Origin of the sequence: Streptomyces sp. NPDC046925, from assembly GCF_040644915.1 — a bacterium.
In the GTDB taxonomy this organism is placed as follows: Bacteria; Actinomycetota; Actinomycetes; order Streptomycetales; family Streptomycetaceae; genus Streptomyces.
In genome coordinates, this window is record NZ_JBEYWZ010000002.1 from 1,191,026 (window position 1) to 1,248,046 (window position 57,021).

Below are 57,021 nucleotides of genomic sequence, written 5' to 3' on the forward strand. Positions count from 1 at the left end.
TAGGCCTGCTTGAGGGTGAGCTTGACCGTGTAGGGCCCGGTCACCTCCGCCTTGGCCAGGGGGGCGAGTTCGGTGGCGCGCGCCGAGCCCGCGAGGTCGCGGTGGCGCAGCAGCGAGGTAACCGCGGCGGCCGCGTCCAGGGTGGTCCCGTCGCTGAACTGCAGGCCCTTGCGCAGCCGGAAGGTGACGGTGCGGCCGTCCTTCGACGTCTTGGGCAGGGCGGTGGCGAGCTGCGGGATCACCGTCCCGTGCTCGTCGATGTCGTAGAGCTTCTCGCACATCCCGGCGAAGACCGTGCGCCCCACGAGGGTCTGCGCCAGGGTCGGATCGAGCTTGTCCGGGTCGGAGAGGAGGGCGACGGTCAGGGTGCCGCCGTCGCGCACGGGACGGTCGTCGGTCAGGCGCTCACCGCCGACCTCGGTGGCCGAGGACTGCAAGGAGCCGCAGCCCGCCGTCAGGGACATCACCAGGGCAACTGCCGCCGGGGCAACCGCTTTTCGGCGCACGGGTAGGTACCTCCGCCAGGGTGGTTCCGGACTGATCGTGGACGATCAAGGAATACGGCAGAACGTATTTCGCATACAGTCCGCACACAAGAGGTCCGTCCGGATGCCGGACCGGATTTGATGAAGATTGAATAACCAGCCGCGACAAATAGGTGGCCGCACCACGCAGCGGACTTTCCGTCCACCACGGGACGACGTGCCGCATGCCGCACGCCCGCGCTCGCCGGGCCGTTGTCAGTGCGCCGCGCTACTGTCCGCGCAACTGACCGATTATCCCGTTCCGGGAGGTTTCCATGGTTTCGCGGCTCAACCCGTATCTCAGCTTCGGCGGCGACGCCCGGCAGGCGCTGGAGTTCTACAAGGAGGTCTTCGGCGGCGACCTCGCGCTCCACACCTTCGGCGAAGCCGGCCAGCAGGGCACGCCGATCGCCGACCACATCATGCACGGCCTGCTGGAGGCACCCCATGGCTTCACCCTGATGGGCGCCGACACCCCGCCGGGCATGAACCACACACCGGGCAACAACTTCTCGGTGAGCCTCAGCGGCGACGACGAAGCCGAGCTGCGCGGCTACTGGGACAAGCTGTCCGCCGGCGGCTCGGTGGCCGTACCGCTGGAGAAGCAGATGTGGGGCGACGTGTTCGGCATGTGCACGGACCGCTTCGGCATCCCCTGGATGGTCAATATCAGCCGGCCGCAGGGCTGACCGGCCGGGTCCCGGTCGCGGGCGCTGAGCAGCGCATCTACGGTGTTACGGGGATGTCCTGCGTGACAGGGGGGCTTCTGGAGGCACCGATGGACCGCTCGCCCGCGCCGGACCCCTTCGAAGCCGTGCACACCGACGGAGCCACGGCCTCCCCCGCCCCGCACGAGACCGGCGGGCGCCACGAGCACCGCTGGCTGATCCTCGGCGTCGTCGGCATCGCCCAGCTCATGGTGGTCCTCGACGCCACGATCGTGAACATCGCGCTGCCCTCGGCCCAGCGCGACCTCGGCTTCAGCGACGGCAACCGCCAGTGGATCGTCACCGCGTACGCCCTGGCCTTCGGCAGCCTGCTGCTCCTGGGCGGGCGGATCGCCGACCTGGTGGGCCGCAAGCTGGTCTTCCTCGCCGGTCTCGGCGGCTTCGCGCTCGCCTCCGCCCTCGGCGGCGCGGCCACCAGCTTCACCATGCTGGTGGTGGCCCGCGCGCTCCAGGGCCTCTTCGGCGCCCTCCTGGCACCCGCCGCGCTCTCCCTGCTCACCACGACGTTCACCGACCCCAAGGAGCGCGCCAAGGCGTTCGGCATCTACGGCGCCATCGCGGGCGCGGGCGGCGCGGTGGGCCTGCTCCTGGGCGGCGTCCTGACCGAGTACCTGGACTGGCGCTGGTGCCTGTACGTGAACCTGATCTTCGCGGTGTTCGCGATGCTCGGCGGCGCCCGGCTGCTGCACGGCGGCAGGCCCGCGGACCGGCCCAGGCTGGACGTGCCCGGCACGATCCTGGTCTCCGCGGGCCTGTTCTGCATCGTCTACGGCTTCTCCAACGCCGAGTCGCACGCCTGGGGCGACGTCCAGACCTGGGGCTTCCTGGTGGTCGGCGCCGTCCTGGTGGCCGCCTTCGCCTGGTGGCAGACGCGGGCCGCGCATCCGCTGCTTCCGCTGCGGGTGGTGCTCGACCGGGACCGCGCGGCCTCGTTCCTCGCGATGTTCATCTCCGGCGCCGGCATGTTCGGTGTCTTCCTGTTCCTGACGTACTACCTCCAGCAGATCCTCGGCTACACGCCCGTCAAGACGGGGCTCGCGTTCCTGCCGATGGTCGCCGTGATGGTGGTGATCTCGGTCCTCACGACCAACTCGCTGGTGCCGCGGTTCGGCGCGAAGCCCATCGTGCCGCTCGGCATGGGCCTGGCGGCGGCCGCGATGGCCTGGCTGACCGCCCTGGACGTGCACAGCGGCTACGCCGCGCACGTCCTGCCGCCGCTGCTCGTCGCGGGACTCGGCCTGGGTCTGGTCTTCGCCCCGGCGATGAGCATGGCCACCGCGGGCGTCGCCGCACACGACGCGGGCGTGGCGTCGGCGATGGTCAACACCAGCCAGCAGGTGGGCGGTTCAATCGGCACGGCCCTGCTCAACTCCCTGGCCACCAGCGCCGCGGCCAACTACCTCGTGGGCAGGCAGCCGACTCCGGAGGTGCAGGCCCAGTCGGCGATGGAGAGCTACTCGACGGCGTACTGGTGGTCGGCGGTCTTCTTCGCCGTCGGACTGCTCGTTACGGTCGTGCTGTACCGCCGGGGAGCTCCGGTCCACTCGGCCACGGGTGGCGGCCCGGTCCACATGTAGGGGTGGTGGGGCGATGGCATCCGCAGCGCAGGAGCCGGCGACGGAGGGCTCCGGGGGCGAGGGCTCCGGAAGCGAGAACCCCGACGGCGGTGTCGCGCTGGCCTCGGCGCGGGGCCGCTGGGTGCTGGCCTGTGCCGTGCTCGCCTCCGGCATGGCGATGCTGGACGGCACGGTGGTCAACGTCGCCCTGCCCACGCTGGGCCGCGAACTGGACGCCTCGATCGGCTCCCTGCAGTGGGTCGTCAACGCCTACATGCTCACGCTCTCGGCGCTGCTGCTGCTCGGCGGTGCGCTGGGCGACCGCATCGGGCGGCGCCGCACCCTGGTCATCGGCGTCGTGTGGTTCGCCGCCGCCTCCGCCCTGTGCGGGATCGCGCAGGACGCGGGGATGCTCATCGCGGCGCGGGCGTTGCAGGGCATCGGCGGTGCGCTGCTCACGCCGGGTTCGCTGGCCCTGGTGCGCACGTCGTTCCGCTCGCAGGACCAGGCGCGGGCGGTGGGAGCCTGGTCGGGCCTCGGCGGGGTCGCGGGCGCGGTCGGGCCGTTCCTGGGCGGCTGGCTGATCGACGGCCCCGGCTGGCGGTGGATCTTCCTGATCAATGTGCCGCTGGCCGCACTCGTGCTCTTCGCGGTGCGTCATGTGCCCGAGAGCCGCGCCGAGGGCGCCGCGGACAAGCCCTTCGACGTGACGGGGGCGTGCCTGGCCGCCCTGTTCCTGGCGGGCATCAGCTTCTCGCTGATCGGCGCGTCCGGCGACTCCTCGAAGACGGCGGCCCTGCTGCCGGGGCTCGGCGGACTCGCGGCGGGCGCCGCGTTCGTCGTGGTCGAGCACCGCCGCCGCAACCCGATGCTGCCGCTGTCGCTCTTCCGCTCCCGGCTGTTCAGCGCGGCCAACGTCATGACGCTGTGCCTGTACGCGGCCATCGGCGGGCTCCTGTTCATGCTGCCGGTGCAGTTGCAGACGACACTGGGCTACGACGCGCTGCAGGCGGGCACGGCGTCGCTGCCGATCACGGTGCTGATGCTGCTGCTCTCGGCCGCCGCGGGCGATCTGTCACGCCGGGTGGGCCCCACCCTGCCGCTGGTCGCGGGCCCGTTGATCGCGGGCGCCGGCGCGCTGTTGATGCTGCGGATCGAGCCCGGCGCCTCGTACGTCACCGAGGTCCTTCCTGCGGTGGTGGTCCTGGGCCTGGGGATGAGCCTGTTCGTGGCGCCGCTGACGGCCACGGTTCTCGCCTCGGTCGATGCGGGCCGCGCGGGCCTGGCCAGCGGCGTCAACAACACCGCGGCGCGGGTCGCCCAGATGCTCGTCGTGGCCGCGCTGCCGCTGGCCGTGGGCCTGTCCGGCACGGCGTACGCCGATCCGCACGCCCTGAACACGGCGTTCGGCAAGGCGGCTGCGGGCTGCGCGGGCCTGTTCGTCCTGGCGGCGGCCACCGCGGCGGTCTTCATCCGCCCGCGTCCGGCCGCCTGGCACGAGGACGCGGGGAACACCCCGCGCTGCCGCTCCCATCTGGGCGTCAGCGCACCGCCGTTGGAGCCGGGCAAGGCCTGCGCGGGGGACAAGGGCCGCGTCAGGCCGTCGTCTCGGGTGCGTCGCGCACGAAAAGAGTGACCGACACGCTCTCGGTGAAGCCGTTGCGCCGCATCAGCGCGGCCGACGCGGTGTTGCGCGACTCGACGTCGGTGACCACCGCGGCGGCACCGGCGGCGGTCAGGGTCGCGCAGCAGGCCTGCACCAGATGGCTGGCGACACCGCGCCCCTGGTAGGCGGGGGCGCTGGCGATCCATTCCAGGTTCCCCCAGTCCGCACGGTGATCGAAGCCCATGGAGCCGCAGACGAACCCGGCCAGCACACCACCGTCCAGCGCCACCCAGCAGGAAGAGCCTTCGGCGTCCATGTGCCCGGTGATCGCCGAGAGGGACCAGGACGTGTAGGGCTTGACCGAGGTGTCGTACAGCTCGCGGCCCAGGGCCAGAACGTCGGCCAGATGGGTGGGAGCCATCCGTTCGAGAACGATCGGGGGCTGTCGGCGGGCAGCGGGGGCGGACATGGGACCTCCCAGGGGACTGACGCCGGGACCTGCACGAAGGCGGGCACGGGGGCCGGCTGCTCCTCACGCTATGAGGGCCCGGTGCGCGGCGCACCCCGGAACCGGCCGCCCCGGGGGCCGCGGGCGAAGCGAGGACTCCTTTAACGGGACTCTGGTGCGAGCGCCTATCGTGGTGCGCATGTCCGCTCCTGAGCTGATCCGCATCGTCTCCCGTTCCTCCCCCATGGCGCTGGCCCAGGTGGAGCGCGTCCGCGCCGAACTCGCCGCGCTGCACCCCGGTATCCGTACCGAGGTCGTGCCGGTGACGACCTCCGGCGACCGCTGGATGGGGGACCTGGCGAAGCTGGGCGGCAAGGGGGCGTTCACCAAGGAGGTCGACGCGGCGCTGCTCGCCGGTGAGGCGGACCTCGCGGTGCACTGCGTCAAGGACGTACCGGCGGACCGGCCGCTGCCGGCGGGCACCACCTTCGCCGCGTTCCTCAAGCGGGACGACATCCGCGACGCGCTCATCCACCCGGGCGGCCTCACCCTGGACGAGCTGCCAGCGGGCACCCGCATCGGCACGTCATCGGTGCGCCGCATCGCCCAACTCGCCGCCTCGCACCCGGAGCTTGAGTGCGTGCCGATGCGCGGCAACGCCGGGCGCCGGATGGAGAAGCTGGCCGCGGGCGACGCGGACGCGCTGCTGCTCGCGGTGTCGGGCCTGGAGCGCATCGACCGGATGGACGTGGTCACCGAGATCCTCTCGGTGGAGGCGATGTGCCCGCCGATCGGCGCGGGGATCCTGGCGCTGCAGTGCCGCGAGGACGACACCCGCACCATCGACGCCGTCTCGGGCCTGGGCGACCCGCAGGCCTGGCGGGAGGCCACCGCCGAGCGCATGTTCCTGCACGTGCTCCAGGGGCACTGCAACTCCCCCATCGCCGGGTACGCGCGCTGCGAGCGGGGCGGCGATCTCTCCCTGCGCGCCCGGGTGTTCACCCCGGACGGCAAGACGGTCCTCAACGCCCACGAGTGGGCCGGGCCGCTGGACCCGGCGACGCTGGGCACGTCCGTGGCGGTGACGCTGCTGCGCCAGGGCGCCCGCGAGCTGATCGACTCCATCGCGCACTGACGGCGGCGCGCGGGCCTATACGACGGTGACCTGCACGCCGACGGCGGTGATGGCGTCGAGCTCGCCGCCGGGCGCACCGGCGTCGGTGACCAGGGTGTGCACACCGGCGGTCGGGCAGATCCGGGCGAACGTCGCCCTGCCGATCTTGGTGTGGTCGGCGACCACGACGGTGCGGCTGCTGTGCCCCGCGAAGGCGCGGTCGGTGGCCGCCTCCAACTGGTCGTGCGTGGTGCACCCGTGGACGGCGCTGATGCCGTCCACGCCGAGGAACGCGATGTCCGTGTGGTGGTCGGCGAGGGTCTTCTCGGCGATGGGGCCCACCAGTTCGTAGCTCTGACTGCGGGCGGTGCCGCCGACCACGATCAGGGTGACGGTCGGGCGCAGGACGAGGGCGGCCGCGATGTTCACGGCGTTGGTGACGATCGTGACGGGCCCGCGGTCGGCGAGCAGCCGGGCCACTTCCGTGGTGGTGCTGCCGCCGGTGAGCCCCACCACCGCGCCCTCGGGCACCAGATCGGCGGCGGCCTGCGCGATGGCCTGTTTCTGCGGGGAGCGCTGGTCGACGCGGTGCCGCAGCGGCACTTCGATGCTCAGCGCGCCGAGGACCGCCCCGCCGCGGGTGCGTGCGAGCAGCCGCTGCTCGCTCAGCTGCTGCAGGTCGCGGCGCACGGTGGCCTGCGAGACCCCGAGCAGCCCGGCCAACTGCGCGACGTCCGCGCTGCCCCGGGCGGCGACCTGCTCAAGTATCCGCGCCTGGCGGTCGCTTCTCAGCACGGAGCGAGCATAGACCGCGACGACCGTTGTGAGCAGAGTTTCGCAGAATAGCTGCGCGTTTCTGCGCGAATACGCCAAGTGCTCTTCAGTCCGGGTCCCTTGACATGACTGAAGCTGCTCGCTTAACTCCCTGGCACGCCGGTGCGGAGCACTCGGCGCAGAGGTACGCCCAGCCGGTAGTTGGCCTCGGCCATGAGCCCGGACTAAGTCGCCAGGACCCTTCGCGTGTCCGAGGCGGGGACGTGCCCTCAGACCACCGGAGCTCTGAGATGAGCCTCAATCGTGTTCTGCGCACGGGCATCGCCGCGTCCGCGGCCCTGACGGCCACCGCGGTCGCCTGCCTGCTCGCGCCCTCCACCGCCGCCGCCGACGCGAGCGCCGTCGAGCTGCCCCCGGCGCATGCCGGGTTCGACTACCAGATCGGCGGCGCGTACACCCCGCCCGCCGGAGTGAAGGTCGTCAGCCGCGACCGCACGGCCGCCCCCGCACCCGGCCTGTACAACATCTGCTACCTCAACGCCTTCCAGGCCCAGCCGGGAGCGGAGGGAGAGTGGGACGCGGACCTGCTGCTGCGGGACGAGAGCGGCGACGTCGTCTACGACGGCGACTGGGGCGAGGCCGTCCTGGACATCCGCACCGCCGACAAGCGAAAGCGCATCGCCGCCAAGGTCGGCGGCTGGATCGACGGCTGCGCCGACAAGGGCTACCAGGCCATCGAGCCGGACAACTACGACACCTTCACCCGCTTCCCCGACCTGCTGACGGCCTCGCAGGCCAAGTCCTTCGTCAAGCTGCTCTCCGCGCGCGCCCACCAGCAGGGCCTGGCCGCCGCGCAGAAGAACACCCCCCAGCTGGCCGGCGCGCGCGAGGAGACCGGCCTGGACTTCGCCGTCGCCGAGGAATGCGGCGTCTACGACGAGTGCGGCGACTACACCTCCGCGTTCGGCGACGACGTCGTGGTCATCGAGTACTCGGCCGACGGGCTGCGCAAGTCCTGCGCCGGCTGGGGCGACCATCTGAGCATCGTGCGCCGCGACCTCGACGTGTCGCCCGCGGGCAGCAGCGGATACCTCCGCCAGACCTGCTGACCCGGGGCCGTTCCGGGCGCCCGCGCGACTCCTTCCCGCGGGCGCCCGGACACCGCCCCCCCCGCTCCACCTCCCCCCACCCGCCGTGCGACGTCTCGTCCCATGGCCCTCCCGCGCCGCGGGCGCAACCCGATCCCCCTGGAGGTAGTGATGGCTGCAGGACCCCGAGCACCGGGCGGTCCCTCGCGGCGCAAGGTCCTGCGCGGCGCGGGCGGCGCCGCCGCGCTGGTGGCGGGCGGGGGCACGCTCGCGGGCTGCGGCACGGGGCCCGCCGACGGGGTCGGACCCGACGGACGGGTGACCATCCAGCTGTGGCACGGCCAGACGGACAACGCCGCCAAGGTCATCAAGGGCCTGGTCGCCCGCTTCCACCGGGCCCATCCGGACATCCGCGTCGACATGGGCGGCGGCGTGCTCGCCGACGCCATGCTCCAGAAGGTCACCGCCGCCCTCGCCGCGGGCTCCTACCCCGACATCGCGTACGTCTTCGGCTCCGACCTGGCCAGCGTCGCCCGCAGCCCCGAGGTCGTCGACCTGACCTCGCACGTACGCGGCGGGCCGACGCCGTGGCGCAACTTCTGGGCGCCCGCCAGGGAGGCCGTCACCATCAACGGCCAGATCCGGGCGGTGCCCGCGGTCCTGGACTGCCTGGCCGTGGTCTGCAACAAGAAGCTGTTCGCCGAGGCCGGGATCGAGCTGCCCGAACCGGGCTGGACCTGGGACGAGTTCACCGACACCGCGCGGCGCCTGACCGACGCCTCCAAGGGCCGCTTCGGCACCGGCTGGCCCGGCACCGGCGACGAGGACACCGTGTGGCGGATGTGGCCGCTGGTGTGGGACCTGGGCGGCGACGTCATCGCCGACGACGGGCACAGCATCGGCTTCGCCGAGGAAGGCGTACGCGCCCTGGAGGTCGTACGGGACCTGGCGCGCGACAAGAGCGTCTACATCGACCCCAAGCCCGGCAGCGAGCAGATGTACCAGGTCTTCCTCTCCGACCGGATGGGCATGGTGCCCACCGGACCCTGGCAGCTGCCCGACATCACCCAGGCGAAGATCGACTACCACGTGGTGCCCCTGCCCAGCTTCAGCCGCCGCCCCGTGACCATCTCGGGCCCCGACACCTGGACGGTCTTCGACAACGGCCCGGCCCGCGCCGAAGCCGCCCGCACCTTTGTGACCTGGCTGAACCAGCCCGCCCAGGACAGCCACTGGGCCGTCGAGGCGGGCAGCCTGCCGCTGAGCCGCCGCAGCCAGGACCGCCCGGCCTGGCGCGAGCACGCCGAGCAGATGCCCGGCCTTCCCGTGTTCACCAAGGCGCTCACCTCCGCGCGGGTACGGCCTGTGCACCCGGCCTACCCCCGTATCTCCCAGTCCCTCGGGCAGGCGGTCGTCGCCGTGCTCCTCGGCCGCAAGAGCCCCGCCGACGCGGTGCGCTCCTGCGCCGAAGAAGCCAACGCCGCCCTGCTGATACCGCGTTGAAGACACTGAGGACGCTGAGGACACCGCCATGCCATCTCTTCCCCGCCCCCTGACCCTGCCCCCGGACCCCTCGGGCCGACGCGCCCTGCGCCGCCGGCGCCGCAGCGAGTCCGCCACCGCCTGGGCGTTCGTCTCCCCCGCGGTCCTCGTCATCCTGGGCCTGAGCGTCCTGCCGGTCATCTGGTCGCTGCTGCTGTCCTTCCAGGCCAACGACCTGGTCACGCCGAGCCGCTGGGTGGGCATCGACAACTACCGGGCACTGTCCCGGGACCCCAACTTCAGCCAGGCCGTGCGCAACACCCTGCTCTACACCCTCATGTACGTGCCGCTGAGCATCGTCATCGGGCTCGCCCTCGCCCTGGCGCTCAACCGGCGCATCCGCTTCGTGGGCCTGTACCGCACCCTGTTCTTCGTGCCGTTCGTCATCTCGGCCACCGCCCAGGGCGTGCTGTTCTCCTTCATCCTGGACCCCGACTTCGGGGCGGCCAACTCCGTCCTGCACCATCTGGGGATCTCGCCGCAGGGCTTCCTCACCGACTCGTCGCAGGCCCTGTTCGTGCTGGTCGGCATCACCCTGTGGAGCGGCACCGGGCTGTGCACCGTCATCTACCTGGCCGCGCTCCAGGACGTCGAACAGTCCCTGATCGAGGCCGCCCGCCTGGACGGCGCGGGACGGTGGCACCTGCTGCGCCACGTCACGCTGCCCACCCTCACCCCGGTCAGCGTCTTTCTGCTCCTGTGGCAGACCATCCAGTCCCTCCAGGTCTTCGACCTCGTCTATGTGACCACCAAGGGCGGACCGCTCGGCTCCACCACCGTGATCGTCTACTTCATCTGGGAGCAGGCCTTCAAGAACTTCACCGCCGGGTACGGAGCCGCGGCCGCCTACGTCCTGGCGCTCGCCCTGTTCGTCGTCGGCGCCGTGGTGCGCGTGGCCCGCGGCCGCTCCCTTCGTACGAAAGCAGCCGCCTGATGTCGTACGAAAGCAGCCGCCTGATGACCGCCACCACCACCGCGCCCGAAGCCACCACACACCGGACCGCACAGCCCGCCGCACTGCCCCGCCGCCGCTCGCGCCTGCCCTTCAGCCCCTGGCACGCGCTGCTCGCCCCGCTGGCGCTGCTCTTCGCCGTACCGCTGATCTGGCTGCTGCTCAGCTCGGTGATGAGCAACGCGGAGATCAACCGCTTCCCCCCGGCACTGTGGCCCTCCGGCATCGACCTGGGCGGCTACCGCTATGTCCTGGGCAACGCCATGTTCCCGCGCTGGCTGCTGAACTCGGCGATCGTCTCCGCCGTCGCGGTCACCTCCAACCTCGTCTTCGGCGCCCTGGGCGGCTACGCGTTCGCACGGATGCGCTTTCGCGGCTCGCGCACGCTGCTCGTCCTGATGCTGGCGACGATGGCGGTGCCCTTCCAGCTGACGATGATCCCCACCTTCCTGGTGATGAAGAAGCTGGGCCTCATCGACACCCTCGGCGCACTGATCGTGCCCTCGCTGGTCACGCCGTTCGCGGTCTTCCTGCTGCGGCAGTTCTTCCTCTCCCTGCCCAGGGAGCTGGAGGAGGCCGCCTGGATCGACGGCTGCTCCAGGCTGCGGGTCCTGTGCTCGATCGTGTTGCCGCTGGCCCGGCCCGCCCTGGCCACGGTGGCCGTACTGACCTTCCTCACCACGTGGAACGACCTGACCTGGCCGCTGATCGCCATCAACCACGACACCCAGTACACGCTGCAACTGGGCCTGACCACCTTCCAGGGACAGCACCACACCCGCTGGTCCGCGGTGATGGCGGGCAACGTCCTGACCGTCCTTCCGGTCCTGCTCGCGTTCCTCTTCGCGCAGAAGGCCTTCATCCGCTCCGTCACCTCCAGCGGCCTCAAGGGCTGACCCGCCCCCGCACCACCAACCCGCACGCCACCAAGGAACGCGATGCCACCCACGTACGACCTGCTCGTCATCGGGGACGCCAACCCCGACGTGATCCTGGGCCCGCTCGACGGCCCGCTCGCCTTCGGGCAGCACGAACAACTCGTCGGCGCCGGATCCCTCACCCTCGGCGGCTCCGCCGCGATCATGGCGTGCGGAGCCGCGCGCCTGGGCCTGAAAGTGGCCTTCGCCGGCCGGGTCGGCGACGACGACGCCGGGCGCTACATGCGCGACACGCTCACCGAGCGCGGCGTCGACACCCGGGCCCTGCGCCTGGACCCCGACCGGCCGACCCCGCTCACCGTCGTCCTCACCCGCGACGACGACCGCGCCATCCTCACCTCGCCGGGCACCCTGACCGCCGTCAGCGGCGCCGACGTCCCCGAAGAGCTCCTGGCCGACACCCGGCACGTGCACGCCGCCTCCTACTTCCTGCAACCCCGTCTGGCCGCCGACCTGCCCCGGCTCCTGCGCACCGCACGCGACCACGGCGCGAGGACGTCCCTGGACACCCAGGACGATCCCTCGGGGCGCTGGGACCCGGCCGCGCTCGGCGCCGTCCTCGCCCACACCGACGTCCTGCTGCCCAACGCCCAAGAAGCCCTGCACCTGGCAGGACTGCCCTCCGGCAGCCCCGGGCAGGCAGCCGAACTCCTGGCCGCCCGCGTCCCGCTGGCCGTCGTCAAGAACGGCGCCGCCGGCGCCCTGTGCCACGACGGCCGCACGCTGCACACCGCACCGGGCCTGCCCCTGACCCCCATGGACACCGTCGGCGCCGGAGACAGCTTCGACGCCGGCTTCGTCGCCGCCCTCCTCGACGGCCAGGACCCGCAGCAGGCCCTGCGGTTCGCCGTCGCCTGCGGATCACTGTCGACCCGCGCCCACGGCGGCACCCCGGCCCAGCCCACGCGAGACGAAGCCCTCGCCCACACCACTCCGAGCGGAGCGCACGCCTCATGAACCACCCCAAGATCACCTTCATCGGCGCGGGCAGTGTCGTCTTCACCCAAGGCCTGCTCGCCGACCTCTTCGCTTTCCCCGAGCTCAAGGGCGCCCACATCGCCCTGCACGACATCGACTCCGAACGCCTGGCCACCGCGCAGTCCGCGGCCGAGTACATCGCCGACCACCTGGGCGCCCACGCCACCATCTCCAGCCACGCCGACCGCCGCGAGGCCCTGGCGTGCTCGGACTTCGTCATCAACATCGTGCAGGTCGGCATGGGCGAGGCCACCCGCACCGACTTCGACGTCCCCGCGGGCCACGGCCTGCGCCAGACCATCGGCGACACCCTGGGCATCGGCGGCATCTTCCGCGCCCTGCGCACCTTCCCGCTCCTCAAGGCCCTCGGCGAGGACATCGCCGAACTCTGCCCCGCCGCCTGGCTCCTGAACTACACCAACCCCATGGCCATGAACATCCAGTACCTCACCGAGGCCACCGGCCTGACCAAGGTGGTGGGCCTGTGCCACTCCGTGTACTGGACCATGCGCGACCTGGCCGAACTGGTCGGCGTCCCCTACGAGGAGATCACCTACCGGGCGGCGGGCGTCAACCACCAGGCGTGGGTCCTTCGCTTCGAGCACCAGGGCAAGGACCTCTACCCCCGCCTCGACGAACTGATCGCGAAGGACGAGCAGTTGAGGCGTCGGGTGCGCGTCGACATGTACCGGCGCCTCGGCTACTACCCCACCGAGACCAGCGAGCACTCCTCCGAGTACGTGCCCTGGTATCTGCACCACGACAGCGAGATCGAGCGGCTGCGGCTGCCGGTCGGCGCCTATCTCGGCATCGTCGAGGAGAACGTCGCCGCCTACCACCAGACCCGCGACGCCCTGGCCGCGGGCGAACCGCTCACCGTCGAGGGCACCATGGAGTACGCCCCGCAGATCATCCACAGCATCGTCACGGGCACCCCGCGCACCGTCTACGGCAACGTCCCCAACCACGGCCTGATCGACAACCTGCCCGGCCACGGGGTGGTCGAGGTCCCCTGCCTCGTCGACGCCTCCGGCATCCAGCCCACCCGCGCGGGCTCCCTGCCCCCGCAGCTGGCCGCGCTCAACCGCACCTACCTGAGCATGAACGACCTGGTCGTACGCGCCGCCGTCGAGGACGAGCCGCGCCACATCCGGCACGCGGCGATGACGGACCCGGCCACCGCCGCGACCCTCACCGTGGAGCAGATCTGGCGGCTGTGCGACGACATGGTCCGCGCCCACGCGGACCGCCTCCAGCCCTCCCTGCGCGCGGTGCTCGGCGACTGACCCGCCGACCGCACCCGCCCTCCCCTCGCTGCCTCCACGCCCGAACCAAGAAAGCACCCTCCATGTCGCTCACCCGTCAGGAAATCGACTCCCAGCCGCAGTGCTGGGAACACGCGCTGAAGCAACTGTCCGACCACACGCAGGTGTTGCCCGCCAAGGGCGAGCGGGTCGCCGTGATCGGCTGCGGCACCTCGCTGTTCATGGCCCAGGCCTACGCACACCTGCGCGAGGACCTCGGGCACGGCCCCACCGACGCCTTCCCCGCATCGGCGGCGCGGCTAGACCGCCCCTACGACCGCATCCTGGCCCTGACCCGCTCCGGCACCACCACCGAGGTTCTCTCCGCCCTCGGGACGGCCCCCTCCGCCACCCGGCTCACCACCATCACCGCGGTGCCCCGGTCGCCCGCCGCGCGCGCGGCCGACGACGTGATCATCCTCGACCACGCCGACGAGGGGTCCGTGGTGCAGACCCGTTATCCGACCACCCAACTGGTCCTGCTCCTGGCCCACTTGGGGCACGACGTCGAGCAGGCCCTGACCGACGTGCGCACCGCCCTGAGCACACCGCTGGATCAGCGGCTCCTCGCGGCGGAGCAGATCACCTTCCTCGGCGAGTGCTGGCACACCGGGCTCGCCCACGAGGCCGCGCTCAAGGTGCGGGAGGCCGCGGCCCACTGGACCGAGTCCTACTCGGTGATGGAGTACCGCCACGGCCCCATCGCGGTGGCCGGCCCCGGCCGAGCCGTGTGGAGCCTGTCCCCGCTGCCCGCGGAACTCGCCGCCCGCATCGAGGCCACCGGCGCCCACCTGCGCCGCCCGCAGCTGGACCCGCTGGCCGAACTGGTCCTCGCCCAGCGCCTGGCGGTACGGCGCGCCGAGGACGCCGGGCGCGACCCCGACCGCCCCGCGCACCTGACCCGCTCCGTGGTCCTGGCCTGATCTTCGGCCCGTGACTCCGTGAGCGGCCACCCGCGGCGGCCGGTCTCCCCCGGCCGGCCGTCGCGGGCCTGGCCCCGGGCCCGCCCGGCATACGACGTAAGATCGACATCGCCCCACATATCCGCACGGTCTTCCCGAAGGCCGCGCACACCGTGCTCAAGGGCGGCGGCCCTGCCGCGGCCGCCCCGGACGAAAGCTCTCCATGCACCGCCTGTACCGCTCGCGCCCCGGCCGCATCGCCGCCTGCGCCGCAGCCCTCCTCCTGGCCGCCGCCTGCTCCACCGACACCGGCAAGGACACCCCGGACACGCCCACGGACCGGGCGGACAGCGTGCGCGCACCCAAGGCGAACGCCGTCTTCGACTACCAACTCGGCGGCCCCTACACGCCCGACGACGCCGTGCGGGCCGTCTCGCGCGACCGCTCCGCCGAGCCGGCGAAGGGCCTGTACAACGTGTGCTACGTCAACGCCTTCCAGACCCAGCCGGGCGACGCCATCGCCTGGTGGAAGAAGACCCACCCCGACCTGCTCCTGAAGGACGACGACGGCTCCCTGGTGGTCGACGAGGACTGGGACGAACCGCTCCTGGACATCTCCACGTCCGCCAAGCGCACCGAGCTGATGAAGGTCGTCGGGCCGTGGATCGACGGCTGCGCCAAGGCGGGCTACGACGCCGTGGAGCCCGACAACCTGGACTCCTACGAACGTTCCGACGACCTCCTGAGCACCGAACACGCCGCCGCCTTCGCCCGGTTGCTCGCCGAACGCGCCCACGACAAGGGCCTGGCCATCGCGCAGAAGAACACCACCGACCTCCTGCCCGAGCGCGACCGCATCGGCTTCGACTTCGCCGTCGTCGAGGAGTGCGCGGCCTACAAGGAGTGCGGCGACTTCGCCGACGCCTACGACGACAAGGTCTTCGCCGTCGAGTACACGCGCAAGGACTACCGCACCGCCTGCGACAGCTACGGCCCCCGCCTCTCCATCACCCTGCGGGACCGCGACGTCACCCCCAAGGACACAAAGGGCTACGTCTTCGCGCAGTGCTGACGCCTCCGCATCTGCCCGTTTCCCCCTTCCCCGTGCCCGAAGGGGGCTCTCGCGGCGCCCGAGTTGCCCCAACCGCCGTCACAGGCAAAGGAATTCGGAATTCCACTCGCAGGTACGGACCCGGAGCCACTATCCAGGAGGTGAAGTGACCACGCCAGAAATGGAGGGATCCGTATGGCGATACGGACCACGCACCGCACCCGGTCGGCCGGGGCCGCGGTCGCCGTCACCACCGGACTGATCTGCACCCTGTCCGCGCAGCCTGCCGGAGCGGACGAACCGAGCGCCGAACCGGCCGCGCGCCACTGCGTCCTGGACGCGTCCAGCGGACAGCAGCGCTGCTTCGACACCTTCGAGGAAGCGATCGGCCGCGCCACCGACGGCCGCGTCACCGACGCACCGGCCACCCCACGGGCCGCCGTCACCTCGTCCGCGTTCCGCGCGGCCGTCAAGGAGGACTCCTCGGCCGCCGGGGACGTCGTGCAGGGAACGTTCTTCAGCGACCCCGGCTTCTCGGGCGACACGCTCACCATCAGCGGCCCCTCGCTCTGCGAGAAGGACGGCTGGGTCAACTGGCAGTACGACCTGGGCGACGACTGGAAGAACCGCATCTCCTCGGTCCAGCCCTGGGGCAACTGCGCGATCTGGCTCTACCCCGAACCTAACCTCGGCGGTGACCGCGACGGCCCCTTCGACGAGAACACCTCGGACGTCGGCCAGATGATGAACGACCGCACCCAGTCCATCGGCTTCAGCTAGCACGCCACCGCGCTCACGCGCACGCAGAACCCCCCACAGGCTCCACCTTCCCCCCACTGGAGATCACACATGATCACCCGTACTCGACTGACCGTCCTGATGGCGGCCATGGCCACCGCGGGCGGCCTGGCCCTCGCCCCGGCCGCGCAGGCCGACGAAGAGGCCCCCACCATCCGCGAGTTGCTCGACAAGTGCGACAACGGCACCGACTCGTGCGTCTTCCACCCCGACGGACCCGGCACCGACTCGATGGGCGAGGCCCACCAGGTGGGCGACAGCGCCTACAACTGCACGCAGGACCTCCAGCGTTCCAGCATCTCCTGGGCCGACACGACCGGCGAGTCCAACAGCGTCGGCGTCTCGCTCAGCGCGGAGTACGGCTTCGCCGAGGTCTTCAAGGTGAGCATCGAGACCTCCTACGGCCACACCTGGGAAAGCTCGCACACCGAGACCGACACCACCAACGTCGACGTCCGCCCCGGCGAGGTCGGCTGGGTCACCCGCGAATCCCAGATGCAGCGCGTCAAGGGCACCTACGAACTGCACTTCGAGGACAAGTTCCACGGCCACTACATCTGGTACGCCCCCTTCGACGCGACAGGCCCCAAGCCGGACGCACCCAGCACCAAGACACAGCACACCCGCCCGATGACCGAGCAGGAGAAGTCCGAGCACTGCGGCTGACGCACGCCGCCGCCCCGCTCTCTCCCCCCGGCCCCCGCTCTGCACGGGCGGCCGGGGGGTGCACCCGAATCGCCCACACCCGTACCCGTACCCGTATGGGAACGGACCCGCCGCGGTAGGCATGGTGCGTGCAGACCTTTCTCCCGTACCCCGACTTCACGCGGTCCGCCGCGGCCCTCGACCAGGCACGCCTGGGCAAACAGCGCGTCGAGGCCCTCCAGGTCCTGCGCGGCCTGACCGTCCCCGGCTACGGATGGCGCCACCACCCGGCGGTACGCATGTGGACCGGCTACGAGGAGGCCCTGGTCCGCTACGGCCTCGACATCTGCGCGATGTGGGTGGCCGAGGGCCGCGTCGACACTTGCGCCGCCACCCTCGTCACCGACTTCACCCGCCACCGCCCCGACACGGCCGTACGCACCCGCGAGCAACTCGCCGACGCCGGCGAACTGCCGCCCTGGCTCGGCGACCGCGACTTCCACCGCAGCCACCAGTCGGCACTGCTGCGCAAGGCACCGGAGTTCTACCGCCCCCTCTTCCCCGACGTACCCGACGACCTCCCCTACGTCTGGCCACCCTCCGACCGGTCCCCCGGCCCCGAGGCCCAGAAGTAGCGCGTGAACGGGGTCGCGTCGACGCGGAACAACCACGCGTACACGTCAGGCGGCTCACCCGATCAGTCGGCCGCGGCGAGCTCGGCGACGATGCGCGAGAAGGCGTGAATCTTGGCGTCGGCCTTCCGGGTGGGCCAGAGCAAGGCGTACCGGATTGGCGGGGCATCACGGAACGGGACGTAGGTCACGTCCGGGCGGGCATAGAAGGTGGCCGCCCGGACGGACGTGAGCGTGACGCCCCTGCCCGACCCCACGAGCGTGAGGAAGTCCTGCCAGCTGGCGGCGGCCGGACCCCGCGGAACCGGACGGCCGCTTGGCGTGTGCCGCAGGTAGTGGGCGTCGATGAACGCCTGCGGCATGTCGGCGGGCACGATCAGCGGCGCAACCGCGAGGTCCTCCAGGCACACCGTCTCGTGTGCGGCCAGGGGGTGATCCGCCGGAACCGCGAGGGCACGGGCGTCGCTGAAAACCGTGGGCCCCACAGTGATGTCGGGCTCATCGACGGGGAGTTCGGCCAGATGCAGGTCGGTCCTGCCCGCACGGAGCGACGGGAGGGTGGCGCCGTAGGAATCCTCGTGGATCTCGACGAGGCAGTCGGGATGACGGGCACGCAGCCGGTCGACGGCCCTGAGAAGGAGGCTGCCGCTCCAGGCCGCGGTGTAGCCGACGGCCAGCCGGCCCGTCAGGCTGCGGGCGGTCTCGGTGGCGCGGCTGATCGCCTGCTGGATCCCCCGATGGTGCGGCTCGAGGTCCGCACGCAGCTGCCGGCCGAGCGGGGTCAGGGCGACGTGACGGCTCGACCGGTCGAACAGCGGCGCACCGATACGGCGTTCGATGGCCTTGACGGTCTGACTCACCCTGCCCTGCGAGACACCGAGCCGTTCGGCCGTACGCCCGAAGTGCAGTTCCCCGGCCAGCGTCAGGAATGCCTCGATCTCATGCCGCTCCATCATCGCCTCCGTCATTAGCCCGGCTAATGCATCCTTCCGCATTCCGATCTTGTTCCGGCTCCCGGGTCCTGAAATCGTGAATCGGCCGTTCCCCGCCCCGCCTCCGGCCACCTCACAAAGGACTCCCCGCGCCATGCCGCTGATACCCGCCGATCCGACCACCGTGCATCCCATGCCCGAGCAGCCACGGGTCGTACTCCTCAAGCCCCTCGTCACCTCCCCTCTCATCGAGGTCGGCGACTTCTCGTACTACGACGACCCCGACGACCCGACCGCGTTCGAGACCCGCAACGTCCTCTACCACTACGGGCCGGAGAAGCTGGTCATCGGGAAGTACTGCGCATTGGGCGAAGGCGTGCGGTTCATCATGAACGGCGCCAACCACCGCATGGACGGGGCCTCCACCTTCCCCTTCCCGATCATGGGCGGCTCGTGGGCCGAGCACTTCGACCTCATCTCCGGGCTGCCCGGCCGCGGCGACACCGTCGTCGGCAACGACGTGTGGTTCGGCTACCGGTCGACGGTGATGCCGGGCGTCCGCATCGGGCACGGCGCGATCATCGCCTCCGGAGCCGTGGTCGTGGACGACGTGCCCGACTACGGAATCGTCGGCGGCAATCCCGCCCGCCTCATACGCCGCCGCCACAGCGACGAGGATGTCGCACGGTTCCTCGAACTGGCCTGGTGGGACTGGCCCTTGGAACACATCACCCTGAACCTGCGGACGATCATGTCGGGCAGCGTCACCGAACTGGAGGCCGCGGCACCGGTCACTCCGCACGCCTGACACACGGTCCGCTCCGGTGCGGTCATGGCGGCGCTTCAGTGTTGCCCCGACGCCCGCTCCAGTACCGCCCGGGCTTCCGCTCGCTGCCGACCTGAACCACTGCGGACAGCACTCCGCACCCCCATCCACCACCGACCCGAATCGAGCGACCACCCATGCCTCCCCGCCGTGCCCACATCGCCATGGTCGGCATTCCGGCCGTCAGCCACGTCCTGCCGAGCCTCGCGGTCATCCGCGAACTGGTGGCCCGCGGCCATCGCGTCACCTACGCCAACGACCCGACGACGGCAGATCTGATCACGACCACTGGCGCCGAACTCGTGCCCTGTACCTCCCGGTTGCCGGTCGCCGACAACGACTGGCCCGACGCCCCCGTCGCGGCGATGGAACTCTTCCTCGACGACGCCGTCCAGGCACTGCCCCAACTGCGCGCGGCCTACGACAAGGACCCGGCCGACCTGTACCTGTACGACATCGGCGCCTACGCCGCCAGGGCCCTCGCCGAGTCACAGAACCGGCCCCTCATGCAGCTCTCCCCCACCTTCGTCGCCTGGGACGGATACGACCAGGACGTCGCCGTGCACCTGCGGGCACTGCCCGGCGCCGACGCCTACCGGGAGAGGTTCGCGCGGTGGCTCGCCGGATGCGGGGCCTCCACCACCGACGTCGACGCCTTCTCGGGCCCTCCCGCACGAACCCTGGCGCTGATCCCACAGGCCATGCAGCCGCACGCCGAGCAGGTGGACGCCGGGAAGGTGGCCTTCGTCGGCCCCTGCTTCGACACCGCGACAGACCCGGCCTCCGCGACGGACCCGGCCTCCGGGACGGACCCGGCCTCCTGGACCCGCCCGGCGGACGCGAAGAACGTGCTGCTGATCTCCCTCGGCTCGGCATACACCCGTCAACCGGATTTCTACCGCCAGTGTCTGGCGGCCTTCGGCAACCTGCCCGGCTGGCACGTCGTCCTCCAGATCGGCAAGTACACCGACCCGCTGGAACTCGGCGACATCCCGCCCAATGTCGAGGTGCACTCCTGGGTCCCGCAGCGGACGATCCTGGCCCGGGCCGACGCCTTCGTCACCCACGCCGGCATGGGCGGCTGCGGCGAAGGGCTCCTTGCCGGCGTCCCGATGATCGCCGTACCGCAGGCCGCCGAACAGTTCATGAACGCCGACCGGCTCGTCGAACTGGGCGTGGCCCGCCGCATCGACACCGCCGCAGCCACCGCCGAGACCCTGCGGGCGGCGCTGACCGACCTGACCACCGATCCGGAAGTCACCCGCCGTACGGCACAACTGCGCGACGACGCCCACAAGGAGGGCGGCACCCTGCGAGCCGCCGACCTCATCGAGGACATGCTGCCCTGAGCCCTTCCCTACGCGGGCACGAGGCCGAGATCGCCTTCGATGGCGGTCCGGATGATCCGGGGCCGGTCCCACAGGGCCAGGAGTTCGTTGGCAATCAGCACGGTGGACAGCGGGTCCTGGTCGCCCTGCTCTTTGACGGTCGCGGCGAGCAGGCTGCGCGGAACCGCCCCTGCGTCAAGGAGGATGCGCCAGTCCTGCGGTCCGAGTTCCAGGAACTCCAGCGTGGTCAACTCGCCGATCTCCGACGGATCGGCGAGCGTGCCGGGGTAGGCGGCCAGAGTCCGCAGGCGGGGCAGGCCGAAGACGGGGACGAGGCTCAGCGGCTCCGCCTCCCATACGCCGATGGACAGGACCTCCAACTCGGGGTGCGCGGCCGCCTCGACGCTCGGCACGCCGCGGATGTTGACGTGGGCCACGACCGGCGGCCGGTCACCGCCCGAGCTGCCATCCCGCTCGCTGGGCCGGTCAAGCACCAAGTCGGTGAGCGAGTCGGCGACCAGGTCGGCCCCGATGTCCACCTCGTGACTGAGGATGATGATCTGCCCCGCGTGTCCGCACGGGCCGGGAGTCAGATCGACCGCGAGGCGGTCACCGCCGCCGTTGTCCCCGAAGGCGATCCAGCCGGGCGAGCCGACCAGGCCCTGCACCGCGGCGCCGGGCTGGGTGACCACTGCTTCCTTCGCCGCGAACTCCCAGGTACACGTGCGGGACGCCGCGTCGGCCACGTACACCTCGTCCAACGCGAAGAGCTCGCAGCCGACCGCCGCGTAGGCGCGTTCCGCGGCCTCGTGGCAACCGTCGTAGCCGTCGTAGCCTTCGTCCGGGTCCTCCCGCCGCGCCCCCGCCACCCGGTAGAGCACCTTGAGCTCCTCCGGCAGGGGGACACCGAGGCGCGCTTCCGCAGCGGCGATCTCCGCGTCCGTGGCGCCGACGGCGCCGGGCAACCGCTCCCGCAGCGTCCGCTCCAACAGCACCGGATCCGCCGAGGGTGCCACGACCGCCCCGGGCACGGGATCGGGAAGACGGCGCCAGGGTTCCGGAACGGCGCCCTCGACGAGGAGGAGCGTCCCCGGCCCCGGCGAACCGCCGCCGGATTGCACGGCAGGGCTGGCCCCGAGCAGGCGGAGCGTGCTTTTCCCGTCCGGCGCGATCTTCACGTTGAACGAGACGCCGTCGACACCGGCCTCCACGAGCGCCCGCCGCACTCGCTCCACCGCCTCCGCCTCGCCCCGCCCTTCCCCCGACTGCCGTCGCCGCAGCGGCAGACTCCAACTCTGCCGACCGATCCGCCCCGCGACACGAATGGGCCCGTTCTTCAGCTCCTCCGTCCGCCCTTCCCGCAGCAACCGCAACACGCCCTCCCACGTCGCAAAGTCGCATACGTCGCTCGGCGAAGAACTCTGATCAACCATGCGGAGACCGTACGCGGGCTCGATGCGGGGCCACTGACACGGGCCGAAGGGCTTGTTATTGGAAACGGAAGCCTCTGGGGGAAAACCCCCAGGCCAGACGGAGGAAATCCGCGTTCCGACGGGCCTTTGCCGAGATCTAACGTGAGGTGTCCGGTCCCACCAGGTCTGCGGCAGGAGTCGTGATGATCGAGGCCCGAGGTCTCACCAGCCAAGCGGTATGGGTCCGAACGCCGACCGCCCGGCGCGGGGCGCGCGTCTTCGCACGCGCCGTGGGGCGAGCCCCGTTCACCCGGCAGGCATGGGCCGAGGCCGCGTACTGCCTGATCGGGTTCCCGCTGGGGCTCGCAGGTGGTGTGATCCTGACAGTGGCTCTCGCTCTGGGCGCGGGCTTCACCGTGTCGGTGGTGTTCGCCGTGCTCGGCGCGCTCCTGTTCATCTCGGGGCTCCAGCTGGCCCGCGCGCTGGGGGCCGTCCACCGTCTCCTCGCGGCCCGGCTCCTGGGGGACGAGACGCCCGCGCCGCCGCCGCTGCGTCCGGACGGCCGGTTCGTCAGCCGCGTCGACGCCCGGCTGCGGGACGGGACCGGCTGGCGCTCGGCGGTCTACGTCCTGGCGAAGCTGCCGGTCGGCTGCCTGGGGGCGTACGCCGTCCTCTGGTGGATCACGGGGCTGATCAATCTCACGGCGCCGCTGCGGTGGGCGGTGTTCGGGCAGCAACCGGAGCCGGGTTCCGGCGAGGGCATGCCGGTGCTCACGCCGCTGCCCTTCGGCGGGCTGGACGCGGACACGTTCGCCGGTACGTTCCTCGCGGTCGCCATCGGGGTCTGCACCCTGCTGTGCGCGCCCTGGGTCACCCGCCTGGTGACGCGGACCGACCTCTGGCTGATCGGCAGTCTGCTCGGGCCGGGCCACATGGCCGACCGCGTCCGCGACTTGGAGGAGACGCGCGCGCTCGCGGTGGACGACTCGGTGGCGCTGCTCCGGCGCGTCGAGCGTGATCTGCACGACGGGGCCCAGGTGCGACTCGTCGCGGTGGCGATGAGCCTCGACATGATCAGGCAGCGGCTCAACGACAGCGAGAGCACCGACGGCGGCCGGCAACCCGAGCCCCTGGATGTCGCCCGGCTCCGTCAACTCGTCGACGGGGCGCATCACAACGCCACTCTGGCCCTGAGCGAACTGCGCGATCTGGCCCGCGGCATCCATCCCCCGGTCCTGGACGACGGCCTGCCGGACGCCCTCGCCACGCTCACCGCGCGCAGCAGCATCCCGGTCGACTTGGTGACGGACATAGTGGAGCGTCCGACTCCGGCGATCGAGACCATCGCGTACTTCTGCGCGGCGGAACTGCTCGCGAACGTCATCAAGCACAGCGGAGCCGAGCGGGCGGCGATGACGGTGGCGCAGCTGGACGGCCGGCTCCTCCTCCAGGTCGGCGACGACGGGCGCGGCGGCGCGGACCCCGGTGCGGGAAGCGGGCTGACCGGACTCGTGCAACGCGTACGTACGGTGGACGGGAGGATGCATGTCGAGAGTCCCGAGGGCGGGCCGACGGCGATCACCGTCGAGCTGCCGCTGCACGCGTGAGAGCATGCCGCCATGCGCGTCGTGATCGCTGAGGATGCCGCGGTACTGCGGGAGTTGCTGGGACAGATGCTCGTGGAGCGCGGGCATGAGGTCTGTGCGTCCGTGAGCGACGCGGACACCCTGCGCGCCGCGGTCGCCGAGCATCGCCCGGACGTGACGGTGACCGACATCCGGATGCCGCCGACACACACGGACGAGGGGCTGCGCGCGGCCATCGACATCCGCCGCGATCACCCGGGCACGGGCGTGCTGCTCTTCTCCCAGTACGTGGAGACGAAGTACGCCACGCGACTGCTCGCCGCGGGTTCGGCGGGCGTGGGGTATCTCCTCAAGGACCGGGTCGCGAACATCGCGGAGTTCACCGATGCCCTGGAGCGGGTGGCCGCGGGCGGTACGGCGCTCGACCCCGAGGTCGTCACGCAGCTGGCCGGGGCCGGTCGCCGTGCGGAGGAGCTCGCGCCCCTCACCGACCGCGAGCGGGAGGTCCTTTCGCTGATGGCCGAGGGCCGGTCCAACGCGGCGATCGCGCAGAGCCTCGTCGTCTCCGCGGGCACCGTCGAGAAGCATGTCGCCGCCGTCTTCGACAAGCTCGGGCTGCCCGCGTCACATGACCACAACCGACGCGTTCTGGCGGTCATCCGCTACTTGAGGGGATAATGGGGCCATCCTTCCGGAACGTACTGCTCCGGAGGACATAGGCATATGCCAGAAGCAAGACCGGGTCGTGTGTTGCCAAATCCCTTACGAGCCACCCCGCGCTGTGCGAAAGTCATTAGCGGTCCATCCCGCCCGTTTGGTCGCACCGCATCCTCAACGGAGCACCTCATGCCGTCCCATGTCTTCGCGGACCGCCCTTCCGCCCAGCCGCCCGAGCGCGGCTCGGTCGAAGCGCTGATCACGCAGACGCGCCGGCTCCGCGGCCAGGTCGACGCCGTGCGCCGGGACGCCGGGACCGACCGCGGCGACCCGCAGGGACGCTGGCAGCGCGCGCTCTGCGACCTGGCGGTCCACCAGCTCAACGACCTGGACGACCATCTCGCGCAGTTACGGGACGGACCCGTGCAACCGGCCGTGGAGCCCGCCGCTCCGGCCGTGCCCGCACCGCTCGACCCGCAGCACGGCTCACTGCTCAGCCGGGTCGGCAGCGCCGAGTGGAACCTCCTGACCGACGAGGCGAGTTGGTCGGGCGAGCTGTACCAGATCCTCGGGCGGGATACGGCGGCTCCCCCGCTCTCCCTCGACGAACTGCCCTCCCTGGTACACGTCGACGACCAGCCGATGCTGACGGCCATGGTCACGGACTGCCTGATCGACGGTAAGCCGATCGACGGCGAATTCCGTATCGTGCGCCCCGACGGCGGCGAACGACAGGTGCACATGATGGGCGAGCCCGTGCTCGCCGCTGACGGCAGCACCGCCTCGATGTGGGCGGTCCTGCGGGACGTCAGCGAGCTGCGCCGCAGCCAGCGAGTGGTGCGCGAGACCCGTGACTCGCTGCAGCGCCAGCGGCACATCGCGCAGACGGAGCACCGGCTGGCGGTCGAGCTGCAGGAGGCCGTGCTGCCGCCGTGGCGCGGCTCCCTGCGGTTCCCGCACGGCGGACCCACGGCCCTCGATCTCGCCGCGCATTACCTCCCTTCGTCGACGAGCGCACTGATCGGCGGCGACTGGTACGACGCCATGGAGCTGCCCGACGGCCGGTTCCTCCTCAGCGTCGGCGACCTCACGGGACATGGCGTCACCGTCACGTCGGGCATGGCGATGCTCCTCGGCGCGGTGCGCGGCATGGCGGTCGCCGGAGTGCAGCCGGGCCAACTGATGGGCTGGCTCAACCAATTGCTGGACACCACCACACAACCCGCCCTCGGCAGCGCCGTCTGCTGCCAGTACACCCCCGCCACCCGCACCCTCGCCTGGGCGCAGGCGGGACACCCCGCCCCGCTGCTGTTCCGCGACGGGACGGGGCGCGCGCTGACGCCGCCGGGCGGAGTGATCCTCGGGGCCACCTCCGGAGCCACGTACGAGCAGGCCGAAGTGCACCTCGAACCGGGCGACCTGTTGCTGCTGCACACCGACGGCCTTGTCCCCCGGCGTGCCAGGGACGCGGCCACGAGCCGGCTGCTCGCGCTCGCGCCACGCTTCACGGACACGCGGGGTGCGCAGGACTGTGTGCGTACGGTCGTCGAAGAGTTCGGCGTGGCCCCGCGCGAGGACGACGCCTGCCTGTTGATAGCGCGGATCAACTTCTGATCCGCGCCCGGGACGTGCCGGGCCCCGGCTCTATGCCTGGACGGCTCTAGGCCTTGACCCGGCTGCCACCTCCGGACTTGGCCCCTGCCTTGGGCAGGGCCAGCTTGATCTCCTCACGCAGGTCCTGGATCTTCGGATAGCCCGAGTACTGCGCCGTCAGGCGGTACATCTCGCGCAGCCGGTCCCAGGTGCGGTGCGAGGAGTTCGCCCCCATCGAGACCAGCGCCAACCGTGCGTACCGATCGGCCTGTTCCGGGTCGTCGCCGATGAAGCAGGCCGAGGCCAGCGAGATGTAGTCGAAGATCTGCGAACGGTCGCGGCCCTTGGACCGCAGGTCGATCGCCTCCCGCGCATGGCGCTGGGCGGTGTTGGCCGCGGACGCGTCATGATCGGCGAGGGTGCGGTAGGCCAGGGCCTGCATGCCGTGCATGTCCGCCTCGTCGAACATCTGCATCCAGCTGGGCGGCGGCACATCGCCGTTGTCGGAGACGAACAGGTCCTCCGCGATGCCGAGCGTACGGCGCATCGCCTGGCCCTTGCCCATCGACGCCTGCGCCCAGGCCTCGATGGTGTAGAGCATGGCCTGCGTGCGCGGCAGGACCTCCTCGCCCGAGCCCGATTTGGCGAGCTTCATCAGGTCGAGGGCGTCGTCGGGCCGCCCCAGATGCACCATCTGGCGGGCCGCCCGCGACAGGGCCTCACCGGCGCGCGGCCGGTCGCCGCCCTCGCGGGCCGCGTGTGCGGCGATCACGAAGTACTTCTGTGCCGTGGGCTCCAGGCCGACGTCGTGCGACATCCAGCCCGCGAGGACGGCGAGATTGGCAGCGACGCCCCACAGGCGGCGCTGGAGATGGTCGGGGTGTCGGTAGGCGAGCATGCCGCCCACTTCGTTGAGCTGCCCCACCACAGCCTTGCGCTGCAGCCCGCCGCCGCGGGACGCGTCCCAGGCCCGGAAGACCTCGACGGAGGTCTCCAGTTCCTCGATCTCCTGCGACCCGATGGGGGCGGCCTCATAGCGGTCGAACCCAGCGGGGTCGGCGTGCAGGGGATGGTCGGTACGGGGAGCGTCGGCAGCAAGGGCCGGGTCGGTGTGCAGCCAGTCGTGCATGGCGCCGGTCAGTGCGGAGCCGGCGGCGAGCGCGGCACCCGCGCCCACCAAGCCGCGTCGGTTGAGCATGAGGTCCATTCCCGTGAATTCGGTGAGGACCGCGGCTGTCCGTTCGGGCGCCCACGGCATACCGTCGGGGTGCTCCGCACTCCCGTCACCACGCCGTTTCCCCACGCGCCCGTGCCGGACCAGACCAAGATCCTCAATGGTCACGACACGGCCGAGACGCTCGGTGAACAGAGCCGCCAGAACCCTGGGCACGGGATCGCGGGGGATTTCTCCCATGTCGATCCAGCGCCGGACCCGCGACGTATCGGTGGCCAGCTGCGGATGGCCCATGGCCGCCGCCTGCCGGTTCACCAGTCTCGCGAGTTCCCCCTTGGACCAGCCCGCCAGGCCGAACAGGTCCGACAGTCGGGTGTTGGGTTGTCCGTTCACGTCAAGCCCCCAGGTTCTCGGCTGAGTTGACAGTAACCCTCTGTCAGTTGCTGGGCGACTATTCGCCAGGGTTCGCCAGGGTGCGCTACGTGGTGTGCCACGGGACGCCGGGTGTCAGGTAGGAATGCGCCACCCCGACCCGGCCCCACCGCGGGACATTCCCCAGGGTGCTCCCACAAGGGGGCCGGGGACGGGAGGCGCCGCAATTCGCTGGCACACGAAGGGATCTGTATCGCCCATGTACACAGCATCGTCCTCCGTGTCCGCCCCGCCCCGGCCGCTGCACAGCCGACAGCCGGGCAGCGGCCCGTATCTGGAGCCCGCGCGCCCCGCGGCCGGGTCGCTCGGCGCCGGCCGAACGCGACGCGTTCCGGGGGCCGGCACGCAACCGCTCAGCGGGAGACTCGACTTGTCAGGCCCCCAGGGGGCGCAACTGCGCACCGCGATCGCCTCGGTGCACCGCATCTGTCCTGAGTTCAATCCCGTACAGGTGCTCCGCCGCAGCGGACGCACCGTTCTCATCGTGGGAACGACAGGACGCAGCACCGCGATCGCCAAGTGTTTACTCGACCACTCGCCAGTCTGGACCGAGCGGATCCAGCACGAAATAGCGGCCTACCGCTCGTTTGTCCGGCACCGTCCCCCGGTCAGGGCCCCGCGGCTGATCGCCGCGGACCCCGAGGACTGCACGCTGGTGATCGAGCGCATGCAGGGACGGGTCGCCGCGCTCTCCCGCCATCCCGTCGAAGCGCCGCCGCGCGCGGACGTGCGCCTCGCGCTCAACGCGATCCGCCATCTCAACCGGTGGCGCCCGCCGCAGGAGCTGTTCGGCAGGCCCATGGACTACGGCAAGCGGATCTCCCGCTTCCATGAGCTGGGTCTGCTCACCGACCGGGACATGGGCGACCTGCAGAAGCTTCTGCACGGCATCGCGCACTCGGCGGGGCAGCACGCCACGTGGCAGTTCTGTCACGGCGACGCGCTCCTGTCGAACATCCTGCTCTCTCCTCCGGGCCCGGTGTTCGTGGACTGGGAGCACGCGGGCTGGTATCTGCCGGGCTATGACCTGGCGACGCTGTGGTCGGTGCTCGGTGATGCACCGGTGGCACGCCGCGAGATCAGCCAGCTCGCGCAGGAGCAGGGACCGGCGGCTCGTGACGCGTTCCTGGTGAACCTCATGCTGGTCCTCACCCGCGAGATCCGTACGTACGAAATGGCCGTGCAGCGTTCGATGCACGACGCGGCTCCGGCGTCATCGGGCCCGGCCCACCCCGGTGCCGCACACTCCGGCGAGGAACAGCGGCTGCTCCTGCGGCGGCTGCACGACGACTGCCAGCTGGCCCGCAGGGCCGTGCGCGCGGCGGTCGGTACTCGCTGACGGGGGGAAGGTCCGCAGTGCGCTCTGGACAGCGGCGCACTGCGGACCTTTGTATGCCCCCGGCGACTTCCGGGTGACTATGACGTGGTGAACTGCACCGCATCTACGTCAAAGGAATTGTCCTGCGGCGACTTGAAGACCACGTACAGCTTGTGCGTCCCGGCCAGGGCTTCGACCGGCACGTCGGGTGTGGCCTGATAGGTGTCCCAGCCCCCGGTGTTCGGGACGGGCGTGGTGGCGAGCAGCTTGCCGTCGGGCGCGTCGGCGCGCAGTTCGATCGAGCCGACGCCGTACGGCGAGGACAGCTTGTAGCTGACCTTGCTGACGCCTTCGACGCTCATCGGGCTGTACGCGATCCAGTCGCCGTTGCTGATGTCACCGATGCGTTTGCCGTTCTCGGCGCCCTCCTGGGAGACGATGCGGGTTCCTGACTGGTCGTCGTGGTACTCGGCCTGCTTGTGCTTGGGGTGCATGACGGAGCGGCCGTAGCCGGTGAGGGCGCTGACGCCGTCGCCGCCCTTGTCGGTGTACTTCGCGTTGAGGACGTACGTGAGGTCGGCGCCCTCGGGGTGGCCGCCCAGGTCACCGGTGTCGACGGTGCCTTCGCAGCCGGGGATGTCGGTGGTGGGGTGCTCGTGGTCGTCGTGGCCGAGGGCCGGGTTGACGGTGACCTTGGAGCAGTCGATCGTGCCGTCCTCCGGGTCGGTGACCGTCACCTTGTAGGGGATCTTGTCGCCGAACTCGATGAGCTTGCCGTCGACGGGGGTCTCGACCTTGACCTTGGGCGCCGTGTTGCCGGCCGTGACGGGCACGTTGGCGTAGCCGGACTTGCCGGTGGAGTCGGTGACCTTCAGCTGGGCGTTGAAGTCTCCCTTGGTGTCGTAGGTGTGGGAGGGGTTGGCCTCGGTGGAGTCGTAGGTGCCGTCTCCGTCGAAGTCCCAGGAGAAGGTGAGGGGGTCGCCGTCCGGGTCCTTGCTGCCCTCGCTGGAGAAGTCGACCTTCAGCGGGGTCGGGCCGTCGGTGGCGGACGCCTTGGCCTTGGCGAGCGGAGTGCGCTGGCCCTGGGCGTAGTCGATGCGGTAGAGCCCGGAGTCGTTGTTGCCGCCGCCGAACTCGCTGCCCCACTCCAGGACGTACAGCGAGCCGTCGGGTCCGAAGGTCATGTCCATCGGCTTGGCGAACTTCGCCGACTTCAGGAAGTCGTTGATCTTGAGGAGTTTCCCGCTCTTGTCGAAGCGGATCTCCTTGACCGAGTTGCGGGCCCACTCGTAGAAGAAGCTCGCGCCCTCGAAGTAGGCGGGGAACTTCGTCTTGGAGGGGTTCTTGGCGTCGTAGTGGTAGACGGGACCGCTCATCGGCGCCGAGCCGCCCGCGCCCATCTCCGGGAACTCCTTGGACTCGCCGTAGCCGTACCAGATCTCGGGCTGCGACAGGGTCGGCAGGTCCTTCAGGCCGGTGTTGTTCGGTGAAGGGTTGACGGGCTTGGCGCAGTCGAACTTGGCGCCGACCTCCTGGGTGTCGGGGTTGTAGGGGGCGTACGCCTGGTTGTTGCCGTGGCAGAAGGGCCAGCCGAAGTTGCCGGCCTTCTTGATCACGTTGTATTCGACGAGGCCTTCGGGGCCGCGGTTGGTCTCGGGGGCGCCGCGGTCGGGGCCGTAGTCGGAGGCGTGGACGTAGCCGGTCTTGGGGTCGACGGTGAAGCGGAAGGGGTTGCGGAAGCCCATCGCGTAGATCTCGGGGCGGGTCTTCGCGCTGCCCTGCTTGAAGAGGTTGCCCTTGGGGATGGTGTAGCCGCCCTTGTCGGTGGGCTTGATGCGCAGGATCTTTCCGCGCAGGTCGTTGGTGTTGCCGGCGGTGCGTGCGGCGTCCAGCATCTGCTTGCCGGGGCGCCAGTCGAGCGGGGCGTAGCCCTGCCAGTTCGGGTCGAGGTTGGGCGGGACGTCGTCGCCGACGCCGAGGTAGAGCGTGCGGTCGGGGCCGAACTCGACGGCGCCGCCGGTGTGGCCGGGCTCGGGGAAGGTGCGGTCGCGGTAGGCGGGGACGTCCAGGAGCTTCTTCTCGCTGGCGAGGTCGAGGGTGTTGTCCTTCTTGACCGTGAAGCGGGAGAGGCGGTTGACGTCGTCCTTCGCGGACGCGGGCGCGTAGTAGAGGTAGATCCAGCGGTTGGTGGCGAACTTCGGGTCGAGTTCCATGCCGACGAGGCCGTCCTCGCCGCCGGTGTAGACGTCGAGCTTGCCGGCTGTAGAGGTGGAGTGGCTCTTCGGGTCGAAGATCTTCACCTCGCCGCTGCGCTGGACGTAGAAGACCTTGCCGTCCTTGGCGACGTCCAGTTCCATCGGGTCGGCGGTGTTGTCGTCCAGGGCGGTCTTCTCGTAGCCGGACCAGACGGTGCCGCCGCAGTCGCCGGCCTGGTTGCCCGCGGCCCACTTGATGCCGCCGAGCACGTGCTCGCGGAAGGCGGGCTCGGTGTAGGACGCCTTGTCGTGGCCCATGGCGGTGGCCCAGACCTTGCCGCCCTCGGCGTTGCGGCACCAGGAGATGGGGTGGTCGGCGCCCATCTTGGAGCCGCCCGGGTCGTACGTGGTCTCGTCGGCGGTGACCAGGACGTGCACGTCACCGCGGGGGTTCTTGTCGAAGTTGTACCACTCCTCGGGGCGCTCCCAGCGCTCGGGAAGCCCCTTGGTGGAGGGGTGCGCGCGGTCGGCGACCTTGGCGGTGCCCTTCAGGACGCCCGGTGAGTGGGCGGGCATGTGGGCGCCGGCGTTGATGAGGTCGTCCCACCAGGGGAAGGAGTCCTCGACGCCCATGTCCAGGGTGTTGTGCAGGGCGACGACGCCCTTGCCGCTCTTCACGTACGCCTTCATGGCGTCGCGCTGGGCTTCGGTGTCCCAGACCATGCCGGAGTTCTGCAGCATGATGATGACGTCGAAGTCCTTGAGCTTCGCGTCGTCGAAGACCGTCGCGTCGGCGGTCTCGACGACCTCGAAGTTGTTCGCCGCGGCCTGTTCCTTGACCATCTGGACGCCGGCCGGGATGGAGTCGTGGACGTAGCCGACGGCCTTGGTGAACAGCAGGGCCCGGAAGGCGGGCGCCTTGTCGGCGGCGCTCGACGTGGCGGGCAGGAATCCGACCGCGAGCAGCAGCGCCGTCACCAGGGCGAGCAGCGCTCTTCGTACGCCTCTCGTGTCGTGCGGTCCTGTGTCGCGCACTCTGGTGTCACGTTCATGACAGCCCATGGGCTGGTCCTCTCTGGTGGGAAGGACGGACGGACGTGCGGGATCGCCGGATGTCAGGGGGTCGTGCGGGTGGTGCGGGTGGTGCGGGTCGGACGTCAGAGGGCGGCCACGGTCCGGCGCAGGAAGCCGAGCCCGTCGGTGGCAAGCGCGTCCTGGGTGGGCGCGAGGGACCGCCAGACGGAGGCGGCGACGGCGATGGCGTCGTTGTGGGCCGTGAACGACTCGATGCAGAGCGGCCCCCGGTAACCGGATTCGCCCAGGGCGCGCAGGAAGCCGGGCCAGTCGAGGTGGTCGGCGCCGGGGGCGCCTCGGTCGTTGGCGCACACCTGGACGTGGGCGATGCGGCCGGCCGCCGTGCGGACCGCCTCGGGCAGGGAGCGCTCCTCGATGTTCTGGTGGTAGGTGTCCAGGGCGATGCCGATCGACGCCTCGGGCAGGCCCGTGAGGCCTTCGAGGGTCTGGGCGACGGTGTTGAACAGGCTCGTCTCGTAGCGGTTGAGCGGTTCGACGGCGATACGGACGCCGGCGCGCGCGGCGTACTCGACGACGGGTGCGATGTGCTCGCGCCACTCCTCGTACGCCGCCACTCGCGCGGCCCAATCCATCCGCCAGGTGCGGCCGACTGCCGCGTACACCGGACCGGCGACCACCGGGGCGCCGATCGCGTGGGCCGCGTCGACGCAGCGGCGGAGGTAGTCCTGCGTGGCGCGCAGAGTGCCCTGGTCGGCGCGGACCAGGTCGCGCCCGTCGGCCATGACGGCGACGACGGCCGCGGGTGTCAGGCCCGTGGCGTCGAGGAGTTTGACCGCCGCCGCGGGCTCCCAGTCGTCGGGCTGCTCCAGGGGAAGCTCCACGCCGTCGAAGCCCCAGCCCGCCAGGCGCGGCAGCGTCTCGCCGAGCACCTCGGTGGTGACCGGGGAATGCCAGATCCAGGGGTTCGTACCCAACTGCCAGGCGGTGTAGGTCACTTCTTGCCTCCCCAGTCTCCGGGGAAGCCCGGCATCTTCTGGCAGCCGCACATCGCGTAGTGCAGCGGCGGCATGCCTTCCTGGAGGTACTCGTCGAGGTTGGCCTGCGTGACCGTGGGCTGCGGCAGCTTCCACTCCTTGGGGACTTCCTTGCCCTCCAGGATGCGCAGGGCGGCGATGACGGGCGTGCGCCACTGGAAGGTCGGGTAGGTCGGCGCGATCGCGGTGAGTTTCTTGTCCTTCCACGCCTGGAGGAAGTCCTGCTGGTCCTCGCCGGTGATCGGCGGGACGTTGACGCCCGCGTCCTCGAAGGCCTCGACGGCGGCGACGGCCGTGGCGCCGGAGTCCATCCAGACGCCGTCGATGGATCCGTGCCGGGAGATCGCGTCGGAGACGATCGACTTGGTCTTGGCCGGGTCGCCGTCGGTGAACTTGGCGTCGACGACGTCCAGTTCGCTCTTGTCGAAGGCCAGCTTCGCGGCGGACCAGCGGGTCTCCAGGACGTCCACGCCGGGCGAGATGCGCAGGGCGAGGATCTTGCCCTTGGGCTTGACCTTGTCGACGAGGAAGTCGGCGGCGACCGCGCCGTAGCCGTAGCCGCCGATGGGGTTGACGAAGGTGACCGCGCAGTCGCTCTCCACGCCCCGGTCGAAGACGATCACGGGGAGCTTGCCGCAGGCCTCCTTCACGGCGGGGGTGAGGGTGGCGGTGGTGTTCGGCGAGACGATCAGCGCGTCGCAGTCCTTGTTGCCCGCGAGTTCCTGGATGTCGGAGATCTGCTTGTCGTCCTTGCCCTGGGCGTCCAGGACGGTGAAGTCGCTGATCTCCTTGTGGAGTTTCACCTCGGCCTTCATGTTCTTCAGGCCGACCTGGCGCCAGGGGTTGAAGACACCGGCGTTGGAGAAGCAGAGGTGGGTGCCGCCCGAGCCCTTCTTCTTGTACTGGGCCGTGTCGGTCATCTCCGGCTCCAGCATCTGCTCCCAGGGCTTGGCCTCTGGGCCCTGCGGGGTCTCCTTGCCGAGCTTCAACTGGCGTTCGTACTCGGCCTGTTCGAAGAACTTGGAGGGCTTGTCGCCGCCCTCGTCGGAAGCGGCGGACTGCGAGGCTCCGGCGGGCGAGTCGGGCGGTGTGTCGCTGGAACAGGAGGCGAGAAGGGCGCCGGCGAGAAGAGCGGCGGCGGGTACAAGTGCGCGCCTGCGATTGAGGTGGTTCACGGGGCTGTGCATCACGAGGGTCTGCCTCCCGAGGAGTGGGTACGACGGCGGCGCAGCCGGGACCAGTCGGCGGCCCCGAGCCCGACCGCGGCGATGACGATGACGCCCTGGACGGTGGACTCCAGGGCGCCCGATACGCCCTGGAGGTTGAGCAGCGTGAACAGGGCCTGCAGCGAGAAGGCGCCCGCCATCGCGGCGACCACGCTGCCCCGGCCCCCGCCGAGCACGACTCCGCCGAGGACGACGGCGGTGATCGCCTCGAATTCGTAGCCGCGGCCGGCCTGCGCGGAGACTCCGGAGAAGCCGCCGACGAGGACCGCGGCGAGCGCAGCGGCGACGCCGGACAGGACGAAAGCGATGACGCGGGCGCGGTGTACGCGCACTCCCGCGAGGGCGGCGGCGCGTTCGCTGTCGCCGGTCGCGATCAGCGTACGGCCGAAGTCGGAGCGCATGAGCAGGACGGCGACGCAGCCCGCGACGAGGCAGGCGAGCACCGCCCAGGGCAGCCAGCCCATGGCCGTCCCGCGCCCCATCTGGCGGAAGCCTTCGGAGAGCTGTCCGTGCGGGGAGCCGCCCGTCCAGAAGAAGACGGCGCCTTCCAGGATCAGCATCATGCCGAGCGTGGTGATGAACGAGGGCACTCTCAGGCGTGTGGTGATCAGCCCGCTGACGAGGCCGGTGACCGCACCCGCGAGCAGCAGGCCCGCCGTGATGAGCGGCCAGGGAGCGTCCGGGAACGAGCCGTACACCTCGGCCGCCGCGACGACGCCCGCGGTGACGATCGCTCCCACCGAGAGGTCGAACTCGCCGCAGACGATGACCAGATACTGCCCGGCGGCCAGGATCACCAGGGGTGCGGCGCGTTTGACGAAGGCGAGGAAGCGGTCGGGTTCGTAGAAGCCGGGGTCGGTGGCGGCGAGGGCGACGAGCAGGACGACGAGGAGGGCGTAGACGGGAGCTCCGGTGCCGAGCGAGCGGGCAACTCGGCTGTACGGGGCGGCCGTTGGCGTCTTGGCCGTGGGGGCCGGCTGGCTGCTCATGCGGACCTCCTGCTGCCGCGCCGGGCGTAGAGGGCGACGGCGGCAATGATGACGACGCCGCGTACGACGTTCTTGAAGAACGGGTCGACGCCGAGCTGGTTGAAGACGGAGTCGAGCACGGCGAGCACGAGGACACCGCCGAGGGTGCCCGCCACTCCCCCGCGCCCGCCCGCGAGGACGGTGCCGCCCAGGACGACGGCGGCGATCGACTCCAGGTCGTAGCGGGCCTCGGTGCCCGCCCAGGGGGCGCCCGCGCCGAGCCGTGAGGCGAGGAAGAGGGCGGCGGCGCCCACGCACAGCGAGCACAGGACGTGGGCGGCGATGACCGTGCGGCGGGTGCGGACGCCGGAGAGCCGGGCGGCGTGTTCGTCGCCGCCGGTCGCGTACAGGTGGTGTCCGAAGCGGGTGCGGCGGGTGATCAGCCACATCGCGGCGGCGACGGCGGCGAGCAGGAAGAGCGAGACGGGGATCGGGCCGATGCGGTCGTAGCCCAGGTGCTGGAAGGAGGCGGGGACCTTGCCCGCGGGGCCCGTGTAGTTGTCCTCGATCCAGCCGCGCAGGATGAACGCGGTGCCGAGCGTCGCGATGAACGCGTTGACCTTGAGCCCGGTGACGATGAGCCCGTTGGCGAGTCCGACGGCCGCGGAGAGGGCGAGGACGGCGAGGACCGCGGTGAGGACGCTGCCGCCCTCCATGGTGGTGGCGGCGACGAGGGTGCCGAGGCTGATGAGGTAGGCCACCGACAGGTCGAGGGAGCCGGTGAGGATGACGGCGGTCTGGCCGACGGCGACCAGGCCCAGGGCGACGCAGTTCTGCAGGATGCCCACGACGTTCGAGAGCGTGAGGAAGTCGCCGCCGCGTGCGGCGACCACGATCCAGCCGAGCGCGGTGACGGCCGCTGCCGCGAGCCAGACGCCGACGGCGGGGTCGGTGAGCCTGCCGCGGTTGGGGGCGCGGGTCTTCGGGGAGGCGGGCGGTGGGACGACGGTGGTGCCGGTGGTTCCCGTAGTACCGCTCACGCGGCGGACTCCTCTCCGGACGGGGCGGTCGTGTCACCGGACGGGTCGGTCGTGGCGAGCCGCATCACGTCCTCCTCGGCCGCTCCCGCCGGCAGTTCCCCGGCGATGCGGCCTTCGGCCATGACGAGGACGCGGTCGCTCATGCCGATGAGTTCGGGCAGTTCGGAGGAGACGATCAGGACGGCGATGCCCTCGCGGGCCAGTTCGCGGACGAGAGTGTGGATGGCGGCCTTGGCGCCCACGTCGACGCCCCGGGTCGGTTCGTCGAAGAGCAGGACGCGGGGGCGGGCGGCGAGCCACTTGGCGATGACGACCTTCTGCTGGTTGCCGCCGGAGAGGTAGCGGGCCTCCTGGTCCTCGCCGCGCGCCTGGAGGCGTACCCGTTCCAGGAGGGCGGTGAGCTCGCGGGCGGCGGGCGGCTCGCCGCGGGCGGGGACGGCGCGCGTCACGAGCAGGGCGTTGTCGCGCACGGACTGGCGCAGGGCGAGCCCCTCGGCCTTGCGGTCCTCGGTCACCAGGGCGATCCCGGCGCGGATGGCCTGCCGGGGGCTGCCGGGCCGCAGGGCTTCGCCGCCGACCGTCATGATCCCGCTCGTGAAGGGCGCCGCTCCGAACAGGGCCCGCGCCAGGGACGTACGGCCGGAGCCTTCCAGGCCCGCGATGCCGGTGACCTCGCCCGCGCGCAGGGTCAGGTCGATGCCGCGGAGCCGGTCGTTGCCGCCGCCGGTGACCGTCAGGCGCACCTCGCCGATGTCGTCGGGGCGGGCGCGCGGCGGGTAGTAGGCGCTCAGCTCCCGGCCGACCATGGCGCGTACGACCTGGTCGGTGTCGGTGTCGGCGGTGCGCACCGTCGTGACGTGGCGGCCGTCCTTGAGGACCGTGATCCGCTGCGACAGGTCGAAGACCTCGCGCAGGCGGTGCGAGATGTACAGGATGCCGAGGCCGCGGGCCGCGAGGCGGCGCACGAGGTCGTGCAGGAGGCCCGCCTCGTGGTCGGCGAGCGGCGCGGTCGGCTCGTCCATGACCAGGACGCGGACGTCGGACGCGAGCGCCTTGACGATCTCGACGGTCTGCTGCCGGGCGACGGACAGGTCGCGGATGTACGTGCGGGGCGTGATGCCCGATACGCCGACCTCGGCGAGGAGTTCGGCCGTACGGGCCTCCATGGCGCGGCGGTCGACGAGGCCGTAGCGGGTCGGCTCGCGGCCGAGGAAGACGTTCTCGGCGACGGTGCGGTGCGCGAGCAGCGCGAACTCCTGGTGGATGATGCCGATCCCGGCGGCCTGGGCCTGTGCGGGATGGCTGAAGGCATGCTCCGTTCCGTCGAGCACGATGCTGCCCTCGTCCGGGACGTGTTCGCCCGCGAGGACCTTCATCAGCGTGGACTTGCCGGCGCCGTTCTCGCCGACGAGGGCGTGTACCTCGCCCGCGGCCAGGTCGAGCGATACGCCGTGCAGCACACGCACTCCGAGAAAGCTCTTGGACACCCCGCGCATCGCCAACATCATTTGCGTCGCCTGCATCGCCTGCACCCTCGGCTCCTTCGGCAGCGGTCTGCAGAGCAATGTGATGAGGGAGCTTTGACCTGTCAAGAGTCCAAGCAGGTTTCCGTACAAGCAAGTTGACGGTGACTTAGGTCGATCGTCGAACACCATCGGCCTTGTGAGCAGCGAAACTCGTCCCTAAGGTGACTGCCATGTCTGGAGCGCCGGATCACCCCGTTTCCCCGCCGTCGTCACCCGGCGAGGTCCTCGCCCTGCTCCGTACGGGAGCGGTGGAGACCCGCGCCGACATAGCCCGGATGACGGGGCTCGCGCGGTCGACGGTGTCGCAGCGGGTGGACGCGCTGATCGCGCACGGCTTCGTCACCGAGGAGGCGGACGGCGGGTCGACGGGCGGACGGCCGCCCCGGCGGCTGCGGCTGCGTACCCGTGAACACGCCGTCGTGGGCGTCGACTTGGGGGCCTCGCACTGCCGGGTCGCCCTGCTCGACATCGGCGGCGAGGTGCTTGCCCTGCGCGAGGATCCGATCTCCATCGCGGACGGCCCGCGGGAGGTGCTCGGCCACGTCGAGCGGACCCTGCACACACTCCTCGAGGAGGCCGGGCGCGATCCCGCGTCGCTGCAGTCCATCGGGGTCGGGGTGCCGGGGCCCGTGGAGTTCTCGACGGGCCGCCCGGTGGATCCGCCGATCATGCCGGGCTGGCATCAGTTCCCCATCCCGGAGTTCTTCGCCGAGCGGTTCGGACCGCGGGCCCTGGTCGACAACGACGTGAACGTGATGGCTCTGGCCGAGCAGCGCCGCGCCTTCCCCGACACGCGCTATCTGCTCTACATCAAGGTGGGCACGGGCATCGGCTGCGGCATCGTCGCGGACGGCAGGCTGCACCGGGGCGCGCAGGGCAGCGCGGGCGACATCGGGCACATCCGGGTCGGCGACACCGAGGACCCCTGCCGGTGCGGCAACTCCGGCTGCCTGGAGGCGGTGGCGGGCGGCGCGGCGATCGCCAGGAGGCTGTCCGAGCTGGGCCTGCAGGCGACCTCGGGCAGCGATGTCGTACGCCTGGTGAAGTCCGGCAACCGCGATGCCGTACGGATGGTGCGCGAGGCGGGGCGCGCGGTGGGCGAGGTGCTGGCGGGCCTGGTGAACTTCTTCAACCCGGACACGGTGGTGGTCGGCGGTGCGCTCGCCGCGGTCCACGACCAGCTCCTGGCGGGCGTACGGGAAGCGGTGTACCGCCGCTCGCACCCGCTGGCCACCCATGTACTCCGGATCGAACCGAGCCGCACCGGCGAGAACGCGGCGGCGATCGGCGCGGGCATCCTGGCGGTCGAGCACGCGCTGTCCCCGCGGCAGGTGGACCGGGCGCTGGCGGGCGCTGCACGCTGACCGCGCGTCGGCGGGCGCGGCACGCCGAGTGGCCGGAACGAAGCGTCGCGCCGAGCCGCACCGAGCACGGCGCACACCGCACCCGCACCCCCGGTCCGCGGAGACCGGACAAGCTCCATGCAACACCGGCCATACCGCCAAGTACCCGCTATCGCCAGGCCACTTGCGCCCATAACTTCTCGGTATGTCCCTCAATGACGCCCAGCAGATCGACCGCGCCAACGCCGCCACGGAGCGCGTTCCGGTCGTGTTCGTGCATGGTCTGTGGATGCTGCCCAGCAGCTGGGACCTGTGGTCGGCCCACTTCGAGGCCGCCGGATATGTGCCCGTTGCCCTGTCGTGGCCCGGCGACCCGTCGACGGTCACCGAGGCGAGGCAGCGCCCGGACGCGCTCGCGGGCAAGAGCGTGGGGCGGATCGCCGATCACCTGGCCGGCCGGATCGACGGCCTGGAGCGCAAACCGGCGATCATCGGGCACTCGGTCGGAGGGCTGCTCACGCAGATCCTCGCGGGGCGCGGCCTCTCCGCCGCGTCGGTGGCGATAGACCCCGTCCCCTTCCGCGGCGTCATGGCGCTCCCTCTGTCGACGCTGCGCTCCCTGCGCCCGATCATCGGCAACCCGGCCAACCGCAAGCGCGCCCTGCCCCTGACCTTCGACCAGTTCCGCTATGCGTACGCCAACGCGGTCAGCGAGCGCGAAGCCAGGGAGCTCTACGAGAAGTACGCGGTCCCGGCCCCCTGCGCACCGCCCTTCCAGGCGGCCATGGCCAACCTCAACCCCCGCACGGAGATGAAGGTCGACTGCCGCAACCCCCGCCGCGGCCCCCTCCTGATCATCTCCGGTGAGAAGGACCACGCGGTGCCCTGGGCCCTGGCCAGCGGCGCGTACAAGAAGCAGCGCGAGAACTCCGGCATCACGGAGATCACAGAGATGGCGGACCGCGACCACGCCCTGACGATAGACAGCCGCTGGCAGGAGGTGGCGGACACGGCCCTGACCTTCATCCGCCGCTTCGTCTGAGCACCGCCGGACGATCCCCCGAACAGGTGATCCACACCTCATTGGTCCAATCCACTGACGCACCGCAGGCCGTGCGGCCTCCCGGGGCGAAACCCGCCGGGGGTGGCGCTGACATGGGGAATTGGCTCTCCCGGGCATGATTGACGGATCGTCGGAGAGCCGGTACCACTGACGCACGCCCGGCCCCGCACGCCCCATCACGCTTCACCGTCCCAGGAGGCTGCATTGCGAGGATCCGTCACCGCCCGCACCCCTGCCGTGCGCAGACGCGCCGTCAGGACCGCGGGTGCTCTTGTCTGCGCCGGCCTGCTGCTGCCGTTGCTCGGTGCCGCGCCGTCCGTACCCGCCTCCCCGTCGGCAGACGGGTTGCAGGGCGCCTTCGCGGACGCCGCCGCCGAATATCGCGTACCGCAGAGCGTGCTGCTCGGTGTGTCCTATCTGCAGTCCCGCTGGGACGCGCACGGCGGCGCGCCGAGCGTGACCGGCGGTTACGGCCCGATGCACCTCACCGACGCGCGGACCGCGATCGCCGGCGCCCCGCACCACAGCGAGGGCGACGAGGATCCTCGCGGCGACTCCTCGCGGGGTGTCCTCAAGCCGGCGGAGTTCACGGCCGAGGTGCCGGAGGACAGGCAACTGCCCGCACGGCTCAAGACGTTGCCGCGTGCCGCCGAGCTCAGCGGGCTTTCCGCCGAGCGGCTGCGCACCGACCCGGCGGCCAACGTACGCGGCGGCGCCGCCCTGCTCGCCGCCGCGCAGAAGAAGCTCGGCAAGCCGCTGAGCGAGGACCCCGCCGACTGGTACGGCGCCGTCGCCCGCTTCTCGGGCGCCGACGACCAGGCCACCGCGGCGACGTACGCCAATGACGTCTTCGCCGTCATCCACGACGGCCAGGAGCGCACCACCGACGCCGGGCAGCACGTGACGCTGGCGGCGGTCGGCGGGCTGAAGCCGGATGCCGCGCAGGTACGGAGCATGGGGCTGCGGAAGGCGCCCGAGGGCGAGACCGAGTGTCCGAAGACCGTGTCGTGCGAGTGGGTCCCGGCGCCGTACGAGGAGTTCAAGGACCCGAACGGCAACGACGACTACGGCAACCACGACCTGGCGGACCGGCCCAAGAGCAGCAGCATCGACACCATCGTCATCCATGACACCGAGGGACGCTGGGAAGGCGTCCTGAACCTGGTGCAGGACCCGACGTACGTCTCCTGGCAGTACACCCTGCGCTCCACCGACGGCCACATCGCCCAGCACGTGAAGGCCAAGGACGTCGCCTGGCACGCGGGCAACTGGTACGTGAACTCCAAGTCGATCGGCCTGGAGCACGAGGGTTTCCTGACGGCGCCCGACACCTGGTACACGGAGGCCATGTACCGCTCGTCGGCGCGTCTGGTGAAGTACCTGTCGAAGAAGTACGACATCCCGCTGGACCGTCAGCACATCATCGGCCACGACAACGTCCCCGGCACGCTGCCCTCCACGATCGCGGGCATGCACACCGACCCCGGCCCGTACTGGGACTGGCAGCACTACTTCACGCTGATGGGCAAGCCCTTCAAGCGGACCGCGGGCCCGAACGGCGGCCTGGTGACGGTGGCACCGGAGTACTCCGAGAACCGGCCGGAGTACACGGGCTGCGTCAAGCCCGGCGAGAAGTGCGTGCCGCACGGTTCGGCCGCGGTGCGCGTCCACACCGAGCCGCGTGACGACGCCCCGCTCATCAAGGACATCGGTCTGCGCCCCGGCGGCGGCGACTCCACGATCGACGTGAACGACACCGGAGCGCGCCTGTCCACCGGCCAGCAGTACGCGGTCGCCGACCGCAAGGGCGACTGGACCGCCGTCTGGTACCTGGGCCAGAAGGCCTGGTTCAAGAACCCGAAGAAGCAGCCGACCGCCGTCGACGCCAAGGGGCTCGTGGTGACGCCGAAGGGCGACGCCACGGAGGTCCCGGTGTACGGGCGCGCCTACCCGGAGAAGGAGGCGTACCCGGCGGGCGTCCCCGTGCAGGCGGTCACGCCGCTGCCGTACAAGCTCCTCGCCGGACAGCAGTACGCGACCGGCGGCAAGGTGCCGGGCGAGTACTTCTACGCGCCGACGTTCGACACGGCGCCGCACAAGGTGGTGCGCGGCAAGGACATGTACTACGAGGTCCAGTTCGGGCACCGCGTGGCGTATGTCCGCGCGGCCGACGTGAAGGTGGTGCGCTCGGGCTCCTAGAGCCGCCGAGTACGGTCGGGGCCGGGTCCGCGTGGGGGCGGGCCCGGCCCCGGCATGCGGGTCTCAGTCGAAGACGTACCGCTGTCCGGCCCGCGCCTTGAACGTCTTCTCTCCGCCCTTTAACAGGCTGCTGCGCACGGTGAGTTGGCGGGTGCGCGACGCCGTGAGCACGACGCGCGTGGCGCGTCCGCCCGACCACGTGATGTCGAGCGTCGCCCCGCCGCGTGCCCGCAGGCCGCGCACCGATCCGCCGGGCCAGCTCGCGGGCAGCGCGGGCAGCACCTCGATGACATCGAACTGGCTCTGCAGGAGCATCTCCACGATCCCCGAGGTCGCCCCGAAGTTGCCGTCGATCTGGAACGGCGGATGGGTGTCCCAGAGATTGGGCAGCGTCGAGGACCTGAGCTGTTCGGCGAGCATCTTGTGCGCGTGGTCGCCGTCGCGCAGACGCGCCCAGAAGTTGACCTTCCACGCCTTGGACCAGCCGGTCCCGCCGTCGCCGCGCGCGGTGAGCGACACTTTCGCGGCATCGGCCCACTTGCTGCCGGGTTCGATCTGGCGTCCGGGGTGCAGGGCGTAGAGGTGGGAGACGTGCCGGTGGTCGTCGGCCCTGTCGTCCAGGTCGGCCTTCCACTCCTGGAGCTGGCCCCAGGAGCCGATGCGCAGGCCGGGGTCGAGCTTGCCGAGCGCCTTGTCGAGATCGGCGCGGAACGCGGCGGAGTCGCCGAGCACGCGGGCGGCCTCCAACGTGTTGGTGAGCAGGTCGTGGACGATCTGCTGGGCCATGGAGTCGCCCGCGGTGAAGTCGCCGTGCTCGGGCGAGTAGCTGGGGGTGACGACGAGGGTGCCGTCGCGCGGGTCGGTGCGCAGGTTGTCGAGCCAGAACTCGGCGGCTTCCTTCATCGCCGGATAGGCGGTGGAGCGCAGGTACTCCGTGGAGCCGCCGAAGCGGTAGTGCTCGTAGAGCTGCGCGGTCAGCCAGGCGGCGGCCTCGGGGAACCAGAAGGCGGTCGACCAGTCGTGGACGCCGGTGAAGCCGTAGGGGTTGGTCTCGTTGTGCACGACCCAGCCCCGCGAGCCGAACATCTCCTTCGCCGTACGCCGTCCGGGAGCGCGCAGCGCCTGAACGAAGCGGTCGTAGGGGGCGGTGGTCTCGGGGAGGCCCGCGGCCTCGGCGAGCCAGTAGTTCATCTGGAGGTTGATGTTGGTGTGGTAGTCGGCGGACCAGGGCGGTGTGGTGCTGTTGTTCCAGACGCCCTGGAGGTTGGCGGGCAGCGAGCCCGCGCGGGACGAGGCGATGAGGAGGTAGCGCCCGTACTGGAAGAAGAGCGCTTCGAGGGCGCGGTCGGCGGCGCTCGCCCCTCCCCCGTATCCCTTGAGCAGCTGGTCGGTCGGTACGTCGGCGGGGGCCGCCTGGCCGATGTCGAGGGCGACCCGGCCGAACAGGTCGCCGTGGTCGCGCAGATGGCGGGCACGGAGGGCGCCGTGGCCGCGGGCGATGGCCCGGTCGACGGTGCGGGTGACGTCGGCGTGCGGGTCGTCGCCGCGGTAGTCGGGGTAGGTGTCGGCGTAGTCGGTTCCGGCGGCGAGCGCGAACCAGAGGTGGTCGGCGCCGCTGACGGTGATGCTGCCGTCGGCGTTCGCCGTGCGCGTGCCGCCCTGCTGGACGACGCGCAGCTGGGCCTCGAACCGCAGCCCGTTGTCGGCGAGTTCACCGCGTACGGTGATCCGGTCTCCGGCGGCCTGCGCGGTGAAGTCGGTGCGGGGCGAGGTGTGGCGCAGGGTGCAGGTGACGCTCGCAGGGCGGTCGGCGCTCAGACGCCCGACGAGCACGCCGTCGGGGCAGGAGGCGAAGAACTCCCTTGCGTGGCGCACCTGTCGGTGGGTGTACGTGACGGTCGCGAGGCCCCTGCGGAGGTCGAGGGAGCGGCGATAGGCGGCGTCGGGCGCGGCGGGTGCGTCCGCCATGTCCAGGTGCAGATCGCCGAAGGTCTGGTGGGCGCCGTAGCCGCGGCGGGGCTGGCCGAGCTCGGCGGCGACGGCGTCGGGCGTGAGGGTGCCCTTCTCGTCCAGTTCCTCGCGGACGGCGTCGAGGGCGCCGGGCCGGGGCTCGCGCCAGTCGCCGTGGTCGTAGCCCTCGCGGGAGCCGGGGCCGCCGGTCCACAGGGTCTTCTCGTTGAACTGGAGCCGCTCGGAGGCGAGGGCGCCGAAGACCATGGCGCCGAGTGCGCCGTTGCCGACGGGGAGCGCCTCACGCTCCCAGTCGGCGGCGGGCGCCGCATACCAGAGCAGCAATTCATCGGAGGTTTCACGGGGCCGCTCAGCAGTGGACTCGGCAGCGGACGCGGCACCGGAAAGCACGCCTCCACCCGATGCCAGTGCGGCTGCACTACCTACGGCGGACTTCATCGTGGTTCTTCGCGAGATCCCGGGAGTCATGACCGGTCACGTTAAAAGTCCGATGACTGGCCTGGCAAGGCGCATGACAAAACCCACCCCTTTAAGAGAAGGGGTGGGTCGGCGGCCGAGCGGACCGGGGCGGGTCAGCCCTGCTGGAAGAGCTCGGCGGGCAGCGGCTTCAGGAGGGCGTACAGATCGTCGGTGATCGGCCGGTCCCAGGCGGCGATGGTGACGAGGACGCCGTCGCTGCGGTCGAACTGCACGCAGGAGATGCGGCTCTCCGAGAGCTTGAGGCGGCGCACGATGAGGAGGTTGTCGCCCTGCATCACCGGCATGTCCTCGGAGGAGACGACGGTGATCTCCTCGTCGTTCTCCAGCGCGAGCAGCAGCTGGGCCACCTCGAAGGGCACCTCGTCGTCGGCGGTCTCACGCGCCGGGGAGCCCTCGGGCAGATTGCCGATGATCATCGCGGGGCCGCGCCCGCCGAAGAGGTCATAGCGCAGGAAAACGCCCTGGCAGCTGCCGTCGGGGGCGGGCAGCAGGCCCGCGCCGAGGTTGCCGGGCCAGTCACCCGGGTCCATGGCGAGGACATCGAAGTCCGGGCCAGCGGGAGTGGCGGAGCTGCGGCGGCGGAGGAAGGACATGCGCCAATGGTACGTGTCCCGCGGTGGTTCCCGGCGCGGGGGCGGCGCCGGTCCGCGCACGGCGTACGGCGGGCGTCGCCGGTGTTCCGCGCGAGGTCAGCGGGGGTCGTGGGGCTCCAGTGCGGCGGCGAGACCGGAGTGGTCCGTTCCCACTTTCCGGTAGACGGCACAGAGCAGCCGGACGACGGCCGGCTCGTCGGTGCGCAGCTCCTCGGCGATACGGGCGGCCGGCTCGCCGCGGACGGTGAGCGCCGCGGCCGTGCGCTCGCGCGTTGTGAGCGCGTCCGTCTCGGTGCCGTGCAGCAGGCGGGGGCGCAGACCGGCCGCCGACAGCTCGTCGCGGGCCCGCTCGACCAGGCCGTCCGCGCCGCACTGGACGGCGGCTTCGAGCCCGCGGTACAGGGGGTCGGCGGCGTCCTTGGGGCGGCCCGCCCGCCGCAGTTCGGCGCCCAGAGCGACCAGCGCGCAGGCGAGTTCGTACGCCGCGGGCGACCGCTCCAGGTGGCTGACGGACTCCTCCAGGAGCTTGCCGCGCTCGGAGCCCGGGGCGACCTCGGCGGTGATCCGCAGGGCCTGCCCGACCGCCGACGGGGTGGCGTACCTGCGGGCGCGCCGGACCGCCTCGTGCGCGGTGGCGAGCGCGCGCTCGGGGGCGTCGTCGGCCTCGGCGAGCGCGAGGTGCAGCTGCCAGGGGCACCAGGCGGGGTTGCGCATGCCCCGCGGGTCGAGGCGGCGCCCGGCGGCGGCGAGTTCGGCGGCCGCGTCCTTGGTGAGGCCGCGGGCGAGCAGCAGTTCGCCGTGTACGGCCTGCGCGTCGGGGAAGACGACGGCGGCGGGGAACGGTGCCCCGAAGCCGTACTCGTGCGCGGTGCGGGTGGCCTCGGCGACGCGGCCCCTGGCCAGCAGGATCTCGATGAGGATGCCGACGGCGTACCAGTGCGCGGGTGTTCCGGAACCCACCCGCTCGGCGATCCGCAGTCCGGCGCGCACGAAGTCCTCGGCTTCGGCGAGGCGTCCGCGGCGGTAGCGGATGTAGGCGAGCAGGGTGTACCCGAACGACAGGTGGGCGCCGCGCCAGCCTTGGCTCTCGAAGTCGGCGATCCCCGCGGCGAACAGCTGCTCCGCCCGCCCCGGCCGGTCGGCGTACAGGAAGGTGAGCGCGACCAGGACGGGGACCTCGAAGCCGCGGTCCTCCTCGGCCCAGCCGAGCCCGCCGACCAGGGCGCGCTCGGCGTGCCGGACGGCGGTGGCCGCGGGTTCGGCGCGCAGTGTCGCGTCCCAGGCGCGCAGCCCGATGATGTACCGCTCGGTGAGGTCGCGGCCGGGCAGCCGGTCGGCGAGGCGGGCCAGGCGCCGGGAGCGGGCGGGCGAGTCCGGTTCGTCGGCCCGGAAGGCGTCCCACATGAACTGCTCGGCCTGCATCCGCATCCGTACGCGCGGCTCGGTGGTCACGCGGATCTCGCGGGCGAGGGTGTCGGAGGCCTCGCCCAGGCGGTCGGAGTGGGCGAGGACCTGGGAGAGGCGGTAGACGATGCCCTGCCGCAGGGCGGGGTCGGTGATGGGCTCTTCGAGTGCGGCGCGCAGATGGTTGACGGTGGTCGCCGGTTCGGTCAGGAGGGAGGCGCAGCCCAGTTCGTAGAGGACGGCGGCTCGGTCCTCCCAGGGCGGGGGTTCGCGCAGGGCGCGGGCGAGATAGCGGCGGGCTGCGTCGGGGGCGCCCGCGCGGACGGTCTCGCGGGCCGCGGAGCGCAGTTGCCGCACGACCCAGGTGTCGCCGTCGGGGTGGACTTCGAGGAGGTGACGGGCGGCGGCGGACGCGCCGAGCCCCGCGTTGATCACGGCCCAGGCGGCCTGGCCGTGCAGGGCGACGCGGACACCGGCGGGGATGGCGCGGTAGACGGCGGTGGCGATGAGCGGGTGCACGAACTCCAGGGTGTCGACGCCGCCGGTCAGGACGCGGGCGCGGCGCAGCCGGTCGGCGCAGTCGGCGGTCTCCCGCTCGCCGATGCCCGCGACGGCCGCGGCGAGCGAGGGGCAGATGGAGGTGCCGAGGACGGCGCAGGCCCAGGCGAAGCGGACCGTGGAGGTGCCAAGGCGCTCCATGCGGGCGACGAGGCCGCTGCCCTTGACGGCTGCAGCGAGGTCGCGCAGCAGGCGCGCTCCTGACTCGTCGGGGGTGAGCCCGCGGTCGTGCACCTTGGCGGTCAGTTCCACCGCCTCGAAGGGGTTGCCCGCGGTGACCGCCCAGCATTCGCGGCAGAACGCGTCGTCGGCGCGGGTGCCGAGCGTGTCGCGCACGAGGCGGGCGACGGCGCCCGCGCTGAGCGGTTCGAGTCCGATGGGGCGCTGCCCTGCGCGTCCGGGCAGATCTCTGAACTCCTCGGCGTGGGCGGGCAGTTCCTCGGGCCGGTAGGCGACGACGAGCAGCAGCGGCAGGGATTCCGCGCGGGGCGCGAAGGCGGAGAGCCAGCTCAGGGACTCGGCGTCGGCCCAGTGCGCGTCGTCGATCACGACCACCAGCGGGGCGCGCTGCACGGCGAGATGGGTGAGCATCCAGTCGAGCCCGTCGCGCAGGCCCTGCGGGTCGGGCGGCGCGTCGTCCGGCGGGGCGCAGAGGCCGAGGGCCGGGCCGACGATGGCGTACCAGCTGCCGAGGACTTCGCGCAGTTCCGCGTCGGGGACGGGGGCGAGCAGCGGCTGGACCAGTTGCCGCGCCACGTGGAAGGCGACCCGCTGCTCCTGGTCGCCGCCGCGGGCGAGGGCCACGGTGCAGCCCTTGGCGGCGGCGCGGCGCTTGGTCTCGGCCAGGAGGGAGGTCTTGCCGAGGCCCGCGCGCCCCGCGAAGGCGATGAGGGCGCCCCGGGACCGGTCCACGGGCTCGGATCCGTCGCGTGACAGAGCGCACAGCTCGCTCAACGCCTCTTCCACGGCCGCGAGTTCACTTTCGCGCTCGAAGAGGGGCCGCTTGCCGTCGGTGCCATGATGCACCATGGGACACCCCCCGCCACGGTGGTGCGCCGGGCACTTCCCGCGGCGCGTGCCTTGGCTCTTGGCCACTTCAGATTACGCCCGCGGGGGCCGCCGGGAGCCGGTTCGGCCACAGCGGTGCGGTTGGCTGGGGCATGCACCTCGGACGAAGGGACCCTGGCGTGGCGAACGGCACCGGGAACGTACTCACCTACTGGCGCGGCGGCCTGAGCGAGGTGCCCGACGAGGTCTGGCACCATCCGTCCCTGGAGTCCCTGCTCCTGCCCGACAACGCGCTCACGCGGCTCCCCGCCCGCATCGGCACCCTGGCTTCGCTGCACACCCTGGACCTGGGCCACAACCGGCTGACCGAGCTGCCGCGCGAGCTGGGCGACCTGACGGGCCTGAGCCGGTTCCTCTACGTCCACGACAATCGGCTCACCGCACTGCCGTACTCCCTGGGCAGGCTGAAGCGCCTCGCGTACCTCAACGTGGGCGAGAACCGGCTGACGGCGCTGCCGGACAGCCTGGGTTCGCTCACCGCCCTGGTGGAGCTGCGCGCCCAGCACAACCGTCTGACCTCGCTGCCTGCCTCGCTCGGCGGCCTCACCTCGCTGCGCGAACTCTGGCTGCGCGGCAACCGCCTCACGTCGCTGCCCCTCGCGTTCGGCCGTCTCGGGGCGCTGCGTGAACTGGAGCTGCGCGAGAACCGGTTCACGACGGTCCCGGCGGCCCTGCGCGGTCTGCCGCTGCTGCGGCGCGTCGACCTGCGGTCCAACCGGCTGCGCGAGCTTCCGTTCTGGATCGGCGACCTGCCGTCGCTGGAAAAGCTGGACCTTCGCTGGAACGAGGTCGCGGTGCCGGAGGCGCTGCTGCGGAGGCTGGAGGGGCGGGGGTGCGTGGTGCTGCGGTGAGACGCCCCGACCGGACCGGTGCGTGGGCCCTACCGGACCGGTGTGTGGGGCCCCTACCGGACAGGTGTGGGGCCCTACCGGACCGGTACGTGAGACCCGACTGCGCCGGTGCGTGCAGCCCTACCGAGCCGGTGCGTGCAGCCCTACCGAGCCAGCCCGCGCGGCCCTACCGGGGCTCCGGCGGCACGACGGCCACCGCTCCCCGCGCGTGCAGCAGCACCGCGTTGGTCACCGATCCCATCAGGCGCCCCAGTGACCTCCCCCGCCGATGGCGTCCCACCACCACGAGTTCCGCCTCCCTCGACGCGTCCACCAGGAGGCCCGCCGCATCGCCCGGCAGGATCTCCTGCTCGACACGCACACCGGGGTACCGCTCCCTGAAAGGCGCGAGCTGCTCGTCCGCGAGCCGCGTGTACTCCTTCGAACTCGCCTCGTCCGCTTCGGCCGAGGTCACGAAGTCGCCGGTGGCCGTGTAGACGAGTACGGGCCCGGGGTAGGCGCAGACGACCCGGAGCACCGCGCCCCGCAGCGCCGCCTCCGCGAAGGCGAAGCCGATCGTGTCCTCGTGCGGGGTGAGCGCGTCGAGCCCGAGCACCACGCACGGCCCGGCCCCTGCAGTGACCTCTTCGCCCGGCCGCACCACGACCACGGGGCACGCCGCGTCCCGCGCACTCGCGAGCCCGTTCGAGCCGAGCAGCAGGCTGGTGAAGCCGCCCCGGCCGCGCGACCCGAGGACCAGGAGCTGCGCCGTGTCGCCGAGCCGCGGAATGGCGTGCCCCGGCGCCCCGTCCACCACCTCGACCGTCAGCTCGGGCAGATCCGCCCGCCCCTCCAGGCTCCGGCGCACCCGGTCGACGACCGGGTCCGCGTCGGGGCGGTGGTCGATGGTCGGCATGTACGGGCCGTCGGCCAGCGGCATCGCGTACTGCCGCACGTGCACGATCCGCAGCGGCGCCTGCCGCAGCCGCGCCGCGTGCAGCGCCCATTCCAGGGCATGGTCGCCGCCCGATGATCCGTCGACGGCCACCACTACGGGTCCGGCGGGCGCATCGTCACTCATGGCTTCCTCGTCTCCGGCGCAGTGCCGAGGTCGACCGGCTCCGCTTCCGGAGTCCGGGACGACCAGGTCAGCACGGCGGGCGCCGCGAACGGTCGCGACAGCCGGAGACGAGGGTCCACAACGCCCGCACGGCCTACGTCAGATCGAATTCCCCCGAGCGCGCACCATGCACGAACGCTCCCCACTCCGCCGGAGTGAAGATGAGGGACGGGCTCTCGGGCCGGCCGGCGTTGCGCATCGCGATGAAACCTTCGACAAAGGCGATCTCCACGTCACCCCGCCCCTCGCTGCCCGATTGCCAGTCCGCTGTGCTGAGGTCGAGCTCCGGCTTGTCCCAGCCCGCGAGCGGGCGCTGCTGACCTGCGAGCGGATGCTGCTGAATGGTGCCTTCGGCCACGTCCGTGCTCCTCCCGATGCGTCGTCCGCCCGCCAGCCTAGCTTTCGCTTCGGGTGCCGGACAGGCCGCGGAAGCGAGGACGCCCGCCCGTCCGGCCCGACGCACCCGTCACGTGCTGGGCGGCTCGGCTCCGACCAGCCACATGGAGAAGAACTGCGAGCCGCCTCCGTACGCGTGTCCGAGCGCCCTGCGGGCCCCGTCGATCTGGTGCTCGCCCGCCTGGCCGCGCACCTGAAGTGCCGCTTCGGCAAAGCGGATCATGCCGGAGGCGCCGATGGGGTTGGTGGACAGGACGCCGCCCGACATGTTGACGGGCAGATCGCCGTCCAGCTCCGTCACGCCCGATTCGGTCAGCTTCCAGCCCTCGCCCTCCGCGGCGAAGCCGAGGTTCTCCAGCCACATCGGCTCGTACCAGGAGAACGGCACGTACATCTCGACCGCGTCGATGTCGCGCCGCGGGTCCGTGACGCCCGCCTGCCGGTAGACGTCGGCCGCGCAGTCCTTGCCGGCCTGCGGCGACACGAAGTCCTTGCCCGCGAAGAGGGTGGGTTCGCTGCGCATCGCGCCGCCGTGCATCCAGGCCGGCGGGCGGGGCGAACGGCTCGCGCCCGCACGGTCGGTGAGGATCATCGCGCAGGCCCCGTCGGATGAGGGGCAGGTCTCGGAGTAGCGGATCGGGTCCCAGAGCATGGGCGACGCCTGCACCTTCTCCAGAGTGATGTCCTGCTCGTGGAGGTGGGCGTAGGGGTTCTTCAGGGCGTTGCGCCGGTCCTTGTACGCGACGAGCGAGCCCACGGAGTCGGGGGCGCCGGTGCGCCGCATGTACGCACGCACGTGCGGTGCGAAGAAGCCGCCCGCGCCCGCGAGGAGCGGCTGCTGGAACGGGATGGGCAGGGAGAGCCCCCACATCGCGTTGGATTCCGACTGTTTTTCGAAGGCGAGGGTCAGTACGGTGCCGTGGACGCGGCCCGCGACCAGGTTGGCGGCGACCAGGGCGGTGGAGCCGCCGACGGAGCCCGCCGTGTGGACGCGGAGCATGGGTTTGCCCACCGCGCCGAGTGCGTCGGCGAGGTACAGCTCGGGCATCATGACGCCCTCGAAGAAGTCCGGCGCCTTACCGATGACCACGGCGTCGATGTCGGCCCAGGTCAGCTCCGCGTCCTTCAGCGCCCGTTGGGCGGCCTCCCGGACGAGCCCCGCGATCGACACGTCCCGCCGGGCGGCGACGTGCTTGGTCTGGCCGATCCCGACGACGGCCACGGGCTCCTTGCCCGGGCGGCCGCTCATCACCCCACTCATCACGCATCTCCTTCCAGGACGGCGACCAGGTTCTGCTGCAGGCAGGGGCCGGATGTGGCGTGGGCGAGGGCCCGGTCGGACTCGCCCCGGTGGATGCGGGCGGCGGCTTCGCCGAGCCGGATCAGGCCGGCGGCCATGACGGGGTTGGCGGCGAGGGCGCCGCCGGACGGGTTGACCGCGACGTCGTCGCCGAGCTTCAGCGCCTTGCGCAGGACGACCTCCTGGGAGGTGAACGGAGCGTGCAACTCGGCGGTGTCCACGGGCCGTTCGAAGGCGCCGGCCCGTTCGGCGGCCAGGCGGCTGGACGGCGAGTCGGTCAGGTCGCGCACGCCGAGGCCGTGCGCCTCGATGCGGTGGTCGATCCCGCGGATCCACGCGGGCCGCTCGCACAGCTCGCGGGCCCGCTCCCCCGCCGCGAGGATCACGGCGGCGGCCCCGTCGCCGACGGGCGGGCAGTCGCCGGTGCGCAGCGGCCGTACGACGTAGTCGCCCTGCGGCACGGAACCGCTCAGCTGCGCATGGGAGTTGGCGGACGCGTCCTGGCGGCTGCGCGCGGCCACCCCGGCGAGTGCGGGCTCGTCGGCGTCGCCCGCGTCGATCAGGGCCTGCGCCTGGAGGGCCGCGAGCGCCACCGAGTCCGGCCACAGGGGCGCCACGTAGTACGGGTCGAGCTGCCGGGTCAGCACGTCGCGCACCGAGCCGGGGGACGATTTGCCGTAGGAGTACACGAGCGCGGTGTCGGCGTCTCCGGTGAGCAGCTTGGTCCATGCCTCGTACAGCGCCCAGGCTCCGTCCATCTCGACGTGCGACTCGGAGATCGGCGGCCAGGCGCCGACCCCGTCGAGCGCCATCGTGAAGGAGAAGGCGCGGCCCGCGAGGTAGTCCGAGGAGCCGGAGCAGGTGAAGCCGATGTCGCTGGTCTTCAGGCCGGTGGCCGCCAGGACCTGGTGCAGGACCGGCATGAGCATCTCCACCTCGGAGAGCTCGTCGGTGGAGCGCAGATGGTCGGTCTGCCCGAAGGCCACGACGGCGATGTCCCGGACGGGCCGCATCACGGACGGCTTCGCGGACGGCATCTACACCAGCTCCTTGTACGTGTCGTAGTCGGCGTCCGGCTCGCCCGTGGGCCGGTAGTGATCGGGGAAGCGGGCGCCCTCGGTCCACACCGGCTCGACGCGCAGGCCCATCCGCACCTGGTCGTAGGGGATGCCCGCGATCCGCGCGTGCAGGGCGAGGTCGGCGCCGTCCAGGGCGATGTGCGCGTAGACGTAGGGCACTTCGATGTCGAGGTTCTTCGCCTTGATGTTGACGATGCAGTACGTGGTGACGGTGCCGCGCGGCCCGACCTCGACGCGCTCGGTCGTGGCGACGCCGCAGGTGGGGCAGGCGCCGCGCGGCGGGACGTAGACCTTGCGGCAGGAGGGGCAGCGCTCGCCGACGGTCCGCTGGTCGGAGAGCGCCCGGATGTAGGCGGTCTGGGCGCGGCCGGGCGCGTAGGTGTAGTCGAGGCGCGCGAGGGCGACGATGCCGGTGACGGGGTCGGCGAACTCACCGCTGTGCGGGCGGACTTCGGCTTCCGCCTGTCCGTCGTCCGGCTCGAAGCAGGCGATGTCGGTGATGGCGCCGATGCGTTCGGCGGCCCAGCGGATCCGTACCCGCATGCCGGTCCCGACGGCGTCGGGTCCCGGTACGTCCAGGGCGTGCAGCAGGGCGGTGTCGGCGCCGTCGAGCTTCACCAGGACCCAGGCGAAGGGGGTGTCCAGGGGTTGTCCCCTGCGGGGTTCGTGGTTCCAGGCCCAGGTGGTGACGGTGCCGGTGGCGCCGACCTCGACCAGGTCACGTATCTCTTCGGCGGTCACGGGGTCGTACTCGACGGGCGGGACGAGCGTCCTGCCGTCCTCGGCCTTCACGCCGAGCACGGTCCGCTCGCGCAGCCCGGTCAGAAACGCACTCTGCACGGGCCCGAGGGACCGGGTGAAGGGAAACTCCAGTACAAGCGGCGCACGCAACACTTCGGGTGAGGGAGCGGATGCCATGAGCAGAACTCCGTTTCTCGACGACGACGGGGGGAGCGGGAGCGCCCCGCAGGGGCGCGGGGAACTGCGCGACCAGCCACACCGGCCCCGCAGCCGAAATGAGACCTAGGCCCGCCGAAACTCCGGGGGCCGCTTCTCCGCAAAGGCTCTGGAGCCCTCTTTCGCATCGGCGGTGTCAAAGATCGGCCACCCCCGCTTCAGCTCCGCGGCGAGACCGTCCGTCTCGGACATCTCCGCGGCCTCGTACACGGACGCCTTGACCGCCTCCACGGCGAGCGGCCCGCACGCGTTGATCTGCTCGGCGATGGCGAGGGCCTTCTCCAGCGCGGTGCCGTCCGGGACGACGTGACCGACCAGGCCGATCGACGCGGCCTCGGCCGCCGAGTAGGGCCGCCCGGTGAGCAGCATTTCCAGGGCGTGCGTACGGGGAATCTGGCGAGGCAGGCGCACGGTCGAGCCGCCGATGGGGAAGAGGCCGCGCTTGACCTCGAAGAGCCCGAACGTCGCGGACTCGGCCGCGACCCGGATGTCCGTGCCCTGGAGGATCTCGGTGCCGCCCGCGACGCAGTACCCCTCGACCGCGGCGATGACGGGTTTGCGGGGGCGGTGGTGGCGCAGCATCGCCTTCCAGTGCAGATCGGGGTCGGCCTTCATCCGGTCCCGGTACTGCTCCCCGTCCATCCCCTTGCCCGCGAGGGCCTTGAGGTCCATCCCGGCGCAGAACGCGCCGCCCGCGCCGGTGAGCACGACGGAGCGGATCGCGTCGTCCTCGTCGGCGGCGAGCCACCCGTCGTAGAGGCCCACCAGCATCGGCAGCGAGAGCGCGTTCTTCGCTTCCGGCCGGTTGAGCGTGAGTATCAGTGTGGCGCCCTCGCGCTGCACAGCGAGATGTTCCGTCCCACCCATGGCCGTGCTCCTTCTTGCCGTCGGCTTCGGACCTGGAACAGGTTGCAGTAGGCGGGGAGCCAGTTCAAGAGTTTTCTGACAGGCAGTCAGATTTCTTCCACGAGGACCCTTCCCACTTGTGGGTGCCTCTGCTCTGATGACCGCCAGAAGAGATGACGCCGGGGTCAGGAGGAGCGGTGGAGTACAACCTTGCCGACCTGTTCGAGTCGGTCGTCGACGTGGTCCCCGACCGCGAGGCGCTCGTGTACATCGATCACCCCGGTACCGGGGCGGAACGCAGGCTGACGTACGCCGAGCTCGACCGGGCCGCCAACCGCCTCGCGCACCATCTGATCGACAGGGGGCTCGAGCCCGGCGAACATCTGGGGCTCCATCTCTACAACGGCGTCGAGTACCTCCAGACCGTGCTCGCCTGCCTCAAGGCGCGGCTCGTGCCGGTCAACGTCAACTACCGCTACGTGGAGGAGGAACTGGTCTACCTCTACCGCGACGCGGACCTCGCCGCGCTCGTCTTCGACGCGGAGTTCACCGAGCGGGTCGCGGCGGCGCTGCCGCGGACGGAGAAGCTGCGGCATCTGGTGCGGGTGGGGACCCCGCCGGCCGACGCGCCCGCGCTCGACGTGGTGGCCTTCGCCGACGCGGAGGCGGCGGGTTCACCGGAGCGCGGATTCGGGGCCCGCTCGCCCGACGACCTGTTCATCATCTACACCGGTGGCACCACGGGCATGCCCAAGGGTGTCATGTGGCGCCAGGAGGACCTGTTCTTCGCCGGTCTCTTCGGCGGCGAGCCCGCGGGGGAGCCGGTGAAGCGGCCCGACGAGCTGGCGGAGCGCGTCGCGGCGGGCGGACCCGGCATCACGTTCTTCCCCACTCCCCCGCTGATGCACGGCACGTCGACGCTGACGTCGTTCATCGCCTTCAACTACGGCCAGCGGGTGGCCATTCACCGCAAATACGTCCCCGAAGAGGTGCTGCGCACCATAGAGCGGGAGAAGGTCTCCAGCGTGTCCCTGGTGGGCGACGCGATGCTCAGGCCGCTCATCGACGCCCTGCACGGCCCGCTCAAGGGCACGGATCTGTCGTCGCTCTTCAGCGTCTCGTCCTCCGGGGCGATCATGTCGGAGACGGTGCGCGACCAGTTCCAGGAGCTCGCTCCGAACGTCCTGCTCCTGAACAACTTCGGTTCCTCCGAGTCCGGCTCCAACGGCAAGGCCACGGACGACTCGGGTCCGGAGAAGGGCTTCCGCCTGGAGGTCAACGAACGGACGCAGGTGGTGGACCAGGTCACGCACGAGCCGGTGGCGGTGGGCGAGATCGGCCGGCTCGCCCAGCGCGGCCATGTGCCGCTCGGCTACTACAACGACCCGGCGAAGACCGCCGAGACGTTCTTCCAGAAGGGCGACGAGCGGTGGGTGCTGCTCGGCGACATGGCCACCGTCGACGAGGACGGCATCGTCACCGTCCTCGGCCGGGGTTCGCAGTGCATCAACACCGGTGGCGAGAAGGTGTATCCGGAGGAGGTCGAGCAGGCGCTGAAGTCACATCCGGACGTGTACGACGCCCTGGTCACCGGGGTCCCCGACCAGCGCTGGGGCAACCGCGTCGCCGCGGTGGTCCAACTCCGCGACGGCGCGGCCCCCTTGGACCTCGAAGCCATCCAGACCCACTGCCGCACGCGCCTGGCCGGCTACAAGATCCCCCGCGCCGCGGTCTTCACCCCGCAGATCCAACGCTCGCCGAGCGGCAAGGCGGACTACCGGTGGGCGAAGGCGGTGGCGGCGGGGGGTTGATCGCAACCGGGTCGGATGCGGGGTAATCGGGTGGGCGGGCGGGAAAAACTCCGCCGCGAAGCGGCGGGCCAGGAGGGCTCAACCGGCACAGACGGACCGCAGCGCCCGCTCCAGAGCGACCGTATGCAGAGCGTCAAGCTG

The 57,021-nt window shown here is 71.4% G+C and carries 48 protein-coding genes (2 of these 48 only partly in view); 26 read left to right on the forward strand and 22 right to left on the reverse strand.

The window, feature by feature from the left end:
- Positions 1-506: the 5' portion of an ABC transporter substrate-binding protein gene (locus ABZ906_RS11960; RefSeq protein ID WP_361380775.1), read on the reverse strand. It extends 1,105 nt beyond the left edge of the window; only the first 506 of its 1,611 coding nucleotides appear in the window; it begins with the start codon at positions 504-506; its stop codon lies beyond the left edge, outside the window.
- Between the two features lie 293 nt (positions 507-799).
- Between ABZ906_RS11960 and ABZ906_RS11965 the strand changes: the two genes are divergently transcribed.
- From ABZ906_RS11965 to ABZ906_RS11975, 3 genes are all read left to right on the forward strand, one after another.
- Positions 800-1,213 carry a VOC family protein gene (locus ABZ906_RS11965; protein WP_361380778.1) on the forward strand — a complete coding sequence of 138 codons (414 nt, stop codon included), beginning with the start codon at positions 800-802 and terminating at the stop codon, positions 1,211-1,213.
- A gap of 89 nt (positions 1,214-1,302) precedes the next feature.
- Complete coding sequence (locus ABZ906_RS11970) at positions 1,303-2,829, forward strand: MFS transporter (RefSeq protein ID WP_361380781.1); 1,527 nt, start codon at positions 1,303-1,305, stop codon at positions 2,827-2,829.
- Positions 2,830-2,842: 13 nt separating this feature from the next.
- Positions 2,843-4,444 (forward strand): MFS transporter, encoded by a 1,602-nt coding sequence (locus tag ABZ906_RS11975; RefSeq protein ID WP_361380784.1) that lies wholly within the window; start codon positions 2,843-2,845, stop codon positions 4,442-4,444.
- Here the strand turns inward: ABZ906_RS11975 and ABZ906_RS11980 are convergent.
- Entirely contained in the window at positions 4,404-4,883 is a 480-nt protein-coding gene (locus tag ABZ906_RS11980) for a GNAT family N-acetyltransferase (protein WP_361183111.1), read from the reverse strand. The two genes, ABZ906_RS11975 and ABZ906_RS11980, sit on opposite strands and share 41 nt — an antisense overlap.
- Before the next feature lie 178 nt (positions 4,884-5,061).
- Between ABZ906_RS11980 and hemC the strand changes: the two genes are divergently transcribed.
- On the forward strand, positions 5,062-5,997 hold the full coding sequence (gene hemC / locus ABZ906_RS11985) for a hydroxymethylbilane synthase (protein WP_361380787.1): 936 nt from the start codon (positions 5,062-5,064) through the stop codon (positions 5,995-5,997).
- 15 nt (positions 5,998-6,012) lie between these two features.
- On the opposite strand, the gene ABZ906_RS11990 is transcribed toward hemC, so the two are convergent.
- Positions 6,013-6,768: a DeoR/GlpR family DNA-binding transcription regulator gene (locus tag ABZ906_RS11990; RefSeq protein ID WP_361183545.1), complete on the reverse strand. Its 756-nt coding sequence runs from the start codon at positions 6,766-6,768 to the stop codon at positions 6,013-6,015.
- 272 nt (positions 6,769-7,040) lie between these two features.
- Between ABZ906_RS11990 and ABZ906_RS11995 the strand changes: the two genes are divergently transcribed.
- The 11 genes from ABZ906_RS11995 (at position 7,041) to ABZ906_RS12045 (ending at position 17,583) form a co-directional block, all read left to right on the forward strand.
- Positions 7,041-7,859 carry an endo alpha-1,4 polygalactosaminidase gene (locus tag ABZ906_RS11995; protein ID WP_361183115.1) on the forward strand — a complete coding sequence of 273 codons (819 nt, stop codon included), beginning with the start codon at positions 7,041-7,043 and terminating at the stop codon, positions 7,857-7,859.
- A gap of 150 nt (positions 7,860-8,009) precedes the next feature.
- Positions 8,010-9,341 (forward strand): ABC transporter substrate-binding protein, encoded by a 1,332-nt coding sequence (locus ABZ906_RS12000; protein WP_361380790.1) that lies wholly within the window; start codon positions 8,010-8,012, stop codon positions 9,339-9,341.
- 28 nt (positions 9,342-9,369) lie between these two features.
- Positions 9,370-10,314, forward strand: coding sequence for a sugar ABC transporter permease (locus ABZ906_RS12005; protein ID WP_361380793.1), 945 nt, complete (start codon positions 9,370-9,372; stop codon positions 10,312-10,314).
- Positions 10,315-10,337: 23 nt separating this feature from the next.
- Positions 10,338-11,228, forward strand: coding sequence for a carbohydrate ABC transporter permease (locus tag ABZ906_RS12010; RefSeq protein ID WP_361381425.1), 891 nt, complete (start codon positions 10,338-10,340; stop codon positions 11,226-11,228).
- Positions 11,229-11,270: 42 nt separating this feature from the next.
- A complete protein-coding gene (locus ABZ906_RS12015; protein WP_361380796.1) occupies positions 11,271-12,227 on the forward strand; it encodes a carbohydrate kinase family protein in 957 nt (318 codons plus the stop codon).
- Positions 12,224-13,534, forward strand: coding sequence for an alpha-glucosidase/alpha-galactosidase (locus ABZ906_RS12020; protein ID WP_361380799.1), 1,311 nt, complete (start codon positions 12,224-12,226; stop codon positions 13,532-13,534). The genes ABZ906_RS12015 and ABZ906_RS12020 overlap by 4 nt, the downstream gene beginning before the upstream one ends.
- Before the next feature lie 62 nt (positions 13,535-13,596).
- A complete protein-coding gene (locus tag ABZ906_RS12025; RefSeq protein ID WP_361380802.1) occupies positions 13,597-14,475 on the forward strand; it encodes an SIS domain-containing protein in 879 nt (292 codons plus the stop codon).
- Between the two features lie 202 nt (positions 14,476-14,677).
- Positions 14,678-15,526: an endo alpha-1,4 polygalactosaminidase gene (locus ABZ906_RS12030; RefSeq protein WP_361380805.1), complete on the forward strand. Its 849-nt coding sequence runs from the start codon at positions 14,678-14,680 to the stop codon at positions 15,524-15,526.
- 174 nt (positions 15,527-15,700) lie between these two features.
- Positions 15,701-16,285: a hypothetical protein gene (locus ABZ906_RS12035; protein ID WP_361380808.1), complete on the forward strand. Its 585-nt coding sequence runs from the start codon at positions 15,701-15,703 to the stop codon at positions 16,283-16,285.
- Positions 16,286-16,354: 69 nt separating this feature from the next.
- Entirely contained in the window at positions 16,355-16,969 is a 615-nt protein-coding gene (locus tag ABZ906_RS12040; protein WP_361183129.1) for a hypothetical protein, read from the forward strand.
- Positions 16,970-17,097: 128 nt separating this feature from the next.
- Positions 17,098-17,583, forward strand: a complete 486-nt coding sequence (locus ABZ906_RS12045; protein WP_361380811.1) for an MSMEG_6728 family protein — start codon at positions 17,098-17,100, stop codon at positions 17,581-17,583.
- Between the two features lie 62 nt (positions 17,584-17,645).
- Here the strand turns inward: ABZ906_RS12045 and ABZ906_RS12050 are convergent, their stop codons facing one another.
- A complete protein-coding gene (locus ABZ906_RS12050; protein ID WP_361380814.1) occupies positions 17,646-18,533 on the reverse strand; it encodes a LysR family transcriptional regulator in 888 nt (295 codons plus the stop codon).
- Positions 18,534-18,666: 133 nt separating this feature from the next.
- Here ABZ906_RS12050 and ABZ906_RS12055 point away from each other — a divergent pair, with 133 nt between their 5' ends.
- Together ABZ906_RS12055 and ABZ906_RS12060 are read left to right on the forward strand one after the other, a co-directional pair.
- On the forward strand, positions 18,667-19,320 hold the full coding sequence (locus ABZ906_RS12055) for a CatB-related O-acetyltransferase (protein WP_361380816.1): 654 nt from the start codon (positions 18,667-18,669) through the stop codon (positions 19,318-19,320).
- 155 nt (positions 19,321-19,475) lie between these two features.
- On the forward strand, positions 19,476-20,687 hold the full coding sequence (locus ABZ906_RS12060) for a macrolide family glycosyltransferase (protein WP_361380818.1): 1,212 nt from the start codon (positions 19,476-19,478) through the stop codon (positions 20,685-20,687).
- Between the two features lie 8 nt (positions 20,688-20,695).
- On the opposite strand, the gene ABZ906_RS12065 is transcribed toward ABZ906_RS12060, so the two are convergent.
- Entirely contained in the window at positions 20,696-22,099 is a 1,404-nt protein-coding gene (locus tag ABZ906_RS12065; RefSeq protein WP_361380820.1) for an SMI1/KNR4 family protein, read from the reverse strand.
- Positions 22,100-22,281: 182 nt separating this feature from the next.
- Here ABZ906_RS12065 and ABZ906_RS12070 point away from each other — a divergent pair, with 182 nt between their 5' ends.
- The 3 genes from ABZ906_RS12070 (at position 22,282) to ABZ906_RS12080 (ending at position 25,935) form a co-directional block, all read left to right on the forward strand.
- Positions 22,282-23,685 (forward strand): sensor domain-containing protein, encoded by a 1,404-nt coding sequence (locus ABZ906_RS12070; RefSeq protein ID WP_361380823.1) that lies wholly within the window; start codon positions 22,282-22,284, stop codon positions 23,683-23,685.
- Positions 23,686-23,697: 12 nt separating this feature from the next.
- Positions 23,698-24,342, forward strand: coding sequence for a response regulator transcription factor (locus ABZ906_RS12075; protein ID WP_361380826.1), 645 nt, complete (start codon positions 23,698-23,700; stop codon positions 24,340-24,342).
- Between the two features lie 168 nt (positions 24,343-24,510).
- Positions 24,511-25,935, forward strand: coding sequence for a SpoIIE family protein phosphatase (locus ABZ906_RS12080; RefSeq protein ID WP_361380829.1), 1,425 nt, complete (start codon positions 24,511-24,513; stop codon positions 25,933-25,935).
- 46 nt (positions 25,936-25,981) lie between these two features.
- Here ABZ906_RS12080 and ABZ906_RS12085 read toward each other — a convergent pair whose 3' ends face one another.
- Positions 25,982-27,481, reverse strand: a complete 1,500-nt coding sequence (locus ABZ906_RS12085; protein WP_361183142.1) for a hypothetical protein — start codon at positions 27,479-27,481, stop codon at positions 25,982-25,984.
- 238 nt (positions 27,482-27,719) lie between these two features.
- On the opposite strand from ABZ906_RS12085, the gene ABZ906_RS12090 reads away from it, so the two are divergent.
- Positions 27,720-28,859 (forward strand): aminoglycoside phosphotransferase family protein, encoded by a 1,140-nt coding sequence (locus ABZ906_RS12090; RefSeq protein WP_361183144.1) that lies wholly within the window; start codon positions 27,720-27,722, stop codon positions 28,857-28,859.
- A 77-nt stretch (positions 28,860-28,936) separates the two neighbouring features.
- Here ABZ906_RS12090 and ABZ906_RS12095 read toward each other — a convergent pair whose 3' ends face one another.
- The 6 genes from ABZ906_RS12095 to ABZ906_RS12120 form a co-directional block, all read right to left on the reverse strand.
- Positions 28,937-32,023: a ThuA domain-containing protein gene (locus ABZ906_RS12095; protein WP_361381428.1), complete on the reverse strand. Its 3,087-nt coding sequence runs from the start codon at positions 32,021-32,023 to the stop codon at positions 28,937-28,939.
- 167 nt (positions 32,024-32,190) lie between these two features.
- A complete protein-coding gene (locus tag ABZ906_RS12100; protein WP_361380832.1) occupies positions 32,191-33,063 on the reverse strand; it encodes a sugar phosphate isomerase/epimerase in 873 nt (290 codons plus the stop codon).
- Positions 33,060-34,277 (reverse strand): substrate-binding domain-containing protein, encoded by a 1,218-nt coding sequence (locus ABZ906_RS12105; protein WP_361380835.1) that lies wholly within the window; start codon positions 34,275-34,277, stop codon positions 33,060-33,062. Before ABZ906_RS12105 ends, ABZ906_RS12100 begins: the two co-directional genes overlap by 4 nt.
- 11 nt (positions 34,278-34,288) lie before the next feature.
- Complete coding sequence (locus ABZ906_RS12110) at positions 34,289-35,317, reverse strand: ABC transporter permease (RefSeq protein ID WP_361380838.1); 1,029 nt, start codon at positions 35,315-35,317, stop codon at positions 34,289-34,291.
- Positions 35,314-36,336: an ABC transporter permease gene (locus tag ABZ906_RS12115; RefSeq protein WP_361380841.1), complete on the reverse strand. Its 1,023-nt coding sequence runs from the start codon at positions 36,334-36,336 to the stop codon at positions 35,314-35,316. The genes ABZ906_RS12110 and ABZ906_RS12115 overlap by 4 nt, the downstream gene beginning before the upstream one ends.
- Positions 36,333-37,841: a sugar ABC transporter ATP-binding protein gene (locus ABZ906_RS12120; protein ID WP_361381431.1), complete on the reverse strand. Its 1,509-nt coding sequence runs from the start codon at positions 37,839-37,841 to the stop codon at positions 36,333-36,335. Before ABZ906_RS12120 ends, ABZ906_RS12115 begins: the two co-directional genes overlap by 4 nt.
- Positions 37,842-38,032: 191 nt before the next feature.
- Between ABZ906_RS12120 and ABZ906_RS12125 the strand changes: the two genes are divergently transcribed.
- From ABZ906_RS12125 to ABZ906_RS12135, 3 genes are all read left to right on the forward strand, one after another.
- Complete coding sequence (locus ABZ906_RS12125; RefSeq protein ID WP_361183153.1) at positions 38,033-39,226, forward strand: ROK family transcriptional regulator; 1,194 nt, start codon at positions 38,033-38,035, stop codon at positions 39,224-39,226.
- Positions 39,227-39,410: 184 nt separating this feature from the next.
- Positions 39,411-40,247, forward strand: coding sequence for an alpha/beta fold hydrolase (locus ABZ906_RS12130; protein ID WP_361380844.1), 837 nt, complete (start codon positions 39,411-39,413; stop codon positions 40,245-40,247).
- 225 nt (positions 40,248-40,472) lie between these two features.
- Complete coding sequence (locus ABZ906_RS12135; RefSeq protein WP_361380847.1) at positions 40,473-42,467, forward strand: N-acetylmuramoyl-L-alanine amidase; 1,995 nt, start codon at positions 40,473-40,475, stop codon at positions 42,465-42,467.
- 63 nt (positions 42,468-42,530) lie between these two features.
- Here ABZ906_RS12135 and ABZ906_RS12140 read toward each other — a convergent pair whose 3' ends face one another.
- The 3 genes from ABZ906_RS12140 to ABZ906_RS12150 form a co-directional block, all read right to left on the reverse strand.
- Positions 42,531-44,876 (reverse strand): glycoside hydrolase family 95 protein, encoded by a 2,346-nt coding sequence (locus ABZ906_RS12140; protein WP_361381434.1) that lies wholly within the window; start codon positions 44,874-44,876, stop codon positions 42,531-42,533.
- Between the two features lie 134 nt (positions 44,877-45,010).
- Complete coding sequence (locus ABZ906_RS12145; RefSeq protein WP_361183159.1) at positions 45,011-45,511, reverse strand: hypothetical protein; 501 nt, start codon at positions 45,509-45,511, stop codon at positions 45,011-45,013.
- 96 nt (positions 45,512-45,607) lie between these two features.
- On the reverse strand, positions 45,608-48,502 hold the full coding sequence (locus ABZ906_RS12150) for an AAA family ATPase (protein ID WP_361380849.1): 2,895 nt from the start codon (positions 48,500-48,502) through the stop codon (positions 45,608-45,610).
- 158 nt (positions 48,503-48,660) lie between these two features.
- On the opposite strand from ABZ906_RS12150, the gene ABZ906_RS12155 reads away from it, so the two are divergent.
- Positions 48,661-49,392: a leucine-rich repeat domain-containing protein gene (locus ABZ906_RS12155; protein ID WP_361380852.1), complete on the forward strand. Its 732-nt coding sequence runs from the start codon at positions 48,661-48,663 to the stop codon at positions 49,390-49,392.
- 166 nt (positions 49,393-49,558) lie between these two features.
- Here ABZ906_RS12155 and ABZ906_RS12160 read toward each other — a convergent pair whose 3' ends face one another.
- The 6 genes from ABZ906_RS12160 to ABZ906_RS12185 all read right to left on the reverse strand — a co-directional run bounded on the left by ABZ906_RS12160 (position 49,559) and on the right by ABZ906_RS12185 (position 55,090).
- Positions 49,559-50,452: a universal stress protein gene (locus ABZ906_RS12160; RefSeq protein WP_361380855.1), complete on the reverse strand. Its 894-nt coding sequence runs from the start codon at positions 50,450-50,452 to the stop codon at positions 49,559-49,561.
- 133 nt (positions 50,453-50,585) lie between these two features.
- Positions 50,586-50,849 carry a DUF397 domain-containing protein gene (locus ABZ906_RS12165; RefSeq protein WP_361183166.1) on the reverse strand — a complete coding sequence of 88 codons (264 nt, stop codon included), beginning with the start codon at positions 50,847-50,849 and terminating at the stop codon, positions 50,586-50,588.
- Between the two features lie 108 nt (positions 50,850-50,957).
- A complete protein-coding gene (locus ABZ906_RS12170) occupies positions 50,958-52,148 on the reverse strand; it encodes a thiolase domain-containing protein (RefSeq protein WP_361183168.1) in 1,191 nt (396 codons plus the stop codon).
- Positions 52,148-53,224 (reverse strand): thiolase domain-containing protein, encoded by a 1,077-nt coding sequence (locus tag ABZ906_RS12175; RefSeq protein ID WP_361183170.1) that lies wholly within the window; start codon positions 53,222-53,224, stop codon positions 52,148-52,150. Before ABZ906_RS12175 ends, ABZ906_RS12170 begins: the two co-directional genes overlap by 1 nt.
- Complete coding sequence (locus tag ABZ906_RS12180) at positions 53,225-54,184, reverse strand: OB-fold domain-containing protein (RefSeq protein WP_361380858.1); 960 nt, start codon at positions 54,182-54,184, stop codon at positions 53,225-53,227.
- A 105-nt stretch (positions 54,185-54,289) separates the two neighbouring features.
- Entirely contained in the window at positions 54,290-55,090 is an 801-nt protein-coding gene (locus ABZ906_RS12185) for a crotonase/enoyl-CoA hydratase family protein (RefSeq protein ID WP_361183174.1), read from the reverse strand.
- 176 nt (positions 55,091-55,266) lie between these two features.
- Here ABZ906_RS12185 and ABZ906_RS12190 point away from each other — a divergent pair, with 176 nt between their 5' ends.
- Positions 55,267-56,880, forward strand: coding sequence for an acyl-CoA synthetase (locus tag ABZ906_RS12190; protein WP_361380861.1), 1,614 nt, complete (start codon positions 55,267-55,269; stop codon positions 56,878-56,880).
- 78 nt (positions 56,881-56,958) lie between these two features.
- Here the strand turns inward: ABZ906_RS12190 and aroQ are convergent, their stop codons facing one another.
- Positions 56,959-57,021 carry the 3' end of a gamma subclass chorismate mutase AroQ gene (gene aroQ / locus ABZ906_RS12195; RefSeq protein ID WP_361381437.1) on the reverse strand. The gene runs 552 nt beyond the window's last position, so the window shows 63 of its 615 coding nt (coding positions 553-615); its start codon lies beyond the right edge, outside the window; it ends in the stop codon at positions 56,959-56,961.

Excerpts from the sequence above, each read along its gene's own strand:
- ABZ906_RS12000 (WP_361380790.1), top strand. The coding sequence starts at position 8,010 with ATGGCTGCAGGACCCCGAGCACCGGGCGGTCCCTCGCGGCGCAAGGTC.
- ABZ906_RS12180 (WP_361380858.1), bottom strand. The coding sequence starts at position 54,184 with ATGGCATCCGCTCCCTCACCCGAAGTGTTGCGTGCGCCGCTTGTACTG.
- ABZ906_RS12005 (WP_361380793.1), top strand. The coding sequence starts at position 9,370 with ATGCCATCTCTTCCCCGCCCCCTGACCCTGCCCCCGGACCCCTCGGGC.
- ABZ906_RS12130 (WP_361380844.1), top strand. The coding sequence starts at position 39,411 with ATGTCCCTCAATGACGCCCAGCAGATCGACCGCGCCAACGCCGCCACG.
- ABZ906_RS12120 (WP_361381431.1), bottom strand. The coding sequence starts at position 37,841 with ATGTTGGCGATGCGCGGGGTGTCCAAGAGCTTTCTCGGAGTGCGTGTG.
- ABZ906_RS12040 (WP_361183129.1), top strand. The coding sequence starts at position 16,355 with ATGATCACCCGTACTCGACTGACCGTCCTGATGGCGGCCATGGCCACC.
- hemC (WP_361380787.1), top strand. The coding sequence starts at position 5,062 with ATGTCCGCTCCTGAGCTGATCCGCATCGTCTCCCGTTCCTCCCCCATG.
- ABZ906_RS11995 (WP_361183115.1), top strand. The coding sequence starts at position 7,041 with ATGAGCCTCAATCGTGTTCTGCGCACGGGCATCGCCGCGTCCGCGGCC.
- ABZ906_RS11965 (WP_361380778.1), top strand. The coding sequence starts at position 800 with ATGGTTTCGCGGCTCAACCCGTATCTCAGCTTCGGCGGCGACGCCCGG.
- ABZ906_RS12145 (WP_361183159.1), bottom strand. The coding sequence starts at position 45,511 with ATGTCCTTCCTCCGCCGCCGCAGCTCCGCCACTCCCGCTGGCCCGGAC.
- ABZ906_RS12055 (WP_361380816.1), top strand. The coding sequence starts at position 18,667 with ATGCCGCTGATACCCGCCGATCCGACCACCGTGCATCCCATGCCCGAG.
- ABZ906_RS12025 (WP_361380802.1), top strand. The coding sequence starts at position 13,597 with ATGTCGCTCACCCGTCAGGAAATCGACTCCCAGCCGCAGTGCTGGGAA.
- ABZ906_RS12050 (WP_361380814.1), bottom strand. The coding sequence starts at position 18,533 with ATGGAGCGGCATGAGATCGAGGCATTCCTGACGCTGGCCGGGGAACTG.
- ABZ906_RS12015 (WP_361380796.1), top strand. The coding sequence starts at position 11,271 with ATGCCACCCACGTACGACCTGCTCGTCATCGGGGACGCCAACCCCGAC.
- ABZ906_RS12030 (WP_361380805.1), top strand. The coding sequence starts at position 14,678 with ATGCACCGCCTGTACCGCTCGCGCCCCGGCCGCATCGCCGCCTGCGCC.
- ABZ906_RS11980 (WP_361183111.1), bottom strand. The coding sequence starts at position 4,883 with ATGTCCGCCCCCGCTGCCCGCCGACAGCCCCCGATCGTTCTCGAACGG.
- ABZ906_RS12035 (WP_361380808.1), top strand. The coding sequence starts at position 15,701 with ATGGCGATACGGACCACGCACCGCACCCGGTCGGCCGGGGCCGCGGTC.
- ABZ906_RS12090 (WP_361183144.1), top strand. The coding sequence starts at position 27,720 with ATGTACACAGCATCGTCCTCCGTGTCCGCCCCGCCCCGGCCGCTGCAC.
- ABZ906_RS12125 (WP_361183153.1), top strand. The coding sequence starts at position 38,033 with ATGTCTGGAGCGCCGGATCACCCCGTTTCCCCGCCGTCGTCACCCGGC.
- ABZ906_RS11975 (WP_361380784.1), top strand. The coding sequence starts at position 2,843 with ATGGCATCCGCAGCGCAGGAGCCGGCGACGGAGGGCTCCGGGGGCGAG.
- ABZ906_RS12175 (WP_361183170.1), bottom strand. The coding sequence starts at position 53,224 with ATGCCGTCCGCGAAGCCGTCCGTGATGCGGCCCGTCCGGGACATCGCC.
- ABZ906_RS12170 (WP_361183168.1), bottom strand. The coding sequence starts at position 52,148 with ATGAGTGGGGTGATGAGCGGCCGCCCGGGCAAGGAGCCCGTGGCCGTC.
- ABZ906_RS12160 (WP_361380855.1), bottom strand. The coding sequence starts at position 50,452 with ATGAGTGACGATGCGCCCGCCGGACCCGTAGTGGTGGCCGTCGACGGA.
- ABZ906_RS12070 (WP_361380823.1), top strand. The coding sequence starts at position 22,282 with ATGATCGAGGCCCGAGGTCTCACCAGCCAAGCGGTATGGGTCCGAACG.
- ABZ906_RS12140 (WP_361381434.1), bottom strand. The coding sequence starts at position 44,876 with ATGAAGTCCGCCGTAGGTAGTGCAGCCGCACTGGCATCGGGTGGAGGC.
- ABZ906_RS12075 (WP_361380826.1), top strand. The coding sequence starts at position 23,698 with ATGCGCGTCGTGATCGCTGAGGATGCCGCGGTACTGCGGGAGTTGCTG.
- ABZ906_RS12110 (WP_361380838.1), bottom strand. The coding sequence starts at position 35,317 with ATGAGCAGCCAGCCGGCCCCCACGGCCAAGACGCCAACGGCCGCCCCG.
- ABZ906_RS12010 (WP_361381425.1), top strand. The coding sequence starts at position 10,338 with ATGACCGCCACCACCACCGCGCCCGAAGCCACCACACACCGGACCGCA.
- ABZ906_RS12065 (WP_361380820.1), bottom strand. The coding sequence starts at position 22,099 with ATGGTTGATCAGAGTTCTTCGCCGAGCGACGTATGCGACTTTGCGACG.
- ABZ906_RS12185 (WP_361183174.1), bottom strand. The coding sequence starts at position 55,090 with ATGGGTGGGACGGAACATCTCGCTGTGCAGCGCGAGGGCGCCACACTG.
- ABZ906_RS11970 (WP_361380781.1), top strand. The coding sequence starts at position 1,303 with ATGGACCGCTCGCCCGCGCCGGACCCCTTCGAAGCCGTGCACACCGAC.
- ABZ906_RS12150 (WP_361380849.1), bottom strand. The coding sequence starts at position 48,502 with ATGGTGCATCATGGCACCGACGGCAAGCGGCCCCTCTTCGAGCGCGAA.
- ABZ906_RS12060 (WP_361380818.1), top strand. The coding sequence starts at position 19,476 with ATGCCTCCCCGCCGTGCCCACATCGCCATGGTCGGCATTCCGGCCGTC.
- ABZ906_RS12020 (WP_361380799.1), top strand. The coding sequence starts at position 12,224 with ATGAACCACCCCAAGATCACCTTCATCGGCGCGGGCAGTGTCGTCTTC.
- ABZ906_RS12080 (WP_361380829.1), top strand. The coding sequence starts at position 24,511 with ATGCCGTCCCATGTCTTCGCGGACCGCCCTTCCGCCCAGCCGCCCGAG.